The organism is Pseudoduganella sp. jia 9 (assembly GCF_055502615.1).
In genome coordinates, this window is sequence record NZ_JBUPWE010000003.1 from 286872 (window position 1) to 343751 (window position 56880).

Sequence of the window (56880 nt, forward strand, 5' to 3'; positions counted from 1 at the left end):
ACGTCGAGACGACGGCGCCCACCGTGACCGTGCGCGGCGTGATCTACGACGGCGACGGCGCGCCCATCAACGACGCCCAGCTGGAAGCCTGGAACCCGCACGCATCGCAGGCCGAGGCCCGGCAGGCCATTCCGGGCTTCCGGCGCGTGCCCAGCGGCGAAGCGGGCGAATTCCAGTTCCGCCTGTCCCGCCCCGCCGATGCACCGGCCGACGCACCCGCCACCTTCGTGACGATCTTCGCGCGCGGGCTGGTAAAACACCAGTTCACGGCCGTGTTCCTGGAAGATGCGCCGCCCTCGCCGCTGCTGGCGCAGGTGCCGGAAGAGCGCCGCGGCACGCTGCTGGCACGCCGCCAGCCGGACGGCAGCTACCGCTGGGACATCCGCATGCAGGGCGAAGGGGAGACCGTCTTCTTCGACTACGCGTGATAAACGGGAAAAACGGGAGAAGAAACGGATGAGCGTATCGATCTTCGACAGCTTCCTCACGACGACCGACATGATCGCGGTGTTCGACGATGCCGCGATCGTCCAGGGCATGTTCCGTTTCGAGCAGGCGCTGGCCGCCGCGCAGGCCGGGGAAGGCCTGATCCCGGCGGCGGCGGCGCGCGCCATCGCCGGCGTCTGTAACGCACAGCTGTATGACATCCCGGCGCTGATCGCCGCGAGCCGCCGCGCCGGCAGCCTGGCCATCCCGCTGGTCAAGGAACTCACCAGGACGGTGGCGCTGTACGACAAGGACAGCGCCGCCTTCGTCCACTGGGGCAGCACCAGCCAGGACGTGGTCGACACCGCGCTGGTGCTGGCGACGCGCGAGGCCCTGCACCTGATCGACGCCGGCCTGGCGCAGCTTGCTCAGACGCTGCTGGCGCTGGCCGAGGCGCACGTCGACACGCCGGTGCTGGCCCGCACGCTGATGCAGCCGGCGCAGGTGACCAGCTTCGGCTGGAAAGTGCTCGGCTGGACGGCGCCGCTGCTGCGCGCCCGCGAACGGCTGCGCGAAGCCGCCGGCCGCGCATTGCAGCTGCAGCTGGGCGGCGCGGTCGGCACGCTGGCCGTGATGGGCGACGATGCCGACGCCGTGGCGCAGCGCCTGGCGGACGAACTGGGCCTGAAGGTGGCCGACGCGCCATGGCATACCCAGCGCGACGAATGGGTGCGCCTCGGCCTCGAAGTGGCCGTGCTGACGGGCAGCCTGGGCAAGATCGCCACCGACCTGTCGCTGATGGCGCAAGGCGAGATCGGCGAACTGGCCGAACCGTCCGGCAATGGCCGCGGCGGCTCGTCGGCCATGCCGCACAAGCGCAACCCCGTGTCGGCGATGATCGCGCTGGCGGCTGCCGCGCGCACGCCGCAGCATGCCGCGTCGCTGCTGAACGCGATGGGCCAGCAGCACGAACGGGGCCTGGGCAACTGGCAGGCCGAACTGGCCGAATGGCCGCAGCTGTTCATCAGCGCGCACGGTGCGCTGCAGGCGCTGAACGACGCGTTCGGCGCACTGGCCGTCGATACGGGCCGCATGGGCCGCAACATCGATGCGCTGCAGGGCCTGATCTTTGCCGAAGCGCTGTCGATCCGGCTGGCCGAATTCATCGGCCGCCCGGCCGCCCACGAATTCGTCGAAGGGCTGACGCGCCGCGCGGTGGCGGAAGGCCGCCACCTTGCCGACCTGCTGCCCGAGGCGGTGCGCGCGCACGACACGCTGCGCGAGCAATGCGACGCAGCGGTCCTGGCCGGCCTGCAGGCACTGTTCGATCCCGTCGCCGCCGCCGGTGCCGCACGCCGGCTGGCCACGCGCCGCCTGCCCGTGCTCCGCGCGCAGGCCGCCTCATTGAACCCGGACCATTGAACCTGGACCACTGAACCTGGACGCCAACGCATGACCTACGATCCTTTCGACCACGATTTCGAACGCGGCCTGCAGAACCGCCGCACCATCCTCGGCGACGAATGGGTGGACCGTTCGCTGAACAATGCCAACGCCTTCAACGCCGACTTCCAGAACCTGATCACGCGCTTCGCGTGGAACGAGATCTGGGGCCGCCCGGGCCTCGAATACAAGACGCGCCGCGCCATCGTGCTGTCGATCACGATCGCGCTGGGCCGCTGGGAAGAGTTCGAACTGCATGTGCGCGCCGCGCTGCGCCCCGGCGCCGACGGCGGCATGACGCCGGATGAACTCAAGGAAGTGCTGATGCAGTCGGCCATCTATGCCGGCGTGCCCGCCGCGAACACCGCGTTCGCACACACGCAGGCGATCCTGCGCGAGATGAATCATGATCTCGCGCCCACGCAGCCGGGCACGGTGCCGCATCCAGGTGTCGGCCACGAGCGCCGTACCGCCAGCCGCCCCGCGCTGCACTACACGATACGCGAGCCGCGCAGCGGCCAGCCGCCGCGCCGCACCGTGGTGCTCAGCCACGCGCTCGGCATGGACCTGTCGATGTGGGACGGCCTGGCCACGCTGCTGGCCGAGGACAGCCGCGTGATCGCCTACGACCACCGCGGCCATGGCGGTTCCGAGGCGCCGGAAGGGATGTACGACATGGCGGCGCTGGCTGACGACGCCGCCCGCCTGCTGCTGGAACTGGGCACCGGCCCGGTCACGTGGATCGGCCTGTCGATGGGCGGCATGGTAGGCCAGGAACTGGCGCTGCGCCACCCGGCGCTGGTGCAGGCGCTGGTCATCGCCAACTCGTCGTCCGGCTATCCGGAGGCTGCCCGCGACGCCTGGAAGCAGCGCATCGCCACCGTGCGCGAACAGGGCATCGAAGCGATCGCCGACACCGTGATGGGCCGCTACTTCCACGACGCGTTCCGCGCCACGCACAGCGGCACCGTCGCCCGCTGGCGGCGCCGGCTGACCAGCACCGACCCGGTCGGCTACGCCGGCTGCTGCCATGCCGTCGGCAACGTCGACACGACCGCGCGGCTTTCCGCCATCGCCGCACCGACGCTGGTCATCGCCGGCGAACTCGACCAGGGTGCACCTGTGGCAATGTCGCAAACCATCGCCGACGCCATCCCCGGCGCCCGACTGGCGGTGCTGCCCGACGCCTCGCACATCGCCGCCATCGAGCAACCCGCCGCATTCGCCCGGACGGTACAGGAGTTCCTGGCCTAAAAACCGGGGACGGACCCCTGTTTGCAGGAAATTTCCTGGAAACAGGGGTCCGTCCCCAGTTTTGCGGTTAGACGCCCGGGTCGGCGAAGTTGGCGACCTGGTCGAATTCGACGTTGAACATGCCGCCGCCTGCCTGCTGGGCCTTGCGGATGTACACGGTCTGCACGATGTCCCGGCTGGCGGCGTCGATCCTGACGGGGCCGCGCACGCTGTTCCATGCCAGTCCCTTCATTGCCGCCAGCAGCTTCGCGCCGTCGGCGTCGCCGCCGGTCTTCGCCAGTGCCTGGTACAGCAGGTGCATGCCGTCGTATGCGCCGACCGAATGGAAGTTCGGCCGCATGCCCTTGTTGGCCGCCATGAAATCGCGCACGTAGGCCTGGTTCTCCGCCGACGGGTGCGCGGCCGAGTAATGGTGGCTGCTGACGACGCCGTTGGCGGCGCTGCCGATGCCGGTCATCAGGTCGTCGTCCAGCACATCGCCGGTGCAGATCAGGCGGATGCCGGCGGCGGCCAGGCCCCGCTCGTTGAACTGTTTCAGCACGGCCTGGCCCTCGCCAGACGGCACGAAGACGAACAGCGCATCCGGCTTGGCATCCTTTACCCGCGCGAGGAACGGCGCGTAGTCGGGATTGCGCAGCGGCACGCGCAGCGAATCGACCACCTTGCCGCCACCGGCCGTGAACCGCTTGACGAACACCTTTTCGGCATCGAGCCCCGGGCCGTAATCGGCCACGAAGGTCATCACGCGGCCGATCCTGTTTTTCGCCGCCCAGTCGGCCAGCGGCGCCGTCACCTGCGCCAGCGTGAAGCCGGTGCGCACGATGTACGGCGAACGCTGTGGAATGATCGACGTGGCGGCCGCCATCACGATCATCGGCACCTTCGCCTGCGTGGCGATCGGCGCCGCGGCCAGCGCCAGCGGCGTCAGCCCGAAGCCGGCCAGCACGCGCACCTTGTCGCGCGCCACCAGCTCCTGGGCGATGCGCTTGGTCGCATCCGGCGCGACGCCGCCGTCGTCCTTCAGCAAGATCTCGATCCTGCGGCCGGCCGCGCTGTTGCCATGCTTCTGCTGGTACAGCTTGACGGCCGCCTCGATCTGCCGGCCGGTCGAGGCGAACGGGCCGGACATCGGCACGATCAGCCCCACCTTCAGCGGCTCGGCGGCGAATGCAATGGACGGCAGCGATCCGGTCGCCGCGGCGGCGACCGCGCCGGCCAGCAGGGTACGGCGCTTCGGTTGGTAAGTCATGTCTCCTCCTTGTTGTTGTGAATCGCGGAACTACGGGACTACAGATCGAGCACCAGCAGCGCCGATTTCGCGCGCGAGCAGCACGGCGTAAACTGGTCGTTGGCCGCCTGTTCCTCTTCCGTCTGGTACAGGTCGCGGTGCTCGGGAATGCCGTCCAGCACGCGCGTCAGGCAGGTACCGCAGACGCCCTGCTCGCACGACACCGGCACGTCGACACCGTGTTCGGCCAGCACCTGCACCACCGTGCGGCCGGGCGGTATCGCATAGGTATTTCCGCTGCTGGCGATGCGCACGTCGAAGGCCCGTTCACCCGCCTCTTCCACCGCGGGCGCGGCGCCGAAGTACTCGCGGTGCAGGCGGTCGTCGCCCCAGCCGAGCGCGCGCGCCGTGCCCAGCACATGGTCGATGTAGCCGGCCGGGCCGCACACGTACAGGTGCGTCCCCGGCGGACAGTCCGACAGCGCGGCAGTCACGTCGAGGCGCGTGCCATCTTCGTCGATGTGCAGGCGCACGCGCGATGCGAACGGCGCCCCCTCCAGCCGCGCGCGGAAAGCGGCACGCGCCGCGCTGCGCGCGCTGTAGTGCAGCGTGAACGGCAGGCCGTGCGCGTGCAGGTGTTCGGCCATCGCCAGCAGCGGCGTGATGCCGATGCCGCCGGCGAACAGCACGCTGTGATGCGCGCCGTCGGCCAGGCCGAAGTGGTTGCGCGGCACGCTGACGTCCAGTTCCGCGCCCTCGGCGATCCGCTCGTGCATCGCACTGGAGCCGCCGCGCGACGCCGGCTCGCGCAGCACGCCGATCAGGTAGCGGTGCGACTCATGCGGGGCATTGCACAGCGAGTACTGGCGCACGATGCCGCCGCCGACGTGGACGTCGATGTGCGCACCCGCCGTAAACGGCGGCAGCGGCGCGCCGTCCGCCGATACCAGTTCGTAGCTGCACACACCGTCGGCCTCGCAGGCGCGCCGCGCGACCTTTACGCGCAGCGTGCTCATGCCGCCACCTGCGCCGATGCCGGTACCGGTGCCGTGGCGTCGCGCGCCAGCCAGCGGTCGATCACCTTGCGCGACTGCACGCCGCCGGCATCGATGTTGAGCATCAGCAGGCGCCGCTCCGGATGGCGCAGAATGTTGGCCTGCTGCTGTTCCAGCATCGCGCGGTCCTCGCTGAAGATCTTGCCCTGGCCGGTGCGGATCGTGTCGGTCAGCGCCTCGTCATCGGCCTTGAAGTTGCGCGCCATGCCCCAGAAGTACCAGTGCGTGGTCTCCGTTTCCGGCGTGATGAAGTCGACCACGATCGACGACGCCTTGAATTCGGCCGGCGCATCGTAGCCGCCCTTGCCCGCCAGCGCCACGCCGACCTCGATCAGCACGTGGCTCGGCGGCGTGAAGTGGCAGATCTGCCAGCGGTCGACGGGCACGTCGTCGGGCAGGCCGTTGCCGCGCAGCGCCGCCTGCCAGAACGGCGGCGGCATCACGTTTTCCATGAAGCGGCTGGTGATCACTTCGTCGCCGACCGTCCTGGTGGTGACGGGCACCTCGTCGATCTCCTTCTGGCCGATCGACGACGCATGCACGTAGGTCTCGTGCGTCAGGTCCATCAGGTTGTCGATCATCAGCCGGTACTCGCAACCGATGTGATACAGGCCGCCACCGTAGGCCCAGCCTTCGTCCACGGCCCAGTGCAGGTGCGGGATCGTGGCGGGATCGGCCAGTGCCGCATCGCCCGGCCAGACCCAGATGAAGCCGTAGCGCTCGACGGCCGGATAGCTGCGGATGCACGGAAAGCCGCGCACGCGCTGGCCGGGCATCGCCACCGGCTTGCCGTCGCAACCCATCTGCAGGCCGTGGTAGCCGCACACCAGGGTGCCGTCGCGCACGAAGCCCAGCGACAGCGGCGCGCCGCGGTGCGGGCAGAAATCCTCGACGGCGGCAACGCCCTGGGCCGCGCGGTAGAACACGATCTTCTCGCCGCAGACCTGGCGGCCCAGCGGCTTGTCGGCGATCTCGTCGGGCGTGGCGGCGACGTACCAGGCGTTTTTCGGGTAGATGGGGGAACTGGCGGGGGCGTTCATGCGGTCTCCTGTTTTATGGTGCTGAAAAATTCAATATTCAGTACACTGAATATTAGGAAGATCCTCCGCCGAAGTAAACTACGCACGACAAATATTTATCGACGACCCATGAACCACACGAACGACGATGCCGGCGGCGGCCTGCCAGCCCTGCTGGACCTGCACGAACACCCTGGCCACCTGCTGCGCCGCGCGCAGCAGATCTCGGTCTCCATCTTCCATGATGAAATCGGCGGCGAATTGACGCCGGTGCAGTATGCGCTGCTGCGCACCCTCGCCGCCCGTCCCGGCATCGACCAGGTGACGCTGGCCGGCCTGGTGGCGATCGACACGTCGACCGGCGCCAGCGTGTGCGCCCGGCTGGAGGAAAAAGGACTGCTGGAGCGGAAAGTCATCCCGCACAACCGCCGCCAGCGCGCGCTGACGATCACCGCCAGTGGCGCCGCGCTGCTGACCCGGCTCGACCCGGCCGTGCACCGGCTGCGCGAACGGCTGCTCGCACCGTTGACGGACCGCGAGCAGGCGCAGTTCATGCGGCTGCTGGACAAGCTCGTGCTGGAGAACAACGAGCACAGCCGCGCGCCGCTGGCCCGGCCGGACGCGGCCTAGGCCACCGACACCAGCCGGTCCAGTTTCGCGCCATCGTCCAGCAGCTCGCGGCTGTCCGAGTCATGCACGATGCACCCGCGATCGAGCACGATGGCGCGCTGCGTCAGCGACAGTGCCAGCCGCGCATGCTGTTCGACGACGATCACGGACAGGCCTTCGTCGCGCACCAGCTTGCGGATCACCGCCAGCAGCTCCTGCACGATGATCGGCGCGAGGCCCTCCATCGGCTCGTCGAGCAGCAGCATGCGCGGGTTGGTCATCAGGGCGCGGGCGATGGCGACCATCTGCTGCTCGCCGCCGGACAGCTGGTTGCCCATGTTCGAGCGCCGTTCCTGCAGGCGCGGGAAGACCTCGTAGATCTTCTTCACGTCCCACCGCCCCGGCCGCGCGACCACCGTCAGGTGCTCCTCGACCGTCAGCGACGGATACATGTGGCGCTCCTGCGGCACCCAGCCCAGGCCCGCGCGCGCCCGCTTGTAGGGCGCGACGCGGGCGATGTCCTTGCCGGCCCACCGGATCGCGCCCTTGTGCAGCCGCGTCAGGCCCATCAGCGTGGTGAGCAGGCTGGTCTTGCCGACGCCATTGCGGCCCAGCAGCGCCAGGCTGTCGCCCTCGTCCAGCGCGAACGATACGTCTTCGAGCACGATGGATTCGCCGTAGCCGGCCGTCACGCGGTCCACCGCCAGCAGTTCAGTCATGGCCGCCCTCCCCCAGGTACACTTCCTTCACGCGCGGATCGGCGGCGATTTCCGCCGGCGTCCCTTCGGTCAACACCTTGCCGCCGACCAGCACCGTGATGCGCTCGGCGAACTTGAACACCAGCCCCATGTCGTGTTCGATGAACAGGATCGTCACGTCGCGCGGCAGGCCGGCAATCACTTCGAACAGCTCGCGGCTTTCCGCCTGCGGAATGCCGGCGGCCGGTTCGTCGAGCAGCAGGATCTTCGGCTGCGTGGCCAGCGCCAGCGCGATTTCCACCAGCCGCTGCTTGCCGTAGGCCATGCTGCGCGTGATGCTGTTGGCCTGGTCGGCCAGGCGCAGCGAATGCAGCAGCGCCATCGCTTCGTCGACCATGTCGTGATGCCGCGCCACCGTTTTCCACCACACGTTCTGCACGCCGCGCCGTTCGCCGATCGCCAGCACCACCGATTCCAGCACGGTCAGGCCGGCAAACAGCGTGTTGATCTGGAACGTGCGCGTCATGCCGCGTTTCACGCGCTGGTGCTGCGGCAGGCCGGTGATGTCTTCACCGCCCAGGAATACGCGGCCAGTGGTCGGCGCGAAGCCGCCCGTGAGCAGGTTGATGAACGTCGTCTTGCCCGCCCCGTTCGGGCCGATCAGCGCATGCCGGGCGCCCGGCGTGAATGTCAGCGACACGTCGCTGTTGGCCTTGAAGGCGCCCCAGCTTTTCGACAGGCCTTCGGTCCTCAATGTAGTATCAACTGCGGTAGTATCAACTGCGGTTGTATCCATGCCGCTCATTTGTTCTCCTTCCGTTCGCGCAGGCGTTCCAGCAGGTTGGCGAAGCCGCCGACGATGCCGCCCTTGGCGAACATCACGATGCACACCAGCAGCAGCCCGATCCAGAATTGCCAGTAGGTGGGATTGATGCCGGCGATCTTGTCCTGGGCGATCATGAACACGGCCGCGCCGATCAGCGCGCCGTACAGGCGCCCGGTACCGCCCAGCACGAGCATGATCAGCAGTTCCGCCGAGCGGGGGAAGCCCAGCATGTCGAGGCCGACGAACTGCGTGGTCTGCGCCAGCAGCGCTCCGGCGATGCCGGCCACCACGGCGCCCACGGTGAAAATCGCGCGCAGCCTCGAGTTGACGTCCGCGCCGACGGCCGGCATGCGGCGCCCGCCTTCGCGAATGCCGCGCAGGCTCAGGCCGAACGGCGAGTTCACCAGCCGGCGCAGCACGAGGAAGACGAGGAACAGCACCACGTAGCTGTACACGAAGCCGGTTTTCCCTTCCAGGTCGAACTCGAACACGCCCAGCAGGTTGCTCACCATCATGCCGGACAGGCCATCGACACCGCCCGTCAGCCACGATGCCTTGTTCGCGGCTTCGAACAGCATCAGGCCGATGCCCAGCGTGACCATCAGGCGTGTCAGGTCCTGCCCGCGCACGACGAGGAAGCTGACGATCCAGCCGAACAGCCCCGCCACCACCGCGCCGGCCAGCAGGCCCGTGACCGGCTCGCCCCAGCCATGCACGGACAGCAGGCCGGCCGTGTAGGCGCCCAGCCCGAAAAATGCCGCATGACCCAGCGACACGATGCCCGCGTAACCCAGGATCAGGTCCAGCGACAGCGCGAACAGGCCGACGATCATGATCTGGCTGGTCAGCACCAGGTACTGCGGGAACAGGAACCAGCTCGCCACAGGCAACAGCCAGAAGACGAATTCCAGCGGGTGCCAGCGGCCATCGGGCAGGCGCGGCACGGGCAGCGCCGCGGCCGGCCGCACCGGCGCCTTCTCGGCGACTTCCACCTTCGACATAGCGTTCATGCTTTCCTCCTGATCAGGCCAGCGGGGAATGCCAGCAGCAGCACCACCATCAGCGCGTAGATGACGAACGCGCCGATCTCCGGCACATAGTATTTGCCGGCCACGTCGAATACGCCGAGCACGATGGCGGCCAGCAGCGGACCGGTGATCGTGCCCGCGCCGCCGACGGCGACGACCAGCAGGAAGTACACCATGTACTTGACGGGGAAGCTCGGATCCAGGCCCAGTACGTCGATACCCAGGCCGCCGCCCAGTCCGGCCAGGCCGGAGCCCAGCGCGAACGTCAGGCTGAATACGCGGCTGACGTTGATGCCCAGGCCTTCCGAGGCGGTGTGGTTGTCGACCGATGCGCGGATCTGCGCGCCGAAGCGGGTGCGCTCGATCAGCAGCCCGAGCAGCACGGTAACGACGACGACGACGCCGATCAGGAAAAGCCGGTAGCTGCCCACATCGAGGCCGAACAGCGATACCTGGCCGCGCAGCCATTCCGGCAGCGTGACGGGTTGCTGGGTGGGGCCGAAGAAGTACGTGGCCCCCGCCACCGCCATGAAGGTCAGGCCGATCGAGAACAGCACCTGGTCCAGGTGGCTGGCCTTGTACAGCCGGCGGTACAAGGTGCGCTCGAGGATGAAGCCGACGCATGCCGCGGCCAGGAAGGCCAGCGGCAAGGTGGCGAGAAATGGCACGCCGGCGCGATCGAGCAGCATCACGCAAACGTAACCGCCCAGCATCGCGAACGCGCCGTGGGCCAGGTTAATGAAGTTCATCATGCCCATCGTTACCGACAGGCCGACACTGATCATGAACAGCAGGCTGCCGTACGCCACGCCGTCGAAAAGGACGCCGATCATCGCCGCCCTCCGTCATGGAAATGCATAATTGTCTCCTCGATTCTCCAAGATCGATCGCACGGGTACCGCTCTTTGCCGGCTCGCCATGCTACTGATACCAACGCGTGCTTACATGCGCTTTACCTTCGTCATACCCGCGTACTCATGCCCGCGTATTCATACCCGCGCACTCATACTCTTTCGATGACGATGGCGATGCCCTGCCCCACGCCGATGCACATGGTGCACAAGGCGAAGCGCCCGCCACCACGGTGCAGCTGGTTCATCGCCGTGGTCACGAGGCGCGCGCCGCTCATGCCGAGCGGGTGGCCCAGCGCGATCGCGCCGCCCCAGGGATTGACGCGGGGATCGTCCTGCGACAGGCCCAGTTCGCGCAGCACGGCGATGCCCTGCGACGCAAACGCTTCGTTCAGTTCGATCACGTCGAACTGGTCCAGCGTCATGCCCAGGTTGGCCAGCAGTTTCTGCGTGGCCGGTGCCGGGCCGATGCCCATCACGCGCGGCGCCACGCCGGCCGTGGCCATGCCGACGATGCGCGCCTTCGGCACCAGGCCATGCGCCGCTGCCGACTTTTCGTTCGCCAGCAGCAGCGCGCAGGCGCCGTCGTTGACGCCGGACGCGTTACCCGCGGTAACGGTGCCGTCCGGACGAACCACGCCCTTCAGCTTGGCCAGCGCATCCAGCGTGGTGGCGCGCGGATGTTCGTCGCGCGCGAACACGACCGGTTCGCCTTTCTTGACGGGGATCGTCACCGCCATGATCTCGGCATCGAACCAGCCCGCTTCCTGGGCCGCCACCACGCGCTGCTGGCTGGCCAGCGCGAAGCGGTCCTGGTCTTCGCGGCTAATGCCGAAGTCCGTGGCGACGTTCTCCGCGGTTTCCGGCATCGAGTCGGTGCCGTACAGCTTCTTCATCAGCGGATTGGGGAAACGCCAGCCGATCGTGGTGTCGTAGATCGCCGCGTTGCGCGAGAAGGCGCTGTCGGCCTTGCCCATCACGAACGGCGCGCGCGTCATCGATTCCACGCCGCCGGCCAGCATCAGCGACGTATCGCCGGAGCGGATCGAGCGCGCGGCGAGGCCCACGGCATCCATGCCGGAGCCGCACAGGCGGTTGACGGTGGTGCCGGGCACGCCCTGCGGCAGGCCCGCCAGCAGCGTCGACATGCGCGCCACGTTGCGGTTGTCCTCGCCGGCCTGGTTGGCGCAGCCGTAGATGACGTCGTCGATCGCTTCCCAGTCGACGGTGGGGTTGCGGCGCACCAGTTCGGCCAGCGGCAGCGCGCCCAGGTCGTCGGCGCGCAGGTCCTTCAGGGCGCCGCCGTAGCGGCCGATCGGGGTGCGGATCGCGTCGCAGATGAATGCTTCGGTCATTTCGTGTTCTCCGTTTCTTGAAGCCCTGCAATCAGCGGGGCGGCGGTGCGGCTTTGCAGCTCGTCGAACGTCAGGCCTTCGACCATCTCGCGTACGACGAGGCCGTCGGAAGTGACGTCGATCACGGCAAGGTCCGTGTAGATGCGATTGACGCAGCCGATCCCCGTCAACGGGTAGCTGCACTGTTCGACGATCTTGCTTTCCCCGGACTTGGTCTGGTGATCGGTCATCACGAAGACCTGGCGCGCGCCGATGGCCAGGTCCATCGCGCCGCCCACGGCGGGAATCGCATCCGGAGCGCCAGTATGCCAGTTGGCCAGGTCGCCGCCGGCGGATACCTGGAACGCGCCCAGTACGCAGATGTCGAGATGGCCACCGCGCATCATCGCGAACGAGTCGCCATGGTGGAAATAGGCGCCGCCGGTCAGCAACGTGACCGGCTGCTTGCCGGCGTTGATCAGGTCTTCGTCTTCGTCGCCGGGCGCCGGAGCCGGGCCCATGCCCAGCAGGCCGTTCTCGCTGTGCAGGAAGATCTCGCGGTCGGCCGGCAGGTAGTTCGCCACCATCGTCGGCAGGCCGATGCCCAGGTTGACGTAGGCGCCTTCGTGGATGTCCTGCGCGACGCGCCTCGCCATATCGTCGCGGCTCATTTTTTTGATAGTCATTGCTTGCCTCCTTGTGCTTCCTCCTGCACCACGCGCTGCACGAAGATGCCCGGGGTGACGATGTGTTCGGGGTCCAGCTCGCCCAGTTCGACGATGCGCGTGACCTGCGCGATCGTCACCCTGGCGGCGGTGGCCATGATCGGGCCGAAGTTGCGCGCCGTTTTACGGTACACCAGGTTGCCCCAGCGGTCGCCGTGCAGCGCCTTGATCAGCGCGAAGTCGGCGTGGATCGGCGACTCCAGCACGTAGTTCTTGCCGTTGATGGTGCGCGTTTCCTTGCCTTCGGCCAGCAGCGTGCCGTAGCCGGTCGGCGAGAAGAAGCCGCCGATGCCGGCACCGGCGGCGCGGATGCGCTCGGCGAGGTTGCCCTGCGGCGTCAATTCCAGCTCGATCTCGCCGGCGCGGTACAGCGCATCGAACACCTGCGAATCCGCCTGGCGCGGGAACGAGCAGATGATTTTCTTCACCCGCTTCGCCTTGAGCAGCGCGGCCAGGCCGGTTTCGCCGTTGCCGGCATTGTTGTTGACGATGGTGAGGTCGCGCGCGCCCTGCGCGATCAGCGCGTCGATCAGTGCGGCCGGCATGCCGGCGTTGCCGAAGCCGCCGATCATCACGGTCGCGCCGTCATGGATGCCGGCCACGGCTTGCGCCATGGTGTCGATAGTCTTGTCAATCACGGGTGTTTCCTCCTGCCTTGAATGAGATTCCGGTGTTTCCAAATGTTCGGTAATCGAACTATAATCTGTTAATCGAACACCCTCAGTGTCGCACCGCCGGTTGCGAAGGTCAAGGAAAAAACCGGCATGAAGGCGGCGTTCCATTAAAATCGCAGCACTTTCCAGAGACCGTGATGACAACTACAACCAACAAGACCACCCCGGCCGAGCGCGAAGCCACGATCGCCGAACAGATCGAGGCGCTGGCCGATCCCAGCTTCATGACGTCGCTGGCGCGCGGGCTTGCCGTGCTGCAGGCGTTTTCCGATTCGCGCCGCAGCCTGACGATCGCGCAGATCAGCCAGAAGACCGGCATCCCCCGCGCCGCCGTCAGCCGCTGCCTGTACACGCTCAAGCAGCTCGGCTACGCGGATTCGGACGTCAACAATTACTCGCTGCGGCCGAAAGTGCTGACGCTGGGTTATTCCTATCTGTCGTCCACGCCGCTGACCGTGTCGGCCCAGCCTTATCTGAACCAGATCAGCCGCACGCTGAACGAATCGTGCTCGCTGGCGGTGCTCGACGATAACGAGGTGCTGTACGTGGCCCGCTCGGCGACATCCCGCGTGATGTCCGTCGCGCTGAACACCGGCAGCCGCCTGCCTGCCTACTGCACGTCGCTGGGCCGCGTGATGCTGGCCCACCTGCCGGAAGCCGATCTGCTGGCCTATCTCGACAAGGTGCGCCTGAAGCCGCTGACCGAACACACGATCACCACGCAGAAGGGATTGCGCGCCATGCTGGCCCAGGTGCGCGAGCAGGGCTTCGCGATCAACAACGAGGAACTCGAGGTCGGCCTGCGCTCCATCGCGGTTCCCGTGCGCGGCGCCTCCGGCACCGTGCTGGCGGCGCTGAACGTCGGCGCCCAGGCCGGCCGCGTCAGCGCACGGCAGATGGAAGAGCAGTTCCTGCCCGTGCTGCAGCAGGGTGCCCGCGAACTGGCGGTGCTGCTGCCCTAGGAGCCGGCGCGGCCGGACCGCGTTTCGCCGCGCAGATGCCCGTGCATCGCCGGCCGGGCGCACCTGGTCCGGACTGGTTCAGAAGTGGTGCCGCAGGCCGGCCATGATGCCCCGCTGCGGCTTCCCGGCGCCCACGCTGCCGCCGGCATCGAGCGCCACGGCGGCGACGCCGTCGTTGTTCATCAGCCCCAGCGCGCCGTAGACGGCGGTGCGCGTCGACAGGAAATAGGTCAGCCTTGCCACTGCCATGTCGGTGTCGTCGCCGCTGCGCTTGACGTTCTTGCGTGCCACCTGCGCGTCGAAGGTCAGCAGTGGAGTGACGGGGTGGCTCACGCCCAGGTAGTACAGCGCCGATTCCGTGATGCCGCTGGCCGCGTCGGTCTTGCGGTCGATGACGCCGGCGCCCAGCTTGGTGCCCTTGATCATCCAGTAGCCGTTGACGGTCACGCGCCGGTCGAAGTGGCTGCTGCTGGTCAGGCCGCCGGCCGCGCCGGTATTCCCGTACAACTTGTCGAACGAAGCGTTGATGCCGTAGGCCTTGACTTCATAGCCGAGCAGCGCCGTGACCTGGCGGCAGGCCTTCGAATCGGCCGGCGACTCGCCCGCGCAACCGGTGGCGGCCGGGCCGCCGGACGACGACGTGTCGCGTCCGAAGCTGTAGGTGGCGCCGGCCACTAACCCGTCGAAGTTGCCGAGATAGCCGATCGCATTGTCGCTGCGCGCGTTGGGCAGGTAGGGATCGATGCTGCCGATGGCGAACAGGTTCGGGCCCAGCACGTCCGCCTTCAGGCCGGCGATGTACGTCATGTTGACCTGGCGCCCCAGCGTCAGCGTGCCCCACTTGCCTTTCAGGCCGATGTTGGCCGCGCGGCCGAACAGGCGGTTGCCCTGCCCCATCGTGCCGGTGTCCGGGCCGAAGCCGCTTTCCAGCGTGAAGATCGCGGACAGGCCGCCGCCCAGGTCCTCAGTGCCGCGAAAGCCGATGCGCGACGGGAACGATCCCGTCAGCGACGCCACCTTCGTCACCGAATCGCCGGCGGCGTTCGTGTTGTCCACGTGCGCCACCGCCGTATCGATGATGCCGTAGATCGTGACATTGCTCTGCGCCTGCGCGGCGCCCGCTGCCAGCAGCACCAGTGCGCCTGCCGCTGCCGCGCCCATGCGCCGACCCTTGCCCTTGCCATTGCCAATACTGCGGCCACGCGCCCGTTTGCCGGTGATTCCGTTCATGCCTGTCTCCTGTAGATATTATGGTCGCTCGATTCGCTGTTCGATGATCGAACAATCGATTGCTTATCGAACGCTAAATCGATACTATGACCGTTACCGGGCGTTGTCAAGAATCTCAAGAAACCTGATGAACGGCGCGGTGTTCGATAACAAAGGAGACAACCATGAAATACACGATCGCCGCCGTGCTGGCAGGCGTACAACTGTTCGCCCTGCCGGCGGCTCACGCGCAGGACACCATCAAGGTCGGCGTGATCGCCGCGTTTTCCGGCCCGTTCGCCGACTACGGCAAGCAGATGGAAGGCGGCATCAGGGCCTACATGGCGCAGCATGGCGACACGGTGGCCGGCAAGAAGATCCAGCTGATCATCAAGGACACCACCGGCCCTTCTCCGGAAATCGCGAAACGCCTGGCGCAGGAACTGGTGGTGCGCGACAAGGTCGATTTCCTGGCCGGCTTCGGCCTGACGCCGGAGGCGCTGGCCGTGGCGCCGATCGCCCAGCAGGCGAAAAAGCCGATGATCATCATGAACGCGGCCACCTCGGCGATCACGACGAAATCGAACTACATCGTGCGCTTCTCGATGACGCTGCCGCAGATCTCGGCGCCGATGGGCACCTGGGCGGCGAAGAACAAGTTGAACAAGGTCGTCACGCTCGTGGCGGACTACGGCCCCGGCCTCGATGCGGAAGCGGCGTTCAGGAAAACGCTGGAAGGCGCCGGCGGCAAGGTGACGGAATCGATCCGCGTGCCACTGCGCAATCCGGAATTCGCCCCGTTCATCCAGCGCATCAAGGATGCGAAGCCGGATGCGATCTTCGTGTTCGTGCCGGCCGGCGAGCAAAGCATCGCGTTCATGAAGGGCTACCGCGAACGCGGGCTGGCCGCTGCCGGCATCAAGGTGATCGCCACCGGCGACCTGACCGACGACCACGTGCTGCCGGCGATGGGCGACGCCACGCTGGGCGTGATCACCACGTTCCACTACTCGGCCGCGCACGACTCGCCCGAGAACAAGGCATTCCTGAAGAGCTTTGCCGCCGCCAATCCGAAGGCCGGCCGGCCCAACTTCATGGCCGTGGGCGCCTACGACGGCATGGCCGCGATCTACGACGTGGCGCGCAAGCTGAACGGCAAGATCGACGGCGACAAGGCGATGGCGGTGCTGAAGACCATGAAGCTGAACAGCCCGCGCGGCCCGATCGCCATCGACCCCGCCACGCGCGACATCGTGCAGACCGTCTACGTGCGCGAAGTGAAGAAGGTCGGGAACGAGGTCTATAACATCGAGTTCGACAAATTCCCCGACCTGAAGGATCCGGGCAAGCAGTAAGTCCAAAAAACTGGGGACGTACCCCTGTTGTCCAGCAATTTCTGTAACGGGAAACTGGGGACGTACCCCTGTTCTGGAGCAATTCTGACGCGACAACGAAGTCGTATGGCGCAGCCGCCTTGGCGTTCAGTGGCACCATCAGCCATGACCTGGCAACGCCTGCTGGACTGTGAGACAGGCTCCGGGCGTGTTGCGGTCTTGCCTGGAAACAGGGGTACGTCCCCGGTTTTGATGGCCTGACGACGCCTGCCAGTGTGTCAGGCCGGCTGCGGGCGAGTCCCGGTCTTGCCTGGAAACAGGGGTACGTCCCCAGTTTTCCGTTCCAGTTTCCCGTCACAGAAATTGCCGAACAACAAGGGTACGTCCCCGGTTTTGCAGTGGGTTAGGTGACCGGTGTGAGAAGAGGCTGCCCGGCGAAATGCGCGAGCAGGTTGTCGACGACCAGCTGCCCCATCGCGTGCCGCGTTTCGACGGTGAGGCTGCCCACGTGCGGCGTCAGCACCACGTTCGGCAGCGCGGCCAGCGCGGCGGGGACCGACGGCTCGTCGGCGAACACGTCCAGCGCCGCGGCGCCGAGGCGGCCATCGGCGAGCGCGGCGACCAGCGCCGGCTCGTCGACCACCGAGCCGCGCGCGATGTTGACCAGCGTGCCCTCCGGCCCCAGCGCCTCCAGCACCGCCGCATCCACGGTAGCGCGCGTGTCCGCGCCGCCCGGCGCGCAGAGCACCAGGTAATCGCTGTCGCGCGCCAGTTCAAGCAGCGACGCGGCACGCGGCACCGTCACGCCCGCCTTCACGTTCGGCTGCCAGTAGCGCAGCTGCAACCCGAACGCGGCCAGCCGCGCGGCGACCGCCTGGCCGATGCGCCCGAAGCCGTAGATGCCGGCGACCTTGCCGCGCAAGGCGCGCGCCGGCTTGACCGGCACGCCGGCCTGCCACTGGCCGGCGCGCACATAGTTATCCAGCGCAGGGATGCGGCGCGACGCCGACAGCAGCAGTGCCACCGCCAGGTCCGCCACGTCGTCCGTCAGCACACCGGGCGTGTTCGTGACGGCGATGCCGCGCGGGCGTAGCGCGGCGAAATCCACCGCGTCGACGCCGATGCCGTTCACCGCCACGATCTCGAGCCGCGGCAGCTGCGCCGCCAGGGCCGCGCCGATGCCGGCCATGCCCGTCGTGGCGACGCCGCGCACCGCCGGCGCCACGCCGGCGATGAAGGCGGCACGGCCTTCCGGCGCCACCCGCCACACATGGTGGCAGACGAAATGCTGGTCCAGCTGCGCCATCACGGACGCCGACGGGCTGGCCGCCATCACGAGGATTTCCGGTTTCATGTTTTTTATTCATGAGTGAACGATCGTCCATTCTAGTGGGGATGACACTTTCTTACAATTTCCTCACATCTCGGAATTGAATGGAAGGCAATATACGTCCCTTCCATATAAGGATCAGATAACCAGGACGATGACTGCTCTTCCTCCGCCGTGCATCCACCGCCGTTTCGAGCACCAGGCCGCACTCACCCCGCATGCCATCGCACTGCAGGGCCCGGACGGCAGCGTGACGTACGCGGACCTGAACGCGGCAGCGAACCGGCTGGCGCGGCACCTGCAGCGGCGTGGCGCGCGTCCCGGTGCGCTGGTGGCGCTATGCCTGGAGCGCGGTGCGCCGCTGGTGACGGCGATGCTCGCCGTGCTGAAAACCGGCGCGGCCTACGTTCCCGTCGATCCGGCCGATCCGTCGGCGCGGATTGCCTTCATGCTGGCCGATGCCGACCCGGCGGTCACCGTGACGCGGCGGGACTGCGCCGCCATGCTGTGCCCGCGCATCGCCGCGCTGTGGCTCGACAGCGCGCCCTGGGCCGAGGAAGACGATGCCAACCTGCAGCGCGATGTCGACGGCGGCAGCCTGGCCTATGTGATCTATACCTCCGGGTCGACCGGCCAGCCGAAGGGCGTACTCGTCGAGCACCGCCAGCTGGCCAGCCATGTCGATGCATTCGGCGCGCTGGCCGGCCTGTCGCCACGCGACCGGGTGCTGCAGTTTTCCGCGCCGGCGTTCGACGTGCTGGCCGAGGAAGTGTGGCCGACGCTGCTGCACGGCGCCACGCTGGTGCTGCGCGATCCTGGGCCGGCGGATGCGCTGGCGGCCTTCACGCGGCAGGTGGAGGAACGCCGCATCACGGTGCTGAACCTGCCCGCTTCGTTCTGGCACCCGTGGTGCAAGCACGTGCTGGCGGCTGGCGCCGCCGTGCGGCTGCCGGCGCTGCGCCAGTTGATCGTCGGCAGCGAAGTCGTGCAGCCGGGCAGCGTGCGCGCCTGGCAGGCCCGCTTCGGCACGCGGGTCGCCATCGCCAACGCCTACGGCCCGACCGAAGCGACGGTCACCGCCACCGCCGCACAGTTGCCGATGCTGCCTGCCGGTGCGGCGCGCGTGCCGATCGGCCGGCCGCTGGCCGGCACCACCGTGCGCGTGCTCGATGCCGCCGGCCGGCCGGTGGCGCCGGGCGAGCCGGGCGAACTGTACATCGGCGGCGCGCGCCTGGCGCGCGGCTACCTGAACCGGCCCGACCTGACCGAGGAACGCTTCGTGCACGTCGACGGCGAACGCCTGTACCGCACCGGCGACCTGGGCGCGCAACTGCCGGACGGCAGCCTCGATTTCCTCGGCCGCATCGACGGCCAGCTGAAGGTGCATGGCCAGCGCGTCGAGCCGGGCGACGTGGAAGCCTGCCTGGTGCGCCATGCCGGCGTGGCGACCGCGCTGGTGGTGGCCGACGAGGCGCGCGGACAGCTGCTGGCCTACGTGACGCCGGCCGATGGCGCAACCGCTCCGGACCCTGCCGAACTGCGGGCGCTGGCGCGCGCGGCGCTGCCGCCCTACATGGTGCCGGCCGCCTACGTGCGCCTCGACACGCTGCCGCTGACGGCGAACGGCAAGCTCGATCGCAACGCCCTGCCCGCGCCAAATGCCGCGGCCTTCCCGGCCCGCGACTTCGATGCGCCGCAGGGCGAGGCCGAAAGGGAACTGGCAGCGCTGTGGTGCGCGCAGCTGAAGCTGGCCCACGTGAGCCGGCACGACGATTTCTTTGCGCTGGGCGGCGATGCGCCGGCCGCGCTCGGGCTGGTCGAACTGCTGCGCGAGCGCGGCCACGGCGTCGACATGCGCACCTTCTGCCAGCGGCCCACGGTCGCCGCGCTGGCCGTGCTGCCGGTCTTCCCGTCACCGCCCCGCATCGACACCGGGCGGGCATTCTTCCGCACGATGCTGGCCGGCGCAGGCACGCCGGCGGCGCCGTTCGGCCTGGACGGCGTCGGCACGCCGGAACTGGCGCGTCGCCACGTCGATCCGGCACTGGCGCTGCGCCTGCGCGCCGCGGCCCGGCAGCGCGGCCTGATGCCGGCCAGCCTGTTCCACCTTGCATGGGCATGCGTGCTGGCGCGCGGCACCGGCCGCCGCGATGTGGTGTTCGCCACCATGCTGCCGGAAAGCCCCGGCGCCGGCGGGGCCGCCGGGGCCGTGCTGCCCCTGCGCATCACGCTGGACGACACCGGCACCGCGGACGCCCTGCACGCCATGCACCGGGCAATCGCCACGCTGGTCGATCACCGGCATGTGCCGCACGCGGGCTGCGCCCCGGCCGCGCTGCTGCATTACCGCCATGCCGGCGCCGACACGCCGGCGCGGCCCGGCAGCCCGCTGGCGCTGACGGTGGACGACCTGGGCGACGGTTTCCGCCTCACCGCGCAATGTGCCGCCACGGCCGGCCCCGCACGCATCTGCGACTTCATGCTGTGCGCCCTGGCGGCGCTGGCCGACGCCCTGGAGCAGGCACCCGGCACGCCGGTCGCCGCCCTCGACGTCCTGCCGCCGGCCGAGCGCGCGCAACTGCTGCGCTGGTCCGGCACGACGGACTTTCCGGACCGGGGCTGCCTGCATCGCCTGGTGGAAGCGGTGGCCGCCCGTTCACCGGACGCGGTGGCGCTGACGGACGACGGCGCCGCCGTCAGCTACGGGGCGCTGAACGATACAGCCAACCGCCTGGCCCACTACCTGCAATCGCTCGGCGTGGCACCGGACGTGCCGGTGGCGCTGTGCATGCCCGCCGGCACGCTCCTGGTCGTGGCCGCGCTGGGCGTGCTGAAGGCCGGCGGCGCCTGCGTGCCGGTCGACGCCGCGGCCGGCGCCGGCCGGATCGGCGCCGTGCTTGCCGATGCCGGGGCATCGATCCTGCTGACGGTACAGGCCGCGCAAGTGCCGGCCGGCAACGCCACCGTGCTGCGGCTGGACGGTGCCGGCGCGTGGCGGGCGATGCCGCGCGCCAATCCGGCATCGGCGGTCGCGTCGTCGCACCTGGCCTGGATCGTCTACGAGGACGGCGACCGCGGCGTGGCGCTGGAACACCGCAACATCACGCGGCTGTTCGATGCCGCCGGCCGCTGGATCGATGCCGGCCCGGCCGACACCTGGGCCGTTTGCGCGTCCCCGGCCACCGACTTGTTCCTGTGGGAACTGTGGGGCGCGCTGCTGGCGGGCGCCCGTGCCGTACTCGTGCCTGAAGGGAAACGCACGACGGCCGCGCTGGACCGCCTGCTGCACGACGAAAGGGTCACGATACTGACGCAGGAGGCGCAGGCGTTCGCGGGCATCGCGCTGGCCCGGCTGCCGCCGTTCCTGCGCCACGTGGTGGTGCGGGGCGAACTGCCCGCCACCGGGCCGGACGGGCACCGGCATGCCGCCAGCCCGGCCGGCCCCCGCCTTCTGGCGATGCACGGCAGCGCCGAAACCGGCGTGCACGCCGCCTGCCGCCCGGCAGGCGGCACCGGCACGGACGAGGCGGACCGGACACCCGGCACGATCGGCCATCCACTGCCGGACATGGCGGCCTTCGTGCTCGATGCCGACGGCCGGCCGGCGCCGCTCGGCGTGCCGGGCGAACTGCACGTGGGCGGCGCCGGACTGGCGCGCGGCTACCTGCATCGGCCGGGGCTCACGGCAGCCCGCTTCGTCGCGCATCCGCTGCTGCCGGGCGGACGCCTGTTCCGCACCGGCATAACGGCGCGCTGGACGGCCAACGGCATGCTGGCCGCCTGCCGGGGCGCGCGGTCCGCCCGCGCCGCGGCAGGCGTATCGCCAGGCGCGGTGGCGGACGAGGCCGCCGGCGAAGCCCGGGACGATGCCGGAGACGATGCGCAGGCGTCCGGCATGATCGCGGCGTGAGCCGCGACAGGTGACGCTGGCCGGCGCAGCGGATCAGCGCGCCAGGTACCGAACCCATCGGCTGTCGAGAAATTTTACAGTCAGCTGTTTGGCGTATTTCCTTAATGAATTTATAAGATTGACGTTTTTAACAAAATCAACGCTTTAGCTCATCGTGGCTGAGATCAGGCATGTTTTATGCATATGCTAATGCAAAAAAAATAATGTTTGATTTCTTAACCTTTTACAACTTGGAGCCATACGTGAGCAAAATGAAAAGCGCCCTCCTGGGCCTGGCAGTAGCGATTTCTTCGATTGGTGCCGCATCCGCCGCACCGCAAACCGTGGGTGGCGTTACCTGGGATCCTGAATACGGCCTGGACTTCTCGTCGTCGTCGGTGCAGATGCACCAGATCTTCGAGGACGATGGTTCGGCACGCGGCTACGGTATCATCTCGACGATGAACGGTACCGGGCAAGACCAGTTCTGCCCCGGCTGCGAACTGACGATCGTGTACGGCGGCTACAATCCTTCCAGCGTCACCGGCAATACGACGCTGTACACCGGCGGCTTCGTCAACATCTATGTGAATGACGGCCCATCGACGATCAACCCGTATGACCCTCTGTCGATGAACGACGGTAACGTCGGCCTGGGCACTCTTTGGCTGAGCCTGTCTGGCCACGAGTACGAAGGCGCCACGCTGCGCGGTACGGTCAATTCGATGATGCCGCCGAACCTGAGCGGCCTGGGTCAGCTGGATGTCGTCGGTGGCGTTGCCGCTCAATATTTCGACACCAATGCGCAAGTCGACGGCGCCGACCTGTCGTTCTCGACCAGCTTCACGCAGCCGTATCCAGGCCAGCCGAACCATGTGGTCGGCACCGGCAACTTCTACGGCATGACCTCGGCTGTTCCGGAACCGTCCACGTACCTGATGCTGGGCGCCGGCATGCTGACGCTGGCCGCGCTGCGTCGCCGCAAGCAGCGTTAATCAATCAGCCGCCGGCATGCCGGCGGCTGTTCGCTACCGCACTGTCGAAATTTTTTACACCTCAGCCGGGCAACTTGCCCGGCTTTTTTTATGGCGCTGTTCGCTTTAAGTCGGTGAACGTTCGACCAGAACCATTGTCTGATCTCCTGTTGAGATACTTCATGCATATCAGGAGGCACAATGGGCGCAGCCGATGTCAGCGTGGTGTTGAAGGTGCTGGAGCAAGTCCAGCTTTCCGATGCGGAAATCGCTCTTCTGCAGGGCGTTCTCGCCAATCTTGTATTACCCGGCCACTGCCTGCGCCTGATCGAGGAGGCCGCGGGCAGCCGATCGTGCCCCGCCTGCGGCGGCAATCGGTGCCACCGCTGCGGCCAGGCCAACGGCTTGCAGCGCTATCGCTGCGTCGCCTGCCGGCGCAGTTTCAACGCCCTGACCGGGACGCCCCTCGCCCGCCTGCGGTTGCGCGACAAGTGGCTGCCGTATCTGCAATGCCTGATCGATTCAGTCACGGTTCGCAAGGCAGCTACGCGCGTCGCGGTGGCAAAGTCGACAAGTTTCCGCTGGCGCCACCGCTTCATTGCCGCCGTGCGGCAGGAGCCGCCTCCGCAATTGTCCGGCATCGTCGAAGCCGACGAAACTTACCACCTCGAATCGCAAAAGGGCTCGCGCAACCTGGATCGCCCGCCCCGCAAGCGCGGCGGCAAGGCGCGCCGGCGCGGCATCAGCGCGGAGCTGGACTGCATCCTCGTCGCCCGCGACCGCAACCGGCAAACCTGCGACTTCGTCACCGGCCGCGGCCCGGTAACCGCCGAGCAGTTGGCCAGACACTTGCTGCCGGTGCTGGCAGCGGACGTCCTGCTCGTGAGCGACGCGGCCAATGCCTATAAAGCGTTTGCGCGGCAGGCCGGCATCACGCACGAGGCGGTCAACGTCCGGGCCGGCATCCGGGTGCGCGGCGCCATCCACATCCAGGAAGTCAATGGATGGCATGGCCGTTTCAAGACCTGGCTGCGGCGGTTCAACGGCGTGGCCAGCCGCTACCTGGCGAACTACACGGGCTGGCAGCGCGTGCTCGACGCCGCCCGGTTGACGGCTCCCGCGCATTGGCTCCAGTCTGCCGTGGCCGCCAATCGCTAGCGCCGCCCGACGACAGGCGACAGCGACAAGCATGGAAAGTTCCGTACCGCTGGGAAAAACCGACTTGACGCGAACAGCGCCTTTTTCATGGCTGCGACGCGCCTCGCGTCCCGCCTGCCTATCGTGCAGCCGCGGCCCGGATGAACTGCACTGTCAAGTCCGGCTGGGCAATGGGCAGCATGTGCCCGCCCTCCACCACTTCCAGCACCGCGTGCGGCACCTTGCAGACCAGTGACTCGCCATGTTCGCGCCACGGCAGGATGCGGTCGTTCCGCCCGAACAACACGGCTACCGGCATGCGCAGTTCGCCATATCGGCTGCTGTAGGCGGGCAATTGCTCGGGTAGCGCTCCCATGTCTTCCGCCGCGGCCAGGAACTGGCTGGGCCGCAGGCCGAGCAGGCCGCCGCCCCGGGTCGAGAAGTCATGCGGCACCGGATCGGGCCCGAATACCTCTTCCAGGACGGCGCCGCCGCATGCGATCGCCCCGGGCGTCGCCACGGTCCATGCCATCAGCCGGCGCAGCAGCGGCGAACGCGTGGCCAGACCGCGAAATGCCGGCGGCGTTTCATCGGGCAGGTGCGTCAGCGGCGCGAGCAGCGACAGGCCGGCCACGCGCTCCGGGAAATCCAGCGCCAGCGCCAGCGCCACGGCGCCGCCGAACGAGTGTCCGACGACGAGCGGGCATTCCAGCTCCAGCCGGTCGATCAGCTCGGCCAGCGCGGCCGCCTGTTCGCGCAGGCCGGCCCGGGTGCCGGGCCGCCGCGTCGAGTAGCCTGAGCCGGGCCGGTCCACCGTCACCACGCGATGGTGATGCGCCAGTTGCCGCGCCACCTCGTAGGTGAAGTGCGCCATGTGGCCGCCCAGCCCATGAATCATCAGCAGCGCCGGCCCCTGGCCCTGCTCGCGCACGTGCAGGCGGGCGCCGCCGACATTGATGAAGATGCCCTGCGGCGGCAGCGCCGCCTCGACCTTGCGCTCCACGTGCCGCGTAAACAGCGCGAGCCCGCCCGCGACGGCGGGCACGGCCAGGCCGGCCGCGGCAGCCGCGATCGTCGCCAGCGCCGGCATCAGCGCACCACCTTGCCCGGGGAGCGCCCAAAGCCGCTGGCGGCGCCGGTCACCACGGCGACTTGTCGCGTTACGTTCATGTGTGCTTTCTCGTGCGCCGTGGCGCAGATGCCGCCGCGGTGACGCTGGCTGGCATTCGTTTATTATCGATGGGTTAATAACGATACTTTAGCCAATCGGAATAATGAAAGCAACGGCGGCGAGGGGCCGCCAGCCCGCAGGCAGCCTGGCACGGCCCGTCACACCCCGCGCAGCTTGAACACGGCCACCGAGGCGTCGAGCTGGCGGGCCTGTTCGCGCAGCGGCTCGGCCGCGGCGGCCGCCTGCTCGACGAGCGCCGCATTCTGCTGCGTGGTGCTGTCGATGTGGGCGATCGCCTCCATCGAACCGGCCTGAGACTCTGTGCAACTGGATATTTTTTTGCCCGGGACAGGCACGCCACGAAAGGACGCCACGACTGGCACGCCGTGCATCGCTTGACGGGCAGCTTGTGTACACTGGTGTTTTTTAGACCATATTACCGATGTCCATCTTCTCCAAGGCCGCGATCAAGCACGAGGCGGACGTGGCCGCCGCCCAGCAGGCCGTCCAGGAACAGGCCGCGCGCCAGGCCCGGCTCGACTTTCGCGAGCAGTACCGCACCACGCTGGAAAACGTGATCCGGCCGCAACTGGCCGCGATGCGCAAGCAGATGTACGAGCACGACTACGATGGCAAGATCGAGGAAGGCAACGATGGCTGGAACGACTTCGTGCGCCTCACCTTCGTGCCCGACAAGAACCGGCTGGCCGCGCACGCCGGCCGCGATGCCTGCACGCTGACCTTCACCGCGCTGGAAAACAGCTGCCTGCTGGAATGGGAAAGCGCGTACGACCGCCACGCCCGCGACGGTACGGGCAAGGAAGGCGGCACGATTCCCTGCGGCCAGCTGACGGCCGAGCGGCTGGAACAGATGCTGGCCACCTTCTTCGAGAAGGCCTTCGAGGCACGGCGACTGCGCCGCATGCCATGATGTCCGCGGCGCCCCGCCTGCCCTGAACCGCCGCCCCGGATCGTTCGGCCCGGATCAGCTCAGGCAGCCGCGCCGGCGCGTTCCAGCACGACGGGAATCTGCTTGAACGCCGGCGTGTTCGAGCCGCGCGCCACCAGCGCCGGCGACAGCAGCGGCGTCAGTTCGGGGAAATAGCCGAACACGTCGTCGCTTCCCTGCGCGGTCGCCACCAGCCGGATGCCGTCCACGTGCCGCTCGATGCCGTCCGGCGACGCGGCGCGCACGCGCACCACGTCGCCGTCGGCGAAGCCCAACCTGGCCAGCGTGCCGCGGCCCACGAACAGCAGGTGACGCGTGCCGTGCACGCCGCGGTAGCGGTCAACCTCCCCTTTCGGATCGCGGTAAACCGTGGTGTTGTACTGCCGGTGCGCGCGGATCGTGGCCAGGCACAGCACCCGGTCGCCATGCTGGGCGCGGGCGCGCGCCATGATGGTATCGGCCGGCAGCGGGTGTGCGACGAAGCGGGCCTTGCCGGCGGACGTACGCCACTCGCGGCGCGCCGCGCTGTTCGGCAGGTGGAAGCCTTTTTCGCGACGGATCAGCTCGTTATAGCCGGTAAAGCCTTCGACGGCGCCCTCGGCCACGCGCTCGATCAGCGCGCGCGTGGCATCGTAGTCGGTGCCGATGGTTTCCCAGTCGATCGGCGTGTCCGGCAGCGTGTGCCTTGCCAGCCGGCTGACGATGAACGGTTCCGAGCGCAGCAGTTCGCCGGCCGGGCGATTCCTGCCCATCGACGCGTGCACCATCGACGCCGTATCCTCGACGCTGACGAACTGCGGGCCGGATGCCTGCAGGTCGAGTTCGGTGCGGCCCAGGCACGGCAGCAGCAGCCCGGTCTTGCCGGGATACAGGTGGGTGCGATTGAGCTTGGTGGCGATGTGCACCGTCAGCCGGGTGCGCGACAGCGCGGCCAGCACGCGCGGCGTGTCCGGCGCGGCCACGGCGAAATTGCCGCCCAGCGCAACGAATGCCTGCACGCTGCCGTCCAGCAGGCCGTCGATCGTGCCGATCGCATCGCGCCCGGGGCCGGCCGGCGGCGTGAAGCCGAATACCCTTTGCAGGCCGGCCAGCCAGGCCGCCTTGGGCCGGCTGGTGATGCCCACCGTGCGGTCGCCCTGCACGTTCGAATGGCCCCGCACCGGCATCAGCCCGGCGCCGGGCTTGCCGACATTGCCGCGCAATAGCATCAGGTTGACGAGTGTCTGGATCGTTTCGATGGCGAATTCGTTCTGGGTCAGCCCCATGCACCAGGCGGCGATCGTGGCGGGCGAAGCGATGTAATAGCCGGCTGCTTCTTCCATCTGGGCGCGCGCCAGGCCGCTGGCCGCCTCGAGGTCCGGCCAGGCCTGGCCGGCTACCAGCTCGCGGAAGGCCGCGAAGCCGTCGGTATGCGTATCGATGAATTCCCGGTCGGCCGCGCCGCGCTCCAGCACCGCCTTGGCGATGCCGGTGATGGCCGCCAGGTCGCCGCCGACGCGCACCTGGTACCAGGCATCGGCCAACTGCGTGCCGCCGCCGCCCAGCAGTTCGCCAGGCGACTGCGGATCGGCGAACGCTTCCAGCCCGCGCTCGCGCAGCGGGTTGAAGACGACGATGCGGCAGCCGCGCTGCTTCGCCTCGCGCAGGTCGCCCAGCATGCGCGGATGGTTCGAGCCGGGATTGTGGCCGAAGCTCATGATCAGCTGCGCGTGGGCGAAATCGGCGCGCGTGACGGTGGACTTGCCGACGCCGATCGATTCCGCCAGGGCCTGGCCGGACGATTCGTGGCACAGGTTCGACGAATCCGGCAGGTTGTTGGTGCCGAAGGCCCTTGCGAACAGTTGATAGGCAAAGGCGGCTTCGTTGCTGCTGCGGCCGGACGTGTAGAACGCGGCGCGGTCCGGGTCGCCGAGCGCGCGCAGTTCGGCGCCGGCCAGCGCGAACGCGGCATCCCAGCCGATCTCGCGGTAGGTGTCGCTGGCGGCGTCGTACAGCATCGGCGCCGTCAAACGGCCCGCCGCCTCCAGCTCCACGTGCTCCTTCGCGCGCAGCGCCGTGACCGTGTTGGCGGCGAAGAACGCGGGCGTGGCGCGCGCCTTGCCGGATTCGTGGGCGATGGCCCATGCGCCCTGCTCGCAGAAGTCGACCGATTTGCTGTCCGGCGAATCGGGATAGGCGCAGCCGGGGCAGTCGACGCCCTGCGGCTGGTTCAGCCGCGGCAGCGTGGCCAGCGCCTGGGCGCCGGGGTTGCCGATCAGCGCCTTGGCCGTGCCGTGCAGCGAACCGAAGCCGCCGGCCGGCTTTTCATATGGAACGATGGGAATGGCGATGGGGATGGTCTTGGTCATCCCCGTATTGTAGCGTTACGATCGCGTTTTCAGATCAGCTCGCGGGCCCGAAGCTCATCCTTGATGTAGGCATAAAACACCGGCGCGGCAATCACGCCGGGAACGCCGAACACTGCCTCGGCGAACAGCATCGCCGCCAGCAGCTCCCAGGCGCGCGCATTGATGTGCGAGCCGATGATGCGGGCATTCAGGAAGTACTCCAGCTTGTGCACGATGACCATGAACGCCAGCCCGGCAACGGCCACGTGCAGCGAATGCGACAGGCTGACGACGACCAGCACCGTGTTCGAGATCAGGTTGCCGATCACGGGCAGCAGTCCGGCCAGGAACGTGATCGCCACCACCGTCTTCGACAGCGGCAGGTGCACGCCGGCCAGCGGCAGCACGATGAACACGAAGATCGCCGTGATGACCGTATTGATCCCCGAGATCCACACCTGGGCGAAGACGATGTTGCGGAACGCGCAGGACAGGAAGCGGGCGCGCTGCAGCAGCGCCTCCATGAACGGGCGGTGCGGCGCGCCATCCTCGTTGGTGTCGTGCAGCGACGCCATCAGGCCGATCACCATGCCGAGCAGGATGCGCGTCAGCGTCTTGCCCACCTCGGCGCCGGCCGCCTGCGCGGCACCGGCATGTTCGCGCAGCCACGCGGTGACGGCTTCGCGCAGCGAGTACGCATCGACCGGCAGGTGCTCGCTGATCCAAGGCGGGATCTGGTCGCGCGAGGCATCGATGATATCCGCCATGCGCACGAACAGGTGGGTCACGCTGTAGGAATCGATACGCAGCAACACGACCAGCCCCCACGTCGCCAGCGCGATCAGCCCGACCAGCAGGGTGCCGATCACTGCGGCGGCCACCATCCGTGCCCGCACGTCGCTGATGCGCCGGCCCAGCGCCGGCGCGATCGCATGGATCAGCGAGAACATCAGCAAGCCGGCAAACAGGGCGCCCAGCAGGCCGTTCTTCAGCACGAGCAGCAGGAACAGGGCGATGAGCAGGTAGGAAGCGATGACGCTGTAGCGGGTTTGAAGGTTCGGCGACATGGTGGCGTGGGCGGTTGAGCCGGCATTATGCCTCAGCGGATCACTTAACTGCGCGGCAATTCCGCCAACATTCCTTCCTTGTCCAGCGCATGGCGCGCCAGGTCGCGTGCCAGGAACAGGTTTCCCGCATATTCGGTACGCGCCTCCGCTTCGATATCGGCCAGCGTCAGCGTACCGTGGCTATCCTGGTAGCGCGGGCTGAAATGCGTCAGCACCAGGTTCGGAACGGCCGCCTCGCGGGCGAACCGCGCCACGCGCAGCGCGGAACTGTGCTGCGGACCCGGGCCGACCTTTTCCAGGATCGCTTCCGTATACGTGGCTTCGTGCACCAGCACGTGGGCACCGCGCACCGCGTCGGCCAGCAGCGCCGGCGTATCGTTGTCGCCGGCGACGACGATGCGGCGCGGGCGGCGCGGCGGCTGCAGCACGTCGGCCGGGCGTACCGCGCGGCCATCGGGCAGCGTGATGTCGTTGCCGGCCTGCAGTGCGCCCCACAGCGGTCCACGCGGCACGCCGGCGGCGGCCAGCCTGTGCGCATCGAGCCGGCGTTCGACGACCTTCTCGGTGAAGCCGTAGGCATACGACGGGATGCGGTGCGACAGCCGGTGCGCGGAGACCGAAAGGTCGGACAGCAGGCCATCCCGGCCGGCCTCCTCCACGTCGATGAATTCGACCGGATACGGCAGCTGCAATGCCGTGGTGTCCATCACCCCGCGCACGTAGCGCTCCAGCGGCGCCGGCCCGACGATGGCCAGCGGCGCCTTGCGGTTCAGCAGGCCCGCGCTGGCCAGCAGTCCCGGCAAACCGTAGCAATGGTCGCCGTGCAGGTGGGTGATGAAGATGGCGCGCAGGTCGTGCGGCGAATGGTGTGTTTGCAGGATGCGGTGCTGCGTGCCCTCCCCGCAATCGACCAGCACCCAGCCGTCGGCCGTGCGCAGGGCCAGGCCCGCCACATTGCGCGTTCTGGTGGGCGTGCCCGATGAGGTGCCGAGGAATTGCAGTTCCATATGAAGCCTGTGGTTGCCGGTGGCCGGATGCGGGATGCGGGATGCGGGATGCGGGATTATCGGCGATTCCCGGCCGGCACGGCGTTCCGTGGATTATTGCTTCACAAGCTCCACGCGCCGGTTCTTCTCGCGGCCCGGCTCGGCATCGTTCGAGGCCACCGGGGCATACGCGCCAACGCCCTTCGCGCTCAGCCGCTTCGCATCGATCCTGTAGTCGGTGGACAGCGTCCTGACGACGGCCTCGGCACGCTTCTGCGACAGGTCCATGTTGTGGGCAACCGAGCCCTGGTTGTCGGTGTGGCCGACGATGTGCACCTTCAGCTTGCTGTCCTGCTGCAGCAGCTTGGCCATCTCGGCGAGCGCCTCCTTCGACTCGGGCTTGACGGCGGTCTTGTCGGTGTCGAAGTACACGCCATACACGGCCACCTTGCCTTCCGCGGCAAGGCTCTTCGCCATGTCGCCGGCGTTCAGCGCGGTGCTGACCTTGTCGGCCTCCATCGGCTTGCCTTCGACGATCTGCAGCGAAACGCCACCGAAATAATTGCGCAACGGCGGTGCGACGAGCACCGCGACGTGGACCGTGGTGCCATCCGGCTGCGTTCCCTTTGCCACCAGGTAGCGCGGCTCGGAAAGGCCCGCGTTGAAAGCATTCTGGAAATCGGCGCCTTTCAGGAAGCCGTCGCGCAGCAGGTAGCTGGAGTTGTAGTACGACTGCAGATTGCCGCATGCCTCCTTCTCGCACGAATAGAGAACCTTCAGGCCCGCTTTCGCAATGGCCGCCTGGTAATTACGAAACACTTCGAGGCCTGAACGGTCCTTTCCGAAGACATAGCCGATGCGCGTATATTTTCCTTCCGGTTTCAGGAGGTTATCGACCTGCAGCGCATTGTTCTTGAAGTAAGGCTTGCTGGCCGGCAGTTCCGCCTGCTCGTATTGCTTGAGATCGTACGCGATCAGCTTTGATCCTTCGAACCGGGACAGCAGCGGATGATCCTGCGCTCCCTTCACTTCGCGGAAATTCAGTTGAGCAAAGGCGGCTTGCGATGCAGCGGCGCAGCACAGCAGGGCAATGAACGGTCGAACGCGCATGATGAACCCGGGATGAGTTGAAAGTATCGGGGATTCTAGGGATCAAATGCTTTTTTGCCAACGACAATTCGATTGCCGCCGTTGCCGCCGTTGCTATAATGCCTGCCGCCCTCGACCATGCAATCGCCCCCATGACCAACGACTTCCCTTTCGATCCCCCCTACAAGCTCGCCATCGATTCCCCGGCAGGCAAACGCTGGGTCGAAGTGCTGGCCGACGGCAGCCAGGTCGACACCACGCCGCCGGCCACCACCTTGCCGCCGCCTGGCACGCGCGTGGACAACGCGCCGCGCGGCGGCAATGGTGGCAGTGGTGGAGCCCCCGCCAAGGCGCAGGTCTTCCTGAACGTACCGTTCGCGGAAAAGGATGAAGCCAAGCGCCTCGGTGCGCGCTGGGACCCCACGCGCAAGAAGTGGTACGTGCCGAACGGCGTCGACGCCGAACAGTTCAGCCGCTGGACCGCCTGACAGCCGGTCGTCAGATCGGGTCGAACATCCGCTTGTCGACATAGCACCAGCCCCACGTCTCGCCCGGCTGCTGCGAGCGCATCATCGCGTGCCGCGTCTCGTGGAAATGCCGTGTCGCGTGGCGGTTTTTCGACTGGTCGCAGCAGCCCACATGGCCGCACACGAGGCAGGTGCGCAGGTGCACCCACGTGTCGCCCATCCTGAGGCATTCCTCGCAGCCGTCGGTGCGCGGCTGGTGGGTATGGATCTGGCTGAAATGTTCGCACTGGTCGCTCATCGCATCCTCCGTTCAACGATACGCCAGCTTACCGCCGCGCCGGCGCCATGGCAGCGCCCCATTCGGGAGAGGCGGGCTGGAAATCAGCCCAGTACCGTGACGACCACGCTGCGCCGGTGCGGCGCGGTGCGGTGTTCCCACAGGTAGATGCCCTGCCAGGTTCCCAGCAGCAGGCGGCCGCCGCCCACCGGCACCGTCAGCGCCGTGTCGGTCAGCATGGTGCGGGCATGGGCCGCCATGTCGTCGGGCCCTTCGGTATCGTGCCGGTACGCCGGGTCGCCGTCCGGCGCCAGCCGCGCCACGACCGTTTCCAGGTCGCGCCGCACGTCCGGGTCGGCGTTTTCCGTGATCGTCAGCGAACAACTGGTGTGCTGGACGAAGACGTGGGCCACGCCGCACGCGACGCCGGACTCGCGCACGGCCGCCGCGACGGCGTCGGTGATGTCGCGCGTTCCGCGCCCGGTGGTGGAAAAGTGAAGAAGGGACTGATGTGCCACGGTGGCGGTTCTCCAGCGGTATGGTGTTGTCGTGCGCCGCCATCTGAAGGATAATTGGCGCCCATGAACGATACCACTCAACGCCCAGAACTGCCGGACCACCTGTCCACGGACCCGCGCAGCTCCTTCCACGTGCCTGCCGTGTTCGAACACGACATCGGCATCCGCTTCAACGACAAGGAACGTTTCGACGTGTCCGAATACTGCATCAGCGAAGGCTGGATCAAGGTCCCGGCCGGCAAATCGCTGGACCGCAAGGGCCAGCCGATGCTGATCAAGCTGAAGGGCAAGGTCGAGGCGTTCTACCGCTAAGACTCGTCCGTCAGCGCACCGGCAGCCATGCCGGTTTTGTCTCTACCGAACCGGCAGCCATGCCGGTTTTGTCTCTGTATACAACTCACGCTCGACGGGGCCGTCGTACGGCCGCTCCAGCGTGCCCAGCGTCACCGCGATCGTTTCCGGCGATTCGGTACTGCGCCAGGTCAGCGTCGAACCGCAGACGCGGCAGAAGCCGCGCCGTCCGTGTTCGGACGACGCATATTCCACCACCAGTTCCTGCCCCCGCTCGACCGCATACGCGGCCGAGTCGACATTGGCATACGATCCCGCCCCCGCGCCATGCTGCTTCTGGCACATCGTGCAATAGCAATGGCTGGCATGATGGACCGGGCCATCGACCCGGTACGCCACGCCGCCGCACAGGCAGCTTCCTCTCAGCATCGCCTTCTCCCTACTTCGATGACAGGTTCATCGTCTGGACCGCCAGCAGCCTGCACTGGCCATCCACGTTCACCCAGGTGCGCATGAACTGGTAGCGGTTGGTCTTGAACGTCTGGCCATCCGCATTCCACTGCTCGACGATCGATATGCCGTGCAGCACCGTCGTATCGCCCAGCGTGCGCGCCTGCACGTCGCCCGTGGTGCGCGACTTGAACCGGGTGGGCTTCGCCATCCGCGCCAGCAGCACCGGCTTGGTTTCGATTTCCGAGCCGAGCGTATGCACCCACACGTAATCGTCGGCCAGGGCGTCGCGCAGGAACGCCGCGTTGCCGCTGCCGAGCGCCGCCTCGTACTGGCGGTCGCGTTCGACCAGCGCATCGGTGGGCAGGCAGGCAGCGGCCAGCGCCTGCAATGGCAGCGCGCAGGCAAGAATGAACAGGTATTTTTTCATGGCGCCAGTGTACGCCGAAGAAGCTGTCCCGGGCACTACCGCTCATCCTGTTGAGCGAATGGCCGGCGGCGATGGCAGCCTTCCCCGATGCGACTTACCATGGCCCGATACCAATAACGGGGACACCCATGCCGCATTCACGTACCGTCTACCTTTTGCTCGCCGCCGTGCTGGCCGGCGCGGCGCATGCCGCGCCGATCGACCGCCAGGCGGTCGTTTCCCGCCACAATCCCCACCTGACGCAGGTCGATGCCTGGTCGCCGCTGTCGGTCGGCAACGGCCGCTTCGCCTTCACGGCCGACGTGACGGGCCTGCAGACCTTCGCCGACCATTACTGGCAGCACGGCACCGCCACCGAAACCCAGGCGCGCTGGAGCTGGCACACGAACCCCAATCCGAACAACTACAAGCTGGCAGACGCCAACCGCCCGTACACCGCGCACGGCCGCACGCTCGGCTATCCCACCAACCAGAACTCGCCGGCCGGCCAGTGGCTGCGTGAAAATCCGCACACGCAGCCGCTGCCGCGCATCGGTTTCGTCTTGACCGGCGCCGGCGCGCGCCCGCTGGTGCCCGCCGACGTCGGCGCGGTCGACCAGCGCCTCGACCTGTGGAAAGGCGAACTGGCCAGCCGCGTCACGCTGCAGGGCCAGCAGGTGTCGGTGACCAGCGCCGCCGACCCGAAGACCGATACCGTGGCGTTGCGTATCCGCTCGCCCCTGCTGGCGCGCGGCGCGCTGGCGGTGCGCATCGCGCTGCCACTGGGCTACGACCTGAAGGTCAAGCACAACCCGCCGCTGGACTGGACGCAGCCGGCGGCGCACCGCACCAATGTGCTCGAACAGAAGCCCACGCTGCTGGCCGTGGAGCACCTGCGCGATGGATTGCACAATCCATCGCGCTATGCGATGACGGTGGCCAGCGCGGCGCCGCTGACCATTACCCGGCCCGACGCGCACGCCTTCGTGATCACCCCGGCGCGCGGCGACACGCTGGACATCACGGTCTCGTTCGCGCAGCAGGGCCGCGCACCCGCCCCGCGCAGCGCCGACGTGTTCGACGCCAGCGCGAAACACTGGAAAGACTACTGGCAGAGCGGCGCGGCGATCGACTTCGCCGGCAGCACCGACCCGCGCGCGAAGGAACTGGAGCGGCGCGTGGTGCTGTCGCAGTACCTGGCCGGCATCCAGCTGGGCGACACGCTGCCCGCGCAGGAAAGCGGCCTGACGACGGCCACCTGGTACGGCAAGCACCACACGGAAATGGTGTGGTGGCACACGGCGCACTTCGCGCTGTGGGGCCGCCCGGAATACACGGCGCGCACGCTGACCTGGTTCCAGCGCACGCTGCCGTCGGCCCGCGCCGTCGCGGCCGAACGGGGGCTGAAGGGCGCGCGCTGGATGAAAATGACGGGCCCGGAAGGCCGCGAAAGCCCCGGCGGCAATCCGATGATCATGTGGAACCAGCCGCACCCGATCCACCTGGCCGAAATGATGTACCGCGCCGAGCCGACGCCGGCCACGCTGGAACGCTACCGCGAGCTGGTGATGGAAACCGCGGCCGGCATGGCATCGATGCTGCACTGGGAAGCGGCGCGCGAGCGCTACGTCCTGGGGCCGCCGATGTGGATCGCCCAGGAGATCTACGACCAGGCCACCAGCATGAATCCCACGTATGAACTGAGCTACTGGGCGCGCGGCCTGGAAATCGCCCAGCAATGGCGCGAGCGCCTGGGCCTGCCGCGCGACGCGGACTGGGAACATCGCCGCACCCATCTGTCCGACCTGCCGCAGAAGGACGGCAAGTACGTCGCCATCGAAAGCACGCCGGACACCTGGGACAACATCGCCAGCCGCCACGACCATCCATCGTTCCTGATGGCGTTCGGCCAGTTGCCGGGCGACGGCGTCGACCGCGCCGTGATGCGCCGCACGCTGGATGCCACGCTGGCCAGCTGGGACTGGGCCACCAAGATCTGGGGCTGGGACTACCCGATGGTGGCGATGACGGCCGCGCGGCTGGAAGCGCCCGAACTGGCGGTCGACGTGCTGCTGAAGACGGATGGCCCGAACAACGCCTACACGGTCGCCGGCCACAACCCGAACACCGGCCTGCCCGTCTACCTGCCCGGCAACGGCGCCCTGCTGGCCGCCGTCGGCATGATGGCCGGTGGCTGGGACAACGGCCCCGACCGCCCCGCCCCGGGCTTCCCGGACAACGGCAAGTGGGTCGTCAAGACCGAAGGGTTCAGGAAGCTGCCCTGACCAGGCCCGCGGCACAACGTGCCGCGGTGGTTCACACCCGTGCGGCCGGGCTGGCGACCATGCCGCGTTCTTCGGGCCGCAGCGTCAGCACCGCCACGCCGGTGGCCGTCACGGCCACCGTGTGTTCGAACTGCGCGGACAGCGAACCATCGCGCGTGACGACCGTCCAGCCGTCCGCCTCCGTCTTCACGCTGCGGCCGCCGCGGTTCAGCATCGGCTCGATCGTGAACACCATTCCCTCGCGAAGCTCCAGGCCCGTGCCCCGCTCGCCAAAATGGCGCACCTGCGGCGCCTCGTGCATTTCCCGGCCGATGCCGTGGCCGCAATACTCGCGCACCACCGAATAACCGTTGCGCTTCGCATGGCGTTCGATCGCCCAGCCGATATCGCCCAGCCGGGCACCGGGACGCACCGCGCGGATGCCCTTCCACAGCGCTTCATACGTGGCCTGCACCAGCCGCCTGGCCGCCGGATCGACATCCCCGACGAGGTACGTCTTGCTGGAATCGGCGATATAGCCGTTCTTCTCCAGCGTGATGTCGAGGTTGACGATATCGCCGTCCTTCAGCACGTCCGCCAGCGACGGCACGCCATGGCAGACCACGTGGTTCACCGACGAATTCAACACGAACCGGAAGCCGTACTGCCCCTTGCTGGCGGGCCGCGCCTGCAACTCGTCGACGATGAAGCGCTCGACCAGCGCATCGATCTCCAGCGTCGACCTGCCGGCCAGCGGGGTCCGGTCCAGCAGGCCGAACACGGATGCCAGCAGCCGGCCCGATTCGGCCAGCAGCGCCACTTCGTGGGGCTCTTTCGTCATGGCCTGCCGCTTCCCGGCACCGCCGCCACCCGCTCCGCCCGATCCATCTGCGTCTGTTTCATGTTTGCTCCTGAATATACGTAATATGCACGCATTGTATACATATCGTATATTAGCGCAAGCGCCGCCCGAACCTTGCCGCAATTGCAGAAACACAAAACCGGTGACAGACTCCCATTTTCAAGAAACACTCGTTTCAAAAGAATGGAAGCCTGTCACCGGTTTTGCCTGCGCTCCGGCGGGAGCCGGGAGCTGTCAGCGCATCGCCGCCGTCCGCTTCTCCGCCCACTTCGCATACGCGGCCAGCGCCGATGCCGGGCCGGTGCCGTACCAGCCGTAGCCGTCGCGGCGCTCCTTGCTCAGTTCGTTGACGTCGGTGTGGATGGTGCCGTCGCGGTCGCCGAAGATCGGCTTCATCGACTTGATGTCGTACATGCGCGCCCACATCGGCCCGGCGCCGGGCCGGGCTTCGAGGAAGCGGCCGTTCTCGCCCTTCGCCGTCCAGCCCACGTCCCGCACGGCCACCCGCTTCAGCCAGGCGGCGCCGGCATCGATGGCCGCGACGATATCCGGCGACGGTTGCGGCAGGCGCATCAACAAGATCAGCAGCCGCGACGTCTCGGAACTCGACAGCGCCACCGGTTCGAAATTGCGTGCGCCCACGGGTGCCAGGGTCAGCGCATCGTGCTGCTGGCACCAGCCGGTGAGCTGGCCGTCGACGCGGATCTGGCTCGCCACCAGCACCTTGATCGCCCGCTCGTGCGCCGCCTGCGCGCGCGCCGCCAGGTCCGGCGCCACGAACGTATAGTCGCCCTGCCGCCCGGCCACGGCGGCCAGCAGGTCGGCCACCTGGGCGAACGCATTGTCGTTGAACGTGATCGCATCGTGGTAGCCGCCCTGCAGCGGATATACCTGCGGGAAGCCGCCGTTCGGGTACTGCGCGTCCAGCAGGTAGTTCACGCCCTTGTCGAAGGCCTTGCGGTAAGGTTCGCCGGCGGTACCCGGCAGTGCCGTCACCACGCGCGCCAGAAAAGCCAGCTCGGTGGTGGTGGCATCGTTGTCGATCGTGCCGACATAGTTCCAGCCTTTCGTGGCAACCACCACGCCGCCCGAGGGATCGTCGTCGATCGGCGCGTAGTGCGCGCCCTTCTGCCGCAGGTGCCCGGTGCGGTCGACGTTCTTGCCCCAGCCGCCGGCCGGCGTCTGGAAGCTGACGATATTGTCGGCCACGTGCCGCGCCTCGGGCGAGGCGTACCACGCCGCCGGCTGCTTCAGCGGCATGCCCGAATTGCCTTGCAGCCTGGCCTGCGCTTCCGGCGGCGCCGCTCCGGCCGCCCGTTCCGCCGCCAGTGTGGCCTTGTCGCGCGCCATCAGCGCGCGCGAGCGCTCCAGGTAGGTGCGCCACGCGGCGCGCCCGGTGTCGGCCAGCGTGGCGATGCGCGCTTCCGTCACCGGCTGCGCGCGCGTCATCGTGCCGATCACCGTTGCCTGCGCGGCGGGCAGGCCCATGCCCATGCCAAGCCCCAGCGCCACCGCGATCCCCATCTTCTTGACTTTCATGCTTCCTCCTCGATGTACCGCCGTCAGCCGGACAGCTTTTCGTTATAGCGCTTGCCGCCGATCGTCACGTTGCGCAGGGTGACATCGCGCGCGTTGTGGATGAACCACGGCGCATCGGCACGCACCGCGTTGCCGAAATCGCAGTCGCTGATCGTCACGTTGCGCACCGGGAGCACCGGCTTGTCCGCCGGGCCGTTGTAGCTGTTCGCCACCGGTCCCAGCACCACGAAGGCCTGGTAGCAGCCGAACGCGCCTTCCGGGGTCTTCACATTCGACACCCGGATGCCGGAGATGTGCACGTCCGATACTTCCGGCGGCCGGCTGCGTACCAGGTCGAACGACGGCGTGTAGTCGCAGTCGAACGTGATCACGGCGCCGCCGCCGGTCGGCACCGTGCCGGCCGGCACCGGTCCGCCCGGAATCGGTTTGTAGAAGCCCGGCTTCAGGCGCACGCCGTTCGGCAGCGTCAGGTCGCGGATATAGAAATGGCGCAGGTAGCCACCCCGGTTCATATTGGTTTTCAGCCGCACCACGGTGTTGATCGGATCGGTGGCGTAATGGATGTTGCGCACGTCGATGTTCTGCGCGTAGACATGCTCGATCCCGGCCGACATCTCGCTGCCCAGCGTGATGCCGCCATGGCCGCTGTTCATCACCGAATTCTGGATCACCACGTTGCGCGTCGGGCCATAGCCCGTGTCGGCGTTCTTGCCCGCCTTGATGGCGATGCAGTCGTCACCGGTATTGAACCAGCAGCCGTCCACCAGCACGGTATCGCACGACTCCGGGTCGAAGCCGTCCGAGTTCGGGCCGATCGACTCCATTTTCACTTTCGAGAAATGCACGTTGCGGCACTTGACCGGATGGTGGATCCAGAACGGCGCGTTGACGGCCTGGTAGCCCTGCATCAGCACATTCTCGCAGTCCATGAATTCGACGAGGCACGGGCGCAGGTAGTGGCCCAGGCCGAAGACGCGCTTCTCGACCGGCACGCCGGCTTCCGACAGCGCCGGCAGGTACTTCTCGTCGGCGCGGCCGTTCGGGCGGTCACCCTGGATGCGCGCCAGCGTGGCCGCGTCCAGGTGCGGCGCCACCGTCGCCAGCGGCGGGTTGGCCGGATTGTCGACGCCCTGGTGCAGCGCGCCCTTCTCGGCGCCCTTCTGGTTCATGCTCCACCAGCCCGGGCCGCTGCCATCCTCGTACGGCACGCCGGCCTGGCCGTCGAGGATGCTGGTCCAGTCCTCGCCGGTGATGGCGATGTTCTTCTGCCCGCGCGCATAGACCAGCGGCGCGAAGTTGTAGCAGTCGTTGCCCTGCCAGCGCGACAGCACCAGCCTGCCGTTGGCGCCGCAATCGACCGTTTGCGCTTCCGGGTAGTCGCGCGCGTAGTCGGCCGGACTGGCGCTGAAGTACACGTGCGCGCCTTTCGCCAGGTGCACGTGCACGTTCGACAGCAGCACGATCGGCCCTTTCAGGTACCAGTCGCCGGCCGGCACCAGCACGCGCCCGCCGCCCGCCTTGTGCGCGGCGGCGATCGCCGCGCGCAGCGCCGGATGGCTGTCGTGCGAGCCGGGTACCGGCGTCGTCACCTGCCCCCTGGCGCGGATGGTGGGATAGCCGGCCACCTGGTGCACCTTGCACGGCTTGGCGCCATGCGCCGTGATGACGAAGTCGCGTTTCGGGAACGGCAGCGGTTTTGCGAACACGCCGGCGATTTCCTTCGCGCGCGCCCACGGGTCGGCGGCCTGGGCGCGGCCCAGTGCCGGCAACCCCAGGAGCGACACGGTGCCCAGCGCGGCGGACCCCTTGAGCCATTGACGGCGCCGCAGGAAGCTTTTGTCTGTCATATCGATCTCGGTTGGTTTGGCGAAATCGCCATCGGGAACGCGACAAAGCCGGCACGTGGCCGGCTTTGTCGCGAACGGAAACTACATCAGAACTTGTACTCGACCGAGAGACGTGCCACGCGGCCCAGCATGTCGGCCATGCTCGTCACGTAGCCGCCGCCATACACGCTGTTGGCGGTGAGCGGTGGCCATTCTTCCGTGATGTTGTTGACGCCCAGGCTGATCGTGGTGTTCTTGATCCCCGTGTAGCGCACGTTCACGTTGAACTGGCTGTAGTCGTCCACCTTGGTCAGCGTGGAGCCCGCGCGCGGCGTCAGGTCCGTCACGCCGCGCTGGTAGCGCTGCGACAGCGTTGCGCGCCATGGCCCCTGGCCCCAGCTGAACGATGCCGTGTGCTTCCACCGCGGATTGATCTGCGGCATGCCGGCCAGGCCGGCGTTCGGGCCCGCTCCGCCATAGCGGCCATCGTTGGTGATGACGCCGATGTTGGTGAACCACGGGCCATCCTTCTCGGACTGGAACTCGTACTTGTGGTACCACGTGCCGTCCATCTTGGCGTCGAACGTGCCGTAGCTGGTGGCCGGGAAGCGGTAGCTGGCGGAGATGTCGGCGCCGCGGATGCGGCTCATGCCGCGGTTGGCCTGGCTCGCCACGATGTGGTCGATCGTGCCGTCGGCGCGGCGCAGGATGGAACTGGCGTACTTGGCCGGATCCTGCTGCACTTCGGCGATCGTCACGGCGCCCAGCACGTCCTTGATCTTCAGGCCCCAGTAGTCGACCGTGACCGACAGGTTCCTGATCGGCTCATAGCCGAAGCCGAACGAGAAGCCGCGCGATTTTTCCGGCTTCAGGAAGCTGTTGTCCGGCGACTTGGTCCAGTACTCGGTATTGACGTTGCAGACCTGGTCGGCCGTGAAGCCCGCCACCGGCAAGCCGGTGCCGGCCACCGTCGGCTGCGCGCTCGGGCACAGTACCGGATCGTCCATGTCGATCGTGCGCACTTCGGCCGTCGGGTTCTGCACGTCCATGATCGATGGCGCGCGGAAGCCGGTCGACAGCGAGCTGCGCAGCAGCAGGTTGTCGAGCGGGCGCCAGCTTGCCGCCAGGCGCGGATTGACGGTGGTCTGCTTCAGGTCTTCGTAGTAGTCGGCGCGCACGGCGCCGTTGATCGAGATCGTCTCGGTGACCGGTGCCTCGACCTCGGCCAGCAGCGAGGCGATGTCGCGCGACAGGCGGCGGCCCACGCCCTGCGGCGTTTCGCCGACCAGGTCGTGCTGCAGCACGTTGCCGGCGGCATCCAGGTTGTAGCTGCCGTCCGCCTTCTTGTACACGAAATCGAGCGGCGCATCGTAGGTGCGCGCGGCATCGCGGCGCACTTCGGCCGCCACCGCCAGCGTCAGGTCGCCGCCCTTCAGCGCCATCAGCGCCTTCGACAGGGTCACGTCGATACTCTTGTTGTAGGCCTTGTTCAGGCGGTACGTGTAATTGCTTGCCTCGATGCTGCGCAGGTAGGCGGCACCCGCCTCGTCCTGCAATCCGAACGGGTTCAGCGTGCCGTTGTTGAAGCCTTCCTGCGCCTTCGAATACAGGATGTAGCCGCCGCCCACTTTCGTGTCGCGCTTGCTCATGCCCCAGTTCACGCCGGCGCGGTAATCCCAGCCCAGCACTTCGCCTTCGGCCGTCAGCACCACGCGGTCGTTGGTCTGCTCGTCGTTGCGGTAGGCCGAACCCAGTTCGGCCGGGCCCCACTGGAAGTACAGTGTGCGGCCGTTCATGTTCAGGTCGCTGACGGTACCCGGCGTGAGCGTGCCGTCGATATACATGGCCGGCGAATTGCTGCCGGTATTGCTGCCCACCACCTGCACCGCCGGCGTGATGCCGTTGCCCGGGTAGAAGCGGCTCGACGACGGCAGCGAATACGTGGTGAACGGATTGGTGCCGCCCGGCACCTGCATGCCGCGGAATTTCTGCACGGTGAACTTCGAGTGCAGCACGTCGATGTCGATCTTGTGGCCGCCCGGGATATTGAAGCTGGAGCGCGCGGCGATGGTCTGGATCTCGCTGCCGTCGGTTACCGAGTTGTAGAACAGCGGATCGCGGTAGCAGCCCGGTGCGTACACGGGCGGCGTATTGGCGCTCTGGTTGCCCAGCGTCGGGCGCGAGTACGGCGCCACGCAGCCGCTGGCATAGGTGGGGTTGTAGTTCGAGTTCGCATTGCGGGCGAAGCCGAAGTTGGCCGTGGGGCTCGGGTTGCGGCCATCGGGCAGCAGGCCCAGGCCCAGCGTGCGCAGCACATCGGGGTCATGCTGTTCGGGACGCTCGCCCTGGAACAGCGGCGTTTTCTTCTGGTGATCGAAGGCGATGTACGCATTCCAGCCATCCCTGGACAGGTTGCCTGTACCGGCGATGGCGCCGAAGCTGGTGGTCTTGCCGCCGCCGCTTTCTTCCGGACGCGCATATTCGGCCTTCAGGTTCACACCCTCGAAGCCGCGCTTGGTCCAGAAGTTCTGCACGCCGCCGATCGCGTCGGCGCCGTAGGTGGACGACGCGCCGCCGGACAGCGTCTCGACGCGGTCCAGCGCCATGCGCGGAATCACATTGACCGACACGTACTGGTCCTGCAGCGGCTCGTTGGCCAGGCGGCGGCCGTTGAGCAGGGTCAGCGTGCGCATCGGGCCCAGGCCGCGCAGGTTCGTCATCGGGCCGGCGGCGCCCGAGTTGGTGCCCAGCGACAGCGATTGCGGCTGTTCCAGCACCAGGTCCTTCAGTTCGGTGTGGCCGCGCGATTCCAGCTCGGTGGCCTTGATGGTGGTGACCGGCGTGGCCCCCTCGGTGGCCACGCGCCGGATCAGCGAACCGGTCACGACGACCGATTGCACCGGTTCGGCCTGGGCTGAATCTTGCGAATTCGCCTGGGCCTGGGCCAGTCCGCTCATTTCGCAGACTGCGACGGCGACGGCCAGCGCCATCGTGGCGCGCCGCAGCGCGGGTTGGCGCTTGGCCGGTTGTGGTGCGTACATCATGTGTCTCCTCCGCCTGTGCTTTTCTAAATTGGCTAGATCACTTGCTCGTACTGGTAGACCAGTCCCAGGATTGGCCGGACCAGTTGTCACGAGTATGCGCCCATGGGGCGGGAGAAGTCACGGGTATCATGCATCATCGTTGCGAAATTGCATCATCATGCAAATGCTCAAAATGTTGAGCGCCAGACGTGGTATTGCGCCGCTACAGTCGTTTTGCGCCGCATGCACCGCGCAGGATGCGGCTCGCCCTCTTCCAGCCTCACAGGCCCTCCGCATGCGCCAGCGGCCGGCGCGGCCGTATTGCGTACCCGTTGATGTTTTTTATATATAACCATACAATGCGCCGGCGCAGCACGTCGTACGCTGCCAGCGCATGCGGCCGCTCCTGCTGCCGGTGCACCGACAACACCACCGTGGAGACAAGATGAAACCAGACACCCCGCCCGACCGCGCACGGCGCCACCTGATGCTGGGCATGGGCGCCCTGGCCGCCGCGCCGCTCATCGGCTGGACTGCCCCGGAAGCCGGCAGCCGCGACAGCCGCGCCGGCACGAACACCGGCGCGCGTGCAGCCAGGCGCCACGACACGCTGTGGTACCGCCAGAGCGCCGCGCGCTGGGAAGAAGCGCTGCCGCTCGGGAACGGCCGGCTGGGCGCGATGGTGTTCGGCGGCGTGGGCCAGGAGCGCCTGCAACTGAATGAAGATACGCTGTGGGCCGGCGCCCCGTACACGCCGGACAATCCCGCCGCGCTGGCCGCCCTGCCCGCGGTGCGAGAGCTGCTCGCGCAGGGCAAGTACACTGAAGCAACGGAGCAGGTGGCGGCCGCGATGATGGGTAAGCCGATCCGCCAGATGTCCTATGGCACGCTGGGCGACGTGCTGCTGACGATGCAGGATGCCGCGGCGCCGGCCAACTATGAGCGCTCGCTCGACCTAGCCGGCGCGGTGAGCAGCACGCGCTATCGCACGCCGCTGGGCACGCACACGCGCGAGAGCTTCGTGTCGGCACCGGACCAGGTGATCGTGCTGCGCCTGCAGGGCCCGAAGGGCAAGCTGGGCTTCACGCTGGGCTGGCGCGGGCCGAGAAAGGTGAAAGCGATCGCATCGAACTACCCTGGCCTGGCCACCGATCTGGCCAATGCGCCTGCCACCGACTGGCTGCGGGTCGAGGAAACCGGGCCGCTGCCGCCCGATGCCGCCGTCGTGGAGGATGGTCCGGATGCGATCCTGATCACCGGCCGCAACGAAGCCATGCACGGCATCCCGGCGGGCCTGCGCTACGCGCTGCGCATCCAGGTGCTCGGCGACGGCAAGCTGCGCTACGCCGACGGCCGCCTGACGCTGAGCGGCGCCTCCACGGCCACGGTGCTGATGGCCGCCGCCACCAGCTATGTCAACTACCGCGACGTGAGCGGCGATCCGGTCGCCATGGTGCGCCGGCAGATGGCCGCGGCATCGCGCAAGCCCTACGCGGCGCTGAAGCGCAGCCACATGGAAGAGCATCGCAGCCTGTTCGGCACGATGTCGATCGACCTGGGCACCAGCCCCGCCGCGGCCACGCCCACCGACACGCGCATCGCCCTGGTCGGCAAGCAGGACGATCCCGCGCTCGACGCGCTGTACGTCCAGTACGCGCGCTACCTGCTGATCGCGTCGTCGCGGCCCGGCGTGCAGCCGGCCAACCTGCAGGGCATCTGGAACGAGGGCACCAATCCGCCATGGGGCGGCAAGTACACCATCAACATCAATACGCAGATGAACTACTGGCCGGCCGATCCGGCCGGGCTGGGCATGTGCGTGGAACCGCTGCTGCGCATGGTCGAGGAGCTGGCGCAAACCGGCGCACAGACCGCGAAGACCATGTACGGCGCGCGCGGATGGGTTACCCACCACAACACCGACCTGTGGCGTGCAGCGGCGCCGATCGATGCGGCGAAGTACGGCATGTGGCCGTGCGGCGGCGCCTGGCTGTGCAATTCGCTGTGGGATCACTACGACTACAGCCGCGATGCCGCGGTGCTGCGCCGGCTGTACCCGGTACTGCGCGGGGCCTCCGAGTTCTTCCTCGACACCCTGGTCGAGGATCCGCAAGGCCGCGGGCTGGTGACGTCGCCGTCGATGTCGCCGGAAAACAGCCATCCGTTCGGTTCGTCGATCGCCGCCGGGCCGGCGATGGACCGCCAGATCGTGCGCGACCTGTTCGCTCACACCCTGGAGGCGGGCCGCCTGCTGGAGCAGGACAAGGCGCTGATGCAGCGCATCGCCGATGCGCGCGCCCGGCTGGCGCCGGACCGCATCGGCCAGCAGGGACAGTTGCAGGAATGGCTGGAGGACTGGGATGCGCGCGCGCCGGACCGGAAGCACCGCCACGTCTCGCACCTGTACGCGGTGTATCCAAGCGGCCAGATCAACGTGCGCGACACGCCCGACCTGGTGCGCGCCGCGCGCCAGACCCTGCTCGACCGGGGCGACCTGGCCACCGGCTGGGGCACCGCGTGGCGCCTGTGCCTGTGGGCGCGCATGGGCGACGCGGAACACGCCTATTCGGTGCTGAAGGGCCTGACGGGGCCGCAGCGCACCTATCCGAACATGTTCGACGCCCATCCGCCGTTCCAGATCGACGGCAACTTCGGCGGCGCGGCGGGCATCATGGAAATGCTGCTGCAGTCATGGGGCGGCGAGGTGCTGCTGCTGCCGGCGCTGCCGGCAGCCTGGCCGTCGGGGCGCGTCACCGGCATGCGCGCGCGCGGCGGGCTGACGGTCGACCTGGCGTGGCAACAGGGGCAGCTGACCTCCGTGCGGATCGGCGGCAAGCCCGGCGACGCGGTGACCTTGCGCCACCTGGGCAAGGCCCTGCAGGTAAGGCTCGATGCCGGCGGCACCTTCCGCAGCACCGGCAAGGAGCTGAAGGCAGCCGCCTGAGCGGAGACGCCGGCCGGCGCCCGGTGTCCGGCACCAGGCGCCGCCGCTGACGCATCGATGGCTACGGCCAGGGCTACGGCTACGGCTACGGCTTCGGCGACAGCGTGAAGCCGTAGCTGGCCGGCGCCAGCGGGATGCGGTACTTGACCAGCGGCCGGCCGTTGCCACTCCAGCCGTCATCGCCGCCGACACCGGCCTGGGCCAGGTCGATCAGCACGCTGCCCGGCCGCTTGCCATCCCCCTGCGGGCGGATTTCGGAACTCTTCCAGGTGCCGCGCGGGCGCAGGTACAGGTCTTCGTACGGGAAGGCCAGCGCATTGAATGCCAGCGGCCGGGCGCCCTTCACCGTGATGCCGGGAATGCCGTCGCCGGCCAGCGAGAACCAGCGCACATCGGTCTTGTTGCCGGTTTCCTGGGGCCGCATGTAGTCGTGATACTGGTCCGCCGTCTTGCCGGTGTAGATGCCGAGGGCGGCGCCGGTCTTTCTGTCGGCATACGACTCGTGCGGACCGCGGCCATACCAGCTCACCGTGTCGAGCTTCGGTGCGCTGTCGAAGCGCAGGCCGAGGCGCAGCGGGTCGGGCAGGTCGTCCCGCAGCGGCGTAAACGTGGCCTTGACGTCGACGCTGCCGTCGGCGCGCATGCGGTACTCGTTCCGCCAGTGCGCGGCACCCGCGCCGAACGCGTACAGCACCGTCACCGCATCGCCGTCGACCGTCACGCTGCGCACCTTGCGCTCCCTGGTGAAATCGCCCCACACCGCATTGGTCTTCATCGTGCCGGTGCCCTCGTCGTTGTCGGTCAGGCCGCGCCAGAAGTTCGGCGTGCCGCCCGCCAGCACCGGCTGGCCGGCCACGCTGTAGCTGACGGTGCCGGTCTTCGGATCGAGCTCCAGCCGCGCCGCCGTCGTGGCCAGCACGATCGCATCGCCATTGCGCTGCGGCGTGACGCCGGCGCCGGTGCCCGCCTTCGCGGCGGCAGCCTTGCCGGCGGAAGGCAATACGAACTGCGACCAGCCGACCACGCCGCCGGCGGCCACGCCCTGCCCGGCCACGCGCTGCTTCGCGCGCACCGTCAGCACGTATTCGCCGTCGCCGCGCGCGCGGGAAGGCAGCGCCAGCCTGACGTCCTGCCGCGCCCCGGCGGCGGCCTTCACGCCGGCAAGCCGGCCGTTCGCCACGGCATTCCCGTCGCGCAGCAGCTCCCAGTCGAAGTCCAGGTGGTCCAGCCCGAGCATGTCGTAGCGGTTGACGACGGTGATCGTCCCCTTTTCCGGGCGGCCTTCGAACACCACCGGCGAGTACACCTTCTGCAGTTCGTAGTATTCCGGGTCGGGCGTGCGGTCGCCGCGCACCACGCCGTCGCCGATCACGCTGTTGTCGCCCCGCTCCGGATTCAGGTCGAAACCGGAAGCCCAGTACCGGCGGCCCTGAGCATCCTTTGCAAACACGCTCTGGTCGACCCAGTCCCAGATGAAGCCGCCCTGCAGCTTGCGGTGCGCGCGGATGGTTTCCCAGTAATCCTCCAGGTTGCCCAGCGAATTGCCCATCGCGTGTGCGTATTCGCACTGGATCATCGGCTGCGTGAAGGCTGGATCCTGCGCGTAGTCGATCATCTTCGTGATGTCGTCGTACATCGGCGCGTAGATGTCCACGTAGGCGTTCGGCTTGTGCACCTCGCCCAGCGTGCCGTAGCCCAGGTAGCTGACCAGCCGGGTCGGATCGGCCTGGCGGATCCACGCCGCCGCAGCCTCGAAGTTCGGACCGGTACCGGCCTCGTTCCCCAGCGACCAGAAGATGATCGAAGGATGGTTCTTGTCGCGCTCCACCATGCGGCTGACGCGGTCCACGTGGGCGATGCGCCAGTGCGGCTTGTAGCCCAGCTGGATCTTCTCGCGGCTTGCCGCGTCGGGTGCCCGGTCGCCCTTGTCCATGTACTCGTGCGACTCGATGTTCGCCTCGTCCATCACGTACAGGCCGTATTCGTCGGCCAGGTCGTACCAGCGCGGATCGTTCGGATAGTGCGAGGTGCGCACGGCGTTCACGTTGGCCTGCTTCATCAGTTCCACGTCGCGGCGCATCGATTCCATCGACATCACGCGGTAGGTGACGGGATCGTGCTCGTGCCGGTTGACGCCGCGGATCATCACGCGCTTGCCGTTCACGCGCACTTCGCCGTCGGCGATTTCCACGGTGCGGAAGCCGATGCGGCGCGACGTCGCGGACAGCACACGGCCGTTGCCGTCGACCAGTTCGACGACCAGCGTGTACAGGTTCGGCGTTTCGGCCGACCAGGCCTTGACGCCCGGCACCGCGCCGCCGAGCACCGCCTTGCGGTTCGCGCCCGGCGTGCCTTTCAGCTCCAGCACGGCGCGGCTGCCGTCCAGCACGCGCGCCCGCACCTCGACCGCGGCCGGCTGGCCGGCCACTTCGGCGGCCAGTTCGAAACGCCCGTCGCGGTAGGACGGCTTGTCGAGCGACGCCGTCACCTTGAAGTCGCGCAGCCGCGTCTTCGGCTCGGCATACAGGTAGACGCTGCGCTCGATGCCGGACACGCGCCAGAAGTCCTGGTCTTCGAGGTACGAGGCATCGGCCCAGCGATAGACCTCGATCGCCACCGTGTTGCGGCCCGGGCGCACGTAGCGCGTCACGTCGAATTCGGACGGCAGCTTGGAATCCTCCGAGTAGCCGACCCGCTCGCCGTTGACCCACACATAGTACGCGGCACCGGCCGCGCCGATGTGCAGGAACACGTCCTGGCCGTTCCAGCCGGCCGGCACGTCGATGTCGCGGCGGTACGAGCCGACCTCGTTGAGTTCGTGCGGGATGGCCGGCTCGTTCGCCGGGAACGGATACTTGATGTTCGTGAAGATCGGCTTGCCGTAGCCCTGCGCCTGCATCATGCCGGGCACCTGCACGGTGGCCCACTTGGCGGTGTCGAACGACGGCTTGTAGAAGTCCTTCGGGCGCGCCCCGGGGTTCGGCGAGTACGCGAACGACCAGGCGCCGTCCAGCGACAGGAAGCGGCTCGACGCGGCCTTGTCGCCGACCAGCGCCTTCTCAGGCGATTCGAAGTTGAAGAAAGTGGCCTTCATCGGCTCGCGGTTGACGGCCACCACCTCGGGCAGTTCCCACTCGGCCTTGGGTTGGTCGGCCGCGGCGGCCTGCAATGAGAGCGCTACCGCAATGGCGGCAGACAGGGTCGATGGTTTCAGCATGGTCTCCACTGTTATCGTTATCGGAGCCATTAGCTTAACGGAAACTTTGCAAAAAACGGAGCCTGTCACCGGTTTTCGGGAAATTTTTCACGAAAACCGGTGACAGGCTCCGATTATCGGGCCCTGATTACTCTCGAGCGCGGCTGTATCAGGCCTTCAGCGCGATGCGCCGCTTTTCGCGCGCCGACTGGTACACCGCCTCGATGATGCGGATGTCGCGCAGCCCCTCCTCGCCGGGCACGATCGGCTCGCGGTTTTCAAGCACGCACGTGGCCAGGTGATCGAGCTGGCCGGCGAACTGGTTCTTGCCCGGCCCCGGCGGCGGCGTGACCTCGTTCTCGCGGCCCTTGCCCACCCACATCCGCTGGCCGCTGTAGTTGGTGGCCGGCTCGAGTTCGATGCGGCCCTTGTCGCCCATCAGCAGGATCTGGTTGCGGTTTGCGCTGTACATCGACATGCACGAGCCGATCACGCCGGACGGGAATTCGAGCTGGAACTCGATCATGTCCTCCACCTCGCGGAAGCGCGGATCCTTGCGGTCGGTGGTTTCCTTCGCATACACGGCGACCGGCTCCTCGCCCGTCATGTAGCGCGCAGCCTGCAGCGCGTAGATGCCGATGTCCATGATCGACCCGCCGCCCGACATCGCCTTCTTCAGGCGCCACGCGGTCGGATCGCCGGCCGTGTAGCCATGCTCGGAACGGAAGTAGCGCAGCTTGCCGATCTCGCCGGCCCGCGCGCGGCGGATCGCCTCCAGGTTATAGGGCTCGAAATGGCAGCGGTAGCCGATCATCAGCTTCTTGCCGGCCTGCCGGCAGGCGGCGATCATCGCCTCGCACTCTTTCGACGACAGCGCCATCGGCTTCTCGCACATCACGTGCTTGCCCGCCTTCGCCGCGCGGATCGTGTATTCGGCATGCATCGACACCGGCAGGCAGACGTAGACGATGTCGATGTCCGGGTTGTCGCGGATGCTGTCGTAGTTCTCGTAGTTGTAGATGCCCTTTTCCGGCACGCCGTACTCCGCCGCCACCCGCTTCGCCTTGGCCGGATCGCCGCTCACCAGCGCCACCAGCCGGCTGTGCTGGCAGTTCTTGAACTGCGGGATGATCTGCCCCAGGCCGTAGCCGCCCAGCCCCACGATCGCATACCCCACCTTGCGCCCCGCCGTTTGCGCCAGCGCGGACGACCCGATTGCCGACGCCGCGATGGCACCGCCGGCGGCAAGAACAAAACCACGTCGATCCAGATCTACAGACATGCCCAGCTCCTCTCAAATGTTGTGACAACGATTTCAGGCTGTCGATGATTCTATCTCAACGCAGAACGGGTTTCCCTTGAAATGTTTCCAGAAAACTGGGGACGGACCCTGTTTTCTGGGAAATTTCCCAGAAAACAGGGTCCGTCCCCAGTTTTTAAGTCCCTGTTTTTTTAGTCGCTGCCCTGCTTCGCGGGCTTGGCGTGCAGCCAGCGGGCGTGGGCGGCGCGGGCGAGGTAGTCCAGGGCGTAGCCCAGCAGGCCGATCAGGATGATCGCCGCAGTCAGCTCCGAGTAGGCCAGCCGGTCGCGCGTGTCGAGGATGAAGTAGCCGAGGCCGGCCGAGACGCCCAGCATTTCGGCCGGCACCAGCACGATCCAGATGATGCCGATCGCCAGGCGCACGCCGGTGAGGATGTGCGCGGTGATACCTGGCAGGACGACGCGCCATACCATTTCGGTGCGCGTGGCGGACAGGCTGCGCGCCAGCAGCATCCAGTTCGGGTCGAGCTGCCCCACGCCGGCCACGGTGTTGAGCATCAGCGGCCACGTGGCGGCAAAGGCCAGCAGGAAGTACACCGGCGCATCGCCGACGCCCAGCGCCATCACGGCCAGCGGCATCCACGACAGCGGCGACACCATCCGCAGCAGCTGGAACAGCGGCGTGCTGGCCTGCGCGAAGCCGCGCGACAGCGCCACCAGGATCCCCAGCGGCACGCCCACCACGATCGCGCACAGCAGGCCGATGCCGACCCGCTTCAGGCTCACGGCCACGTGGACCCAGATGTCCGGCCCCTTCACCATGTCGACGAAGGCGTGCGCCGTCGCCAGCGGCGCGAAGGCCGCGGCGATCGGCGTGCGAGCCTCCAGGACAGCGACACCGGCCGACCACAGTACGATGGCCAGCGCGATGCCCACCACGGGCAGCAGTAACCTTGCCAGCATCGTCAAACGGCCACCGTCTCGGTGCGCAGCAGGTTGGCCGGCAGGCCGAACGCCGCGGGACCGCCGGCGGCGGCGATCGACTTGCGGACGAAGCGATCGTCGACCAGGTCGCGCGCGACGAACTTCGGATCGAGCCCGGCCAGGAACTTGTTGTCGCCCTCGACCTTCGTCTGCACCAGTGCGCGCACCATCTCTTCGGTGTACGAGGCAAACGGGAATGGCTGGAAGTCGATGCGGCGCTGCTGCCACTGCGGGTGCGCGATGACGCCGCGCTTCTGGTAGTCCGAATAATCGGTCACGGCCAGCACCTTGGTCAGCGGCTGCAACTGGTGCGGCGTGTACCTGTTCGGGCCCGACGACGACAGCAGCTTGGCCGTCTCCACCTGGTTCGAGCGGGACCACAGCTGCGCGTTGACGATCGCATTGGTCACGCGCTGCGACCATTCGGGCTTCTCGGCCAGGTCGCGTTCGGCCAGGAACGTCACACAGCAGGCATGATTCTTCCACACGTCGCCGGAGAAGCGCAGGATCTTGCCGACGCCGGCCGTTTCCGCCAGCGCGTTGAACGGTTCGGCGACGATGTAGCCGGCGATCGATTTCGAGGCCAGCGCCGACACCATCTCGGACGGCGCCATCACCACCAGGCTTACTTCGTTCTTCTTCAGTTCCGCGCCGCGGGCGCGCGTGACGACCGTCAGCTTGTGCGCGGCCAGCAGCTTTTGCAGCAGGATGTTGTGGATCGAGTACCAGAACGGGATCGCCACCGTCCTGCCGCCCAGGTCGGCCACCGAGTTGATCTCGTTCAGCACCGTCAGCCCGGAACCGTTGACGTGGTTCCACGCCACCACCTTGGCCGGGAATTTCGACCCGTAGCGCACCCACAGCGTGGCCGGCGACAGCAGGTGGATCACGTTCACCTGGCCGGACACGAACGCCTCGACGATCTGCGCCCAGCTGCGGAACAGCCGCGGCGCTTCGGTCTTCAGGCCCTGCGCCTCGAACAGCTTGCGGCCGTGCGCCACCAGCAGCGGCGTCGCGTCGGTGATCGGCAGGTAGCCGATCTTCACCGGCTGGTCGTCGCCCTTGAAGGCCTGCGCACGGGCGTCGCCGGCGAACAGCAGCGGTGCCGCGGCGCCGGCCGAGGCCAGTGCGGACATGCGCAGGAAATCGCGGCGCGTCATGCCGCAGTCGCAGTCGGACGAGGCGCAGATGTGAAGCTTTTCTTGTTTCATCTTGTTTTATCCCGGAAGATTGTTGGTATCGCGCCGGGTGGCGGCGCGCAGTTCGGCGACGATGTCGAGCCGCAGGCGGACGATCTCGTCGCCATGCTCTTCGCGCGGCCGCGGAATATCCACGCGCCACTCGCGCACGATGCGGCCCGGCCGTCCCGCCAGCAGCAGGATGCGGTCGGCCACGAGGATCGCCTCGTCGATGTCGTGGGTGACCAGCAGCGCGGCGGTATGCCAGCGGTGCACCAGGTCCACCAGCAGCGACTGCATTTCCGAGCGGGTGATGGCATCGAGGGCCGAGAAAGGTTCATCGGCAAACAGCAGCTCCGGTTCGCGCGCCAGGGCCCGCGCCAGGGCCACGCGCTGCGCCTGCCCGCCGGACAGCTGCGCCGGGTAGGCATGGACGTGCGATGCCAGGCCGACCGCCTCGATCGCGTCGAGGATGCGCTGGTCGCGCGCGGCCCGGCCGATCGCCGGCTGCCGCGCGAAATCGAGGCCGAAGCCCACGTTGGCGGCGACGTCGAGCCACGGCAGCAGGCTCGGTTGCTGGAACACCAGCGCCGCCCGCGGATGGGGCGCCAGCAGCGGCTCGCCCAGGAAGTGGACGGTGCCGCCATCCGGCACGGCCAGCCCGGCCAGGCCACGCAGCAGCGTGGACTTGCCGCTGCCGCTGCCGCCCAGCAGGCAGACGATCTCGCGCTTGCCGATCGCCAGCGACACGCCGTCCACCACCGCCCTGCCCTGGTAGCCGAAGCGCAGGCCGTGCGCGTCGAGCGCAGGATCGGGAGCGGTACCCGCCTCCCCGGCGGACATCAACGGCCCGGGCGCCGTCATGGCGCGCCCGCGGTAGCGGCCTGCTTCTGCAACGCCATCTGCAACTGCGTCAGGCTCGGCGTCACGATCGGCACGAACGCGGCTTCGCGCCAGCGGCGCGCGAAGCTGCGGTCGTGGTCCATCAGGTAGGCGCGGCCGCCGCTGCCCTGCAGCTCAAGCATCACGGCCTGCTGCACCATCTCGGCCAGCGCGATGCGCAGCCTGAACATCGGCGCGGCGGCCGTCTTGAAGCGGCCATCGCCCACGCCCTCCTGCAGTTGCTCCACCGCCCCGGCCAGCTCGGCCTGCAGCGCTTCGACGCGGTCCAGCAGGCCGCTGCGGGTGGCGCTGCACAGCCGGTGCGCGGCGCCGAGGCTGGCCCGCGCCAGACCGATCGACATGCCGCATTGCATGCCCAGGAAGGCCGGGCGGACGGCCGGCAGCCAGCTCAGCGCATCGTGGGTGATCACGTCCGCCTCGTCGACCGGCACGGCGTGCAGCTTCACCGCGGCGGTATTGCTGCCGCGCAGCGCCAGCAGGTCGAGATCGTCGCTGCGCACCACGCCCGCGGCATCGCTGCGGAACGCGACCACGGCCGGCGGGCCGCCGGCCGGCGACGTGACGGCTGCCGCGGCGACAAAGCCTTCCTTGCGCAGGTTGGTGATCCATGCCAGGCCGCCGTCCAGCCGCCAGCCGGCATCGGCCTGCGTGGCGGCGATCTGCAGCGACTCGATCCCGGACAGGAATTTCATCGCGTTCGACAGCCCCGTGGCCCCGGCTATTTCCCCGCGCAGCAGCGGCGCCAGCCAGCGCTCGCGCAGTGCGCCATTCGGGCTTTGCAACACGTATTCGATGAAGGTGCGGTGGCCCCAGAACACGAATGCCGCCGTCAGCGAGCGTTCCGCCACGGCGGCAATGGCTTCGATCGCATCGCGCACGTCGCCACCGCTGCCGCCCAGCGCCTCGGGCACACCGATGGCGAACAGGCGCGCCTCGGCCAGCCGCGGCACTACCTCGGAGGCCAGTGCCTGCGTGGTGTCGAGCGCATCGGCGTGTGTGGCCAGCCAGTCCGCCAGCGCGGCCGGCAGCTCGATGGAACGTGCGCCCGCCATCAGATGGCTCCGGGTGCGTATTGCTGCAGTTCGGGGTTGATCGCGCTGCCGGACAGCGTGTTGGCGAAGTTGCACAGCGTAGCCAGCGCCACGCCCAGCACGACTTCCAGCGACTGCTGCTCGTTGTAGCCGGCGGCCAGGAAGGCCTGCAGCGCGGCGTCGTCGACCGCGCCACGGGTGGCGATGACGGCCTTGGCGAAATCGGCCACCGCATCGAGCTTTGCATCGCCGGTGGCGGTGCCCTGCTGGAGCGCGCGCACGCTTTCCACCGGCAGCTGCGCCTTCTTCAGCGCCACGGCGGTATGGCCGGCCACGCAGAAATCGCAGCCGTGGATGCGCGCGGCGGTGATCTGCACCACTTCGCGCTCGGCCAGGGTCAGGCTGGTCCTGGCATTGATGCCGGACACCGTCATGTACATTTCCAGTGCCTGCGGCGAATTGGCCAGCACGCCGATCAGGTTCGGCAGGAAGCCGTTGTTGGCCAGCGCCTTCTCGACGAACGGGCGGCTCGCTTCGGGTGCGGTATCGACGGTATGCAGCGTGAGACGGGACATGGTGGGCTCTCGGTAAAGGATTGACGCCGCATTATAGGAAACGCAGGCGGCAGACGAACAGACGCATCCGTCGCTATTACGTGCTCTATCGTCCAGATATGCTCTATCGTCCAGATCCGGCTCGATTGCCCGGATCCGCGCGCGGGGCGCCGCTCAGTTGAGCAGCGGCGCCGTGTCGCGCGCGCGCCGCTGCCGCCGGAATGCGCCCGGCGGTTCGCCGATCACCTTGTGGAAGGCCCGCGAAAACGCGGCGTTGGAACGGTAGCCCACGTGCTCGGCGGCGCGCTCGATCGTCTCGCCGCCATTCAGCCGCTGGGCCGCGATCTTCATCCGCAACAGCAGCAGGAACTGCGCGGGCGGCTGGCCGCTGGCATCGACGAAATGCTTGTAGAAGCTCGAACGCGACATGTGCACGGCGCGCGCCATCGCGTCCGTCGACCAGTCGTGACCGGGCTCGGCCATCATGCGCTCCAGCAGCACCGCGAATTCCGGCCGGCGCGCCAGCGCCAGCAAGCCGGACAGCACTTCATGCTGCCGCGCGACATGGCGCGTCACATAGAAGAACAGCAGCGCGGCCAGCCGCGAGATCAGCGGCGACGGCAGGTCCGGATCGCTTCCCGCCTCGGCCAGCATCAGGTCGAACACGGTGCCGGCGGCACGGATCGATTCGTCCTCGGCGCGCAGCTCCACCACGGCCGGGAACGAATCGACGATCAGCGCGCTGAGCGCGCCATGGAACTGGAAGAAGCCGCACGCCAGGCCGGTGCTGTCCGGCACCTGCGCCGCCAGCGGCTGCATGCCGCCGGCCGGCAATGGCGCGTCCGGATCGGGATCGGGGCTGAGGAAATGCGGAATGTCGCGCAGCAGGAAGACGCCGTCGCGGGGGCCCAGGCGCAGCGGCGCGCGCCCGTCGACATGCAGCCAGCAGGTGCCGTGCAGGACCAGGTGGAAGCTGCCGAGGCCACGGCCCGCGGTCGAGGCGCGCCAGCGGCCGCAGTACTGGCCGACATGGAAAGCGGCCGCCTCCAGCTCGATGCTGTCGATCAGCCAGTGTACGAGGCGGTCGGTGTCGGAGGGGCGTTCCATGCGTATCGGGGTTGGAGATGGGCGCCCGATTATGCCGGACACGCGGCCATCGGGCCACGAAGGGATTTGCATAAGCAAATGCGCGCGGCTTTCAGCCGCTGCCGGGAGGCCCGCGGCAGCCCTACACCAGACCGGTCATGTAATACACCGCGATCACGAAGAACACGGCCAGCGTCTTGATGATCGTGATGCCGAAGATGTCC

The 56880-nt window shown here is 67.9% G+C and carries 49 protein-coding genes (2 of these 49 running past the window's edge); 14 read left to right on the forward strand and 35 right to left on the reverse strand.

Annotated elements, in window-relative coordinates; genetic code table 11:
- The 3 genes in view from ACY34H_RS04590 to pcaCD are tightly spaced (at most 30 nt apart) and all read left to right on the forward strand, a layout consistent with a single transcriptional unit that may run on beyond the window.
- A protein-coding gene (locus ACY34H_RS04590; RefSeq protein WP_464976304.1) for a peptidase associated/transthyretin-like domain-containing protein crosses the window boundary here: on the forward strand, positions 1 to 428 show its 3' portion. The gene continues 79 nt to the left of window position 1, outside the view; 428 of the gene's 507 nt are visible here — the last part of the coding sequence; the start codon falls outside the window, past its left edge; it ends in the stop codon at positions 426 to 428.
- A 28-nt stretch (positions 429 to 456) separates the two neighbouring features.
- Positions 457 to 1848: a 3-carboxy-cis,cis-muconate cycloisomerase gene (pcaB, locus tag ACY34H_RS04595; protein WP_464976305.1), complete on the forward strand. Its 1392-nt coding sequence runs from the start codon at positions 457 to 459 to the stop codon at positions 1846 to 1848.
- 30 nt (positions 1849 to 1878) lie between these two features.
- A complete protein-coding gene (pcaCD, locus tag ACY34H_RS04600) occupies positions 1879 to 3123 on the forward strand; it encodes a bifunctional 4-carboxymuconolactone decarboxylase/3-oxoadipate enol-lactonase PcaCD (protein ID WP_464976306.1) in 1245 nt (414 codons plus the stop codon).
- Between the two features lie 67 nt (positions 3124 to 3190).
- On the opposite strand, the gene ACY34H_RS04605 is transcribed toward pcaCD, so the two are convergent.
- Genes ACY34H_RS04605 through ACY34H_RS04615 form a run of 3 tightly spaced genes read right to left on the reverse strand, consistent with a single transcriptional unit; the run spans position 3191 to position 6422 of the window.
- Positions 3191 to 4372: an ABC transporter substrate-binding protein gene (locus ACY34H_RS04605; protein WP_464976307.1), complete on the reverse strand. Its 1182-nt coding sequence runs from the start codon at positions 4370 to 4372 to the stop codon at positions 3191 to 3193.
- Between the two features lie 38 nt (positions 4373 to 4410).
- Positions 4411 to 5367, reverse strand: coding sequence for a PDR/VanB family oxidoreductase (locus tag ACY34H_RS04610; protein WP_464976308.1), 957 nt, complete (start codon positions 5365 to 5367; stop codon positions 4411 to 4413).
- Positions 5364 to 6422, reverse strand: coding sequence for a Rieske 2Fe-2S domain-containing protein (locus tag ACY34H_RS04615; protein ID WP_464976378.1), 1059 nt, complete (start codon positions 6420 to 6422; stop codon positions 5364 to 5366). The genes ACY34H_RS04610 and ACY34H_RS04615 overlap by 4 nt, the downstream gene beginning before the upstream one ends.
- Before the next feature lie 132 nt (positions 6423 to 6554).
- On the opposite strand from ACY34H_RS04615, the gene ACY34H_RS04620 reads away from it, so the two are divergent.
- Complete coding sequence (locus ACY34H_RS04620; RefSeq protein WP_464976309.1) at positions 6555 to 7055, forward strand: MarR family winged helix-turn-helix transcriptional regulator; 501 nt, start codon at positions 6555 to 6557, stop codon at positions 7053 to 7055.
- Here ACY34H_RS04620 and ACY34H_RS04625 read toward each other — a convergent pair.
- The 7 genes from ACY34H_RS04625 to ACY34H_RS04655 all read right to left on the reverse strand — a co-directional run bounded on the left by ACY34H_RS04625 (position 7052) and on the right by ACY34H_RS04655 (position 13134).
- Positions 7052 to 7753: an ABC transporter ATP-binding protein gene (locus ACY34H_RS04625; RefSeq protein ID WP_464976310.1), complete on the reverse strand. Its 702-nt coding sequence runs from the start codon at positions 7751 to 7753 to the stop codon at positions 7052 to 7054. The two genes, ACY34H_RS04620 and ACY34H_RS04625, sit on opposite strands and share 4 nt — an antisense overlap.
- Positions 7746 to 8528 (reverse strand): ABC transporter ATP-binding protein, encoded by a 783-nt coding sequence (locus tag ACY34H_RS04630; protein ID WP_464976311.1) that lies wholly within the window; start codon positions 8526 to 8528, stop codon positions 7746 to 7748. The genes ACY34H_RS04625 and ACY34H_RS04630 overlap by 8 nt, the downstream gene beginning before the upstream one ends.
- Before the next feature lie 5 nt (positions 8529 to 8533).
- The gene (locus ACY34H_RS04635; protein WP_464976312.1) at positions 8534 to 9568 is read right to left on the reverse strand and encodes a branched-chain amino acid ABC transporter permease; all 1035 of its coding nucleotides are present in this window, start codon (positions 9566 to 9568) and stop codon (positions 8534 to 8536) included.
- On the reverse strand, positions 9565 to 10419 hold the full coding sequence (locus ACY34H_RS04640; protein ID WP_464976313.1) for a branched-chain amino acid ABC transporter permease: 855 nt from the start codon (positions 10417 to 10419) through the stop codon (positions 9565 to 9567). Before ACY34H_RS04640 ends, ACY34H_RS04635 begins: the two co-directional genes overlap by 4 nt.
- A 170-nt stretch (positions 10420 to 10589) precedes the next feature.
- Complete coding sequence (gene pcaF / locus ACY34H_RS04645; protein WP_464976314.1) at positions 10590 to 11792, reverse strand: 3-oxoadipyl-CoA thiolase; 1203 nt, start codon at positions 11790 to 11792, stop codon at positions 10590 to 10592.
- Positions 11789 to 12451 (reverse strand): CoA transferase subunit B, encoded by a 663-nt coding sequence (locus ACY34H_RS04650; RefSeq protein WP_464976379.1) that lies wholly within the window; start codon positions 12449 to 12451, stop codon positions 11789 to 11791. The genes pcaF and ACY34H_RS04650 overlap by 4 nt, the downstream gene beginning before the upstream one ends.
- Positions 12452 to 12453: 2 nt before the next feature.
- Positions 12454 to 13134 (reverse strand): 3-oxoacid CoA-transferase subunit A, encoded by a 681-nt coding sequence (locus tag ACY34H_RS04655; protein WP_464976315.1) that lies wholly within the window; start codon positions 13132 to 13134, stop codon positions 12454 to 12456.
- Positions 13135 to 13307: 173 nt separating this feature from the next.
- Between ACY34H_RS04655 and ACY34H_RS04660 the strand changes: the two genes are divergently transcribed.
- Positions 13308 to 14132 carry an IclR family transcriptional regulator domain-containing protein gene (locus ACY34H_RS04660; protein WP_464976316.1) on the forward strand — a complete coding sequence of 275 codons (825 nt, stop codon included), beginning with the start codon at positions 13308 to 13310 and terminating at the stop codon, positions 14130 to 14132.
- A gap of 78 nt (positions 14133 to 14210) precedes the next feature.
- On the opposite strand, the gene ACY34H_RS04665 is transcribed toward ACY34H_RS04660, so the two are convergent.
- Positions 14211 to 15293, reverse strand: a complete 1083-nt coding sequence (locus ACY34H_RS04665; protein WP_464976380.1) for a porin — start codon at positions 15291 to 15293, stop codon at positions 14211 to 14213.
- A 233-nt stretch (positions 15294 to 15526) separates the two neighbouring features.
- On the opposite strand from ACY34H_RS04665, the gene ACY34H_RS04670 reads away from it, so the two are divergent.
- Positions 15527 to 16696 carry an ABC transporter substrate-binding protein gene (locus ACY34H_RS04670; protein ID WP_464976317.1) on the forward strand — a complete coding sequence of 390 codons (1170 nt, stop codon included), beginning with the start codon at positions 15527 to 15529 and terminating at the stop codon, positions 16694 to 16696.
- A 382-nt stretch (positions 16697 to 17078) separates the two neighbouring features.
- On the opposite strand, the gene ACY34H_RS04675 is transcribed toward ACY34H_RS04670, so the two are convergent.
- Positions 17079 to 18029 (reverse strand): 2-hydroxyacid dehydrogenase, encoded by a 951-nt coding sequence (locus tag ACY34H_RS04675; protein WP_464976318.1) that lies wholly within the window; start codon positions 18027 to 18029, stop codon positions 17079 to 17081.
- A gap of 130 nt (positions 18030 to 18159) precedes the next feature.
- On the opposite strand from ACY34H_RS04675, the gene ACY34H_RS04680 reads away from it, so the two are divergent.
- The 3 genes from ACY34H_RS04680 to ACY34H_RS04690 all read left to right on the forward strand — a co-directional run bounded on the left by ACY34H_RS04680 (position 18160) and on the right by ACY34H_RS04690 (position 24026).
- Positions 18160 to 21915: an amino acid adenylation domain-containing protein gene (locus tag ACY34H_RS04680; RefSeq protein WP_464976319.1), complete on the forward strand. Its 3756-nt coding sequence runs from the start codon at positions 18160 to 18162 to the stop codon at positions 21913 to 21915.
- A gap of 251 nt (positions 21916 to 22166) precedes the next feature.
- Entirely contained in the window at positions 22167 to 22889 is a 723-nt protein-coding gene (locus tag ACY34H_RS04685; protein ID WP_464976381.1) for a PEP-CTERM sorting domain-containing protein, read from the forward strand.
- Between the two features lie 207 nt (positions 22890 to 23096).
- Positions 23097 to 24026, forward strand: a complete 930-nt coding sequence (locus ACY34H_RS04690) for an IS1595 family transposase (protein WP_464976382.1) — start codon at positions 23097 to 23099, stop codon at positions 24024 to 24026.
- Positions 24027 to 24144: 118 nt separating this feature from the next.
- Here ACY34H_RS04690 and ACY34H_RS04695 read toward each other — a convergent pair whose 3' ends face one another.
- Positions 24145 to 25095 carry an alpha/beta fold hydrolase gene (locus ACY34H_RS04695; protein ID WP_464976320.1) on the reverse strand — a complete coding sequence of 317 codons (951 nt, stop codon included), beginning with the start codon at positions 25093 to 25095 and terminating at the stop codon, positions 24145 to 24147.
- A 239-nt stretch (positions 25096 to 25334) separates the two neighbouring features.
- Positions 25335 to 25478: a hypothetical protein gene (locus ACY34H_RS04700; RefSeq protein WP_464976321.1), complete on the reverse strand. Its 144-nt coding sequence runs from the start codon at positions 25476 to 25478 to the stop codon at positions 25335 to 25337.
- Positions 25479 to 25618: 140 nt separating this feature from the next.
- Here ACY34H_RS04700 and ACY34H_RS04705 point away from each other — a divergent pair, with 140 nt between their 5' ends.
- On the forward strand, positions 25619 to 26107 hold the full coding sequence (locus ACY34H_RS04705) for a hypothetical protein (RefSeq protein ID WP_464976322.1): 489 nt from the start codon (positions 25619 to 25621) through the stop codon (positions 26105 to 26107).
- A 59-nt stretch (positions 26108 to 26166) separates the two neighbouring features.
- Here ACY34H_RS04705 and ACY34H_RS04710 read toward each other — a convergent pair whose 3' ends face one another.
- The 4 genes from ACY34H_RS04710 to ACY34H_RS04725 all read right to left on the reverse strand — a co-directional run bounded on the left by ACY34H_RS04710 (position 26167) and on the right by ACY34H_RS04725 (position 31615).
- Positions 26167 to 28473: an FdhF/YdeP family oxidoreductase gene (locus ACY34H_RS04710; RefSeq protein WP_464976323.1), complete on the reverse strand. Its 2307-nt coding sequence runs from the start codon at positions 28471 to 28473 to the stop codon at positions 26167 to 26169.
- 29 nt (positions 28474 to 28502) lie between these two features.
- Positions 28503 to 29519, reverse strand: a complete 1017-nt coding sequence (locus ACY34H_RS04715) for an AI-2E family transporter (RefSeq protein WP_464976324.1) — start codon at positions 29517 to 29519, stop codon at positions 28503 to 28505.
- 44 nt (positions 29520 to 29563) lie between these two features.
- Positions 29564 to 30526, reverse strand: a complete 963-nt coding sequence (locus tag ACY34H_RS04720; RefSeq protein WP_464976325.1) for a ribonuclease Z — start codon at positions 30524 to 30526, stop codon at positions 29564 to 29566.
- Positions 30527 to 30619: 93 nt separating this feature from the next.
- The gene (locus ACY34H_RS04725) at positions 30620 to 31615 is read right to left on the reverse strand and encodes an OmpA family protein (protein ID WP_464976326.1); all 996 of its coding nucleotides are present in this window, start codon (positions 31613 to 31615) and stop codon (positions 30620 to 30622) included.
- A 131-nt stretch (positions 31616 to 31746) separates the two neighbouring features.
- Here ACY34H_RS04725 and ACY34H_RS04730 point away from each other — a divergent pair, with 131 nt between their 5' ends.
- Positions 31747 to 32082 carry a DUF5710 domain-containing protein gene (locus ACY34H_RS04730; protein ID WP_464976327.1) on the forward strand — a complete coding sequence of 112 codons (336 nt, stop codon included), beginning with the start codon at positions 31747 to 31749 and terminating at the stop codon, positions 32080 to 32082.
- A 10-nt stretch (positions 32083 to 32092) separates the two neighbouring features.
- On the opposite strand, the gene ACY34H_RS04735 is transcribed toward ACY34H_RS04730, so the two are convergent.
- Together ACY34H_RS04735 and ACY34H_RS04740 are read right to left on the reverse strand one after the other, a co-directional pair.
- Positions 32093 to 32359 carry a UBP-type zinc finger domain-containing protein gene (locus ACY34H_RS04735; RefSeq protein ID WP_464976328.1) on the reverse strand — a complete coding sequence of 89 codons (267 nt, stop codon included), beginning with the start codon at positions 32357 to 32359 and terminating at the stop codon, positions 32093 to 32095.
- A gap of 83 nt (positions 32360 to 32442) precedes the next feature.
- Positions 32443 to 32856 (reverse strand): secondary thiamine-phosphate synthase enzyme YjbQ, encoded by a 414-nt coding sequence (locus ACY34H_RS04740; protein WP_464976329.1) that lies wholly within the window; start codon positions 32854 to 32856, stop codon positions 32443 to 32445.
- A 63-nt stretch (positions 32857 to 32919) separates the two neighbouring features.
- On the opposite strand from ACY34H_RS04740, the gene ACY34H_RS04745 reads away from it, so the two are divergent.
- Positions 32920 to 33168 (forward strand): DUF3297 family protein, encoded by a 249-nt coding sequence (locus ACY34H_RS04745; protein ID WP_131146330.1) that lies wholly within the window; start codon positions 32920 to 32922, stop codon positions 33166 to 33168.
- 42 nt (positions 33169 to 33210) lie between these two features.
- Here ACY34H_RS04745 and ACY34H_RS04750 read toward each other — a convergent pair whose 3' ends face one another.
- A complete protein-coding gene (locus ACY34H_RS04750; RefSeq protein WP_464976330.1) occupies positions 33211 to 33576 on the reverse strand; it encodes a GFA family protein in 366 nt (121 codons plus the stop codon).
- Positions 33577 to 33586: 10 nt separating this feature from the next.
- Complete coding sequence (locus ACY34H_RS04755; protein WP_464976331.1) at positions 33587 to 34027, reverse strand: nuclear transport factor 2 family protein; 441 nt, start codon at positions 34025 to 34027, stop codon at positions 33587 to 33589.
- Positions 34028 to 34155: 128 nt separating this feature from the next.
- Between ACY34H_RS04755 and ACY34H_RS04760 the strand changes: the two genes are divergently transcribed.
- Complete coding sequence (locus tag ACY34H_RS04760; protein ID WP_464976332.1) at positions 34156 to 36291, forward strand: hypothetical protein; 2136 nt, start codon at positions 34156 to 34158, stop codon at positions 36289 to 36291.
- A gap of 31 nt (positions 36292 to 36322) precedes the next feature.
- Here ACY34H_RS04760 and map read toward each other — a convergent pair whose 3' ends face one another.
- The 4 genes from map to ACY34H_RS04780 form a co-directional block, all read right to left on the reverse strand.
- Positions 36323 to 37111: a type I methionyl aminopeptidase gene (gene map / locus ACY34H_RS04765; protein WP_464976333.1), complete on the reverse strand. Its 789-nt coding sequence runs from the start codon at positions 37109 to 37111 to the stop codon at positions 36323 to 36325.
- A 255-nt stretch (positions 37112 to 37366) separates the two neighbouring features.
- Positions 37367 to 38671, reverse strand: coding sequence for a pectate lyase (gene pelA, locus ACY34H_RS04770; RefSeq protein ID WP_464976334.1), 1305 nt, complete (start codon positions 38669 to 38671; stop codon positions 37367 to 37369).
- A gap of 23 nt (positions 38672 to 38694) precedes the next feature.
- Complete coding sequence (locus ACY34H_RS04775; protein ID WP_464976335.1) at positions 38695 to 40518, reverse strand: glycoside hydrolase family 28 protein; 1824 nt, start codon at positions 40516 to 40518, stop codon at positions 38695 to 38697.
- A gap of 86 nt (positions 40519 to 40604) precedes the next feature.
- Positions 40605 to 43541: a TonB-dependent receptor domain-containing protein gene (locus ACY34H_RS04780; protein WP_464976336.1), complete on the reverse strand. Its 2937-nt coding sequence runs from the start codon at positions 43539 to 43541 to the stop codon at positions 40605 to 40607.
- Between the two features lie 424 nt (positions 43542 to 43965).
- On the opposite strand from ACY34H_RS04780, the gene ACY34H_RS04785 reads away from it, so the two are divergent.
- Entirely contained in the window at positions 43966 to 46464 is a 2499-nt protein-coding gene (locus ACY34H_RS04785; protein ID WP_464976337.1) for a glycoside hydrolase family 95 protein, read from the forward strand.
- 85 nt (positions 46465 to 46549) lie between these two features.
- Here ACY34H_RS04785 and ACY34H_RS04790 read toward each other — a convergent pair whose 3' ends face one another.
- The 9 genes from ACY34H_RS04790 to ACY34H_RS04830 all read right to left on the reverse strand — a co-directional run.
- Positions 46550 to 49681 (reverse strand): glycoside hydrolase family 2 TIM barrel-domain containing protein, encoded by a 3132-nt coding sequence (locus ACY34H_RS04790; protein WP_464976338.1) that lies wholly within the window; start codon positions 49679 to 49681, stop codon positions 46550 to 46552.
- A gap of 148 nt (positions 49682 to 49829) precedes the next feature.
- A complete protein-coding gene (locus ACY34H_RS04795) occupies positions 49830 to 50942 on the reverse strand; it encodes a Gfo/Idh/MocA family protein (protein WP_464976339.1) in 1113 nt (370 codons plus the stop codon).
- A gap of 170 nt (positions 50943 to 51112) precedes the next feature.
- Positions 51113 to 51883, reverse strand: a complete 771-nt coding sequence (locus tag ACY34H_RS04800; protein ID WP_464976340.1) for an ABC transporter permease — start codon at positions 51881 to 51883, stop codon at positions 51113 to 51115.
- A 2-nt stretch (positions 51884 to 51885) separates the two neighbouring features.
- Positions 51886 to 53115, reverse strand: coding sequence for an ABC transporter substrate-binding protein (locus ACY34H_RS04805; RefSeq protein ID WP_464976341.1), 1230 nt, complete (start codon positions 53113 to 53115; stop codon positions 51886 to 51888).
- 6 nt (positions 53116 to 53121) lie between these two features.
- On the reverse strand, positions 53122 to 53946 hold the full coding sequence (locus ACY34H_RS04810) for an ABC transporter ATP-binding protein (RefSeq protein ID WP_464976342.1): 825 nt from the start codon (positions 53944 to 53946) through the stop codon (positions 53122 to 53124).
- On the reverse strand, positions 53943 to 55037 hold the full coding sequence (locus ACY34H_RS04815; protein ID WP_464976343.1) for an acyl-CoA dehydrogenase family protein: 1095 nt from the start codon (positions 55035 to 55037) through the stop codon (positions 53943 to 53945). Before ACY34H_RS04815 ends, ACY34H_RS04810 begins: the two co-directional genes overlap by 4 nt.
- On the reverse strand, positions 55037 to 55591 hold the full coding sequence (locus ACY34H_RS04820) for a carboxymuconolactone decarboxylase family protein (RefSeq protein ID WP_464976344.1): 555 nt from the start codon (positions 55589 to 55591) through the stop codon (positions 55037 to 55039). The genes ACY34H_RS04815 and ACY34H_RS04820 overlap by 1 nt, the downstream gene beginning before the upstream one ends.
- A gap of 153 nt (positions 55592 to 55744) precedes the next feature.
- On the reverse strand, positions 55745 to 56677 hold the full coding sequence (locus tag ACY34H_RS04825; protein ID WP_464976345.1) for a cupin domain-containing protein: 933 nt from the start codon (positions 56675 to 56677) through the stop codon (positions 55745 to 55747).
- A gap of 121 nt (positions 56678 to 56798) precedes the next feature.
- On the reverse strand, positions 56799 to 56880 hold the end of the coding sequence (locus ACY34H_RS04830; protein WP_464976346.1) for a GntP family permease. It continues 1325 nt past the right edge of the window; only the last 82 of its 1407 coding nucleotides appear in the window; its start codon lies beyond the right edge, outside the window; the stop codon is at positions 56799 to 56801.

Excerpts from the sequence above, each read along its gene's own strand:
- pcaB (WP_464976305.1), top strand. The coding sequence starts at position 457 with ATGAGCGTATCGATCTTCGACAGCTTCCTCACGACGACCGACATGATC.
- pcaCD (WP_464976306.1), top strand. The coding sequence starts at position 1,879 with ATGACCTACGATCCTTTCGACCACGATTTCGAACGCGGCCTGCAGAAC.
- ACY34H_RS04605 (WP_464976307.1), bottom strand. The coding sequence starts at position 4,372 with ATGACTTACCAACCGAAGCGCCGTACCCTGCTGGCCGGCGCGGTCGCC.
- ACY34H_RS04610 (WP_464976308.1), bottom strand. The coding sequence starts at position 5,367 with ATGAGCACGCTGCGCGTAAAGGTCGCGCGGCGCGCCTGCGAGGCCGAC.
- ACY34H_RS04620 (WP_464976309.1), top strand. The coding sequence starts at position 6,555 with ATGAACCACACGAACGACGATGCCGGCGGCGGCCTGCCAGCCCTGCTG.
- ACY34H_RS04625 (WP_464976310.1), bottom strand. The coding sequence starts at position 7,753 with ATGACTGAACTGCTGGCGGTGGACCGCGTGACGGCCGGCTACGGCGAA.
- ACY34H_RS04630 (WP_464976311.1), bottom strand. The coding sequence starts at position 8,528 with ATGGATACAACCGCAGTTGATACTACCGCAGTTGATACTACATTGAGG.
- ACY34H_RS04635 (WP_464976312.1), bottom strand. The coding sequence starts at position 9,568 with ATGAACGCTATGTCGAAGGTGGAAGTCGCCGAGAAGGCGCCGGTGCGG.
- ACY34H_RS04640 (WP_464976313.1), bottom strand. The coding sequence starts at position 10,419 with ATGATCGGCGTCCTTTTCGACGGCGTGGCGTACGGCAGCCTGCTGTTC.
- pcaF (WP_464976314.1), bottom strand. The coding sequence starts at position 11,792 with ATGACCGAAGCATTCATCTGCGACGCGATCCGCACCCCGATCGGCCGC.
- ACY34H_RS04660 (WP_464976316.1), top strand. The coding sequence starts at position 13,308 with ATGACAACTACAACCAACAAGACCACCCCGGCCGAGCGCGAAGCCACG.
- ACY34H_RS04665 (WP_464976380.1), bottom strand. The coding sequence starts at position 15,293 with ATGGGCGCGGCAGCGGCAGGCGCACTGGTGCTGCTGGCAGCGGGCGCC.
- ACY34H_RS04670 (WP_464976317.1), top strand. The coding sequence starts at position 15,527 with ATGAAATACACGATCGCCGCCGTGCTGGCAGGCGTACAACTGTTCGCC.
- ACY34H_RS04675 (WP_464976318.1), bottom strand. The coding sequence starts at position 18,029 with ATGAAACCGGAAATCCTCGTGATGGCGGCCAGCCCGTCGGCGTCCGTG.
- ACY34H_RS04680 (WP_464976319.1), top strand. The coding sequence starts at position 18,160 with ATGACTGCTCTTCCTCCGCCGTGCATCCACCGCCGTTTCGAGCACCAG.
- ACY34H_RS04685 (WP_464976381.1), top strand. The coding sequence starts at position 22,167 with ATGAAAAGCGCCCTCCTGGGCCTGGCAGTAGCGATTTCTTCGATTGGT.
- ACY34H_RS04695 (WP_464976320.1), bottom strand. The coding sequence starts at position 25,095 with ATGCCGGCGCTGGCGACGATCGCGGCTGCCGCGGCCGGCCTGGCCGTG.
- ACY34H_RS04700 (WP_464976321.1), bottom strand. The coding sequence starts at position 25,478 with ATGGAGGCGATCGCCCACATCGACAGCACCACGCAGCAGAATGCGGCG.
- ACY34H_RS04705 (WP_464976322.1), top strand. The coding sequence starts at position 25,619 with ATGTCCATCTTCTCCAAGGCCGCGATCAAGCACGAGGCGGACGTGGCC.
- ACY34H_RS04710 (WP_464976323.1), bottom strand. The coding sequence starts at position 28,473 with ATGACCAAGACCATCCCCATCGCCATTCCCATCGTTCCATATGAAAAG.
- ACY34H_RS04715 (WP_464976324.1), bottom strand. The coding sequence starts at position 29,519 with ATGTCGCCGAACCTTCAAACCCGCTACAGCGTCATCGCTTCCTACCTG.
- ACY34H_RS04720 (WP_464976325.1), bottom strand. The coding sequence starts at position 30,526 with ATGGAACTGCAATTCCTCGGCACCTCATCGGGCACGCCCACCAGAACG.
- ACY34H_RS04725 (WP_464976326.1), bottom strand. The coding sequence starts at position 31,615 with ATGCGCGTTCGACCGTTCATTGCCCTGCTGTGCTGCGCCGCTGCATCG.
- ACY34H_RS04730 (WP_464976327.1), top strand. The coding sequence starts at position 31,747 with ATGACCAACGACTTCCCTTTCGATCCCCCCTACAAGCTCGCCATCGAT.
- ACY34H_RS04735 (WP_464976328.1), bottom strand. The coding sequence starts at position 32,359 with ATGAGCGACCAGTGCGAACATTTCAGCCAGATCCATACCCACCAGCCG.
- ACY34H_RS04745 (WP_131146330.1), top strand. The coding sequence starts at position 32,920 with ATGAACGATACCACTCAACGCCCAGAACTGCCGGACCACCTGTCCACG.
- ACY34H_RS04750 (WP_464976330.1), bottom strand. The coding sequence starts at position 33,576 with ATGCTGAGAGGAAGCTGCCTGTGCGGCGGCGTGGCGTACCGGGTCGAT.
- ACY34H_RS04755 (WP_464976331.1), bottom strand. The coding sequence starts at position 34,027 with ATGAAAAAATACCTGTTCATTCTTGCCTGCGCGCTGCCATTGCAGGCG.
- ACY34H_RS04760 (WP_464976332.1), top strand. The coding sequence starts at position 34,156 with ATGCCGCATTCACGTACCGTCTACCTTTTGCTCGCCGCCGTGCTGGCC.
- map (WP_464976333.1), bottom strand. The coding sequence starts at position 37,111 with ATGACGAAAGAGCCCCACGAAGTGGCGCTGCTGGCCGAATCGGGCCGG.
- pelA (WP_464976334.1), bottom strand. The coding sequence starts at position 38,671 with ATGAAAGTCAAGAAGATGGGGATCGCGGTGGCGCTGGGGCTTGGCATG.
- ACY34H_RS04775 (WP_464976335.1), bottom strand. The coding sequence starts at position 40,518 with ATGACAGACAAAAGCTTCCTGCGGCGCCGTCAATGGCTCAAGGGGTCC.
- ACY34H_RS04780 (WP_464976336.1), bottom strand. The coding sequence starts at position 43,541 with ATGATGTACGCACCACAACCGGCCAAGCGCCAACCCGCGCTGCGGCGC.
- ACY34H_RS04785 (WP_464976337.1), top strand. The coding sequence starts at position 43,966 with ATGAAACCAGACACCCCGCCCGACCGCGCACGGCGCCACCTGATGCTG.
- ACY34H_RS04790 (WP_464976338.1), bottom strand. The coding sequence starts at position 49,681 with ATGCTGAAACCATCGACCCTGTCTGCCGCCATTGCGGTAGCGCTCTCA.
- ACY34H_RS04795 (WP_464976339.1), bottom strand. The coding sequence starts at position 50,942 with ATGTCTGTAGATCTGGATCGACGTGGTTTTGTTCTTGCCGCCGGCGGT.
- ACY34H_RS04800 (WP_464976340.1), bottom strand. The coding sequence starts at position 51,883 with ATGCTGGCAAGGTTACTGCTGCCCGTGGTGGGCATCGCGCTGGCCATC.
- ACY34H_RS04805 (WP_464976341.1), bottom strand. The coding sequence starts at position 53,115 with ATGAAACAAGAAAAGCTTCACATCTGCGCCTCGTCCGACTGCGACTGC.
- ACY34H_RS04810 (WP_464976342.1), bottom strand. The coding sequence starts at position 53,946 with ATGACGGCGCCCGGGCCGTTGATGTCCGCCGGGGAGGCGGGTACCGCT.
- ACY34H_RS04815 (WP_464976343.1), bottom strand. The coding sequence starts at position 55,037 with ATGGCGGGCGCACGTTCCATCGAGCTGCCGGCCGCGCTGGCGGACTGG.
- ACY34H_RS04820 (WP_464976344.1), bottom strand. The coding sequence starts at position 55,591 with ATGTCCCGTCTCACGCTGCATACCGTCGATACCGCACCCGAAGCGAGC.
- ACY34H_RS04825 (WP_464976345.1), bottom strand. The coding sequence starts at position 56,677 with ATGGAACGCCCCTCCGACACCGACCGCCTCGTACACTGGCTGATCGAC.